This window comes from Enterobacter sp. SST3 (assembly GCF_000286655.1).
Taxonomy (GTDB): Bacteria; Pseudomonadota; Gammaproteobacteria; order Enterobacterales; family Enterobacteriaceae; genus Enterobacter; species Enterobacter roggenkampii.
This window is the reverse complement of the sequence record NZ_ALNS01000032.1, coordinates 1-57,671: the sequence shown is the minus strand read 5'-3', so window position 1 is coordinate 57,671 and position 57,671 is coordinate 1. Positions and strand designations below refer to the sequence as shown.

The 57,671-nt window shown below is 55.7% G+C and carries 50 protein-coding genes (1 of these 50 running past the window's edge); 25 read left to right on the top strand and 25 right to left on the bottom strand.

What is annotated here, in order from left to right:
* The 9 genes from prmA to B498_RS03635 form a co-directional block, all read right to left on the bottom strand.
* Positions 1-254, bottom strand: partial view of a 50S ribosomal protein L11 methyltransferase gene (gene prmA / locus B498_RS03595; protein WP_008502859.1) — the 5' portion only. 628 nt of this gene lie to the left of the window's left edge; the window shows 254 of its 882 coding nt (coding positions 1-254); its start codon is at positions 252-254; its stop codon lies beyond the left edge, outside the window.
* An 11-nt stretch (positions 255-265) separates the two neighbouring features.
* Entirely contained in the window at positions 266-1,717 is a 1,452-nt protein-coding gene (gene panF, locus B498_RS03600) for a sodium/pantothenate symporter (protein WP_008502858.1), read from the bottom strand.
* Positions 1,707-1,949, bottom strand: coding sequence for a YhdT family protein (locus B498_RS03605; protein WP_008502857.1), 243 nt, complete (start codon positions 1,947-1,949; stop codon positions 1,707-1,709). Before B498_RS03605 ends, panF begins: the two co-directional genes overlap by 11 nt.
* Positions 1,950-2,057: 108 nt before the next feature.
* Positions 2,058-3,407, bottom strand: a complete 1,350-nt coding sequence (gene accC / locus B498_RS03610; RefSeq protein ID WP_003860388.1) for an acetyl-CoA carboxylase biotin carboxylase subunit — start codon at positions 3,405-3,407, stop codon at positions 2,058-2,060.
* 10 nt (positions 3,408-3,417) lie between these two features.
* Positions 3,418-3,882 carry an acetyl-CoA carboxylase biotin carboxyl carrier protein gene (gene accB, locus B498_RS03615; RefSeq protein ID WP_008502856.1) on the bottom strand — a complete coding sequence of 155 codons (465 nt, stop codon included), beginning with the start codon at positions 3,880-3,882 and terminating at the stop codon, positions 3,418-3,420.
* A 21-nt stretch (positions 3,883-3,903) separates the two neighbouring features.
* Positions 3,904-4,356: a type II 3-dehydroquinate dehydratase gene (gene aroQ, locus B498_RS03620; protein WP_008502855.1), complete on the bottom strand. Its 453-nt coding sequence runs from the start codon at positions 4,354-4,356 to the stop codon at positions 3,904-3,906.
* A 234-nt stretch (positions 4,357-4,590) separates the two neighbouring features.
* A complete protein-coding gene (gene msrQ / locus B498_RS03625; protein ID WP_008502854.1) occupies positions 4,591-5,190 on the bottom strand; it encodes a protein-methionine-sulfoxide reductase heme-binding subunit MsrQ in 600 nt (199 codons plus the stop codon).
* Positions 5,191-6,192: a protein-methionine-sulfoxide reductase catalytic subunit MsrP gene (gene msrP / locus B498_RS03630; RefSeq protein WP_008502853.1), complete on the bottom strand. Its 1,002-nt coding sequence runs from the start codon at positions 6,190-6,192 to the stop codon at positions 5,191-5,193. It abuts the gene before it with no gap.
* A 77-nt stretch (positions 6,193-6,269) separates the two neighbouring features.
* Entirely contained in the window at positions 6,270-7,244 is a 975-nt protein-coding gene (locus tag B498_RS03635) for an MDR family oxidoreductase (RefSeq protein ID WP_008502852.1), read from the bottom strand.
* 182 nt (positions 7,245-7,426) lie between these two features.
* On the opposite strand from B498_RS03635, the gene csrD reads away from it, so the two are divergent.
* Positions 7,427-9,367 (top strand): RNase E specificity factor CsrD, encoded by a 1,941-nt coding sequence (gene csrD, locus B498_RS03640; RefSeq protein ID WP_008502851.1) that lies wholly within the window; start codon positions 7,427-7,429, stop codon positions 9,365-9,367.
* 80 nt (positions 9,368-9,447) lie between these two features.
* On the opposite strand, the gene B498_RS23280 is transcribed toward csrD, so the two are convergent.
* Positions 9,448-9,681 (bottom strand): hypothetical protein, encoded by a 234-nt coding sequence (locus B498_RS23280; protein ID WP_162230876.1) that lies wholly within the window; start codon positions 9,679-9,681, stop codon positions 9,448-9,450.
* Here B498_RS23280 and mreB point away from each other — a divergent pair.
* From mreB to tldD, 7 genes are all read left to right on the top strand, one after another.
* Positions 9,650-10,693 carry a rod shape-determining protein MreB gene (gene mreB, locus B498_RS03645; protein WP_000913396.1) on the top strand — a complete coding sequence of 348 codons (1,044 nt, stop codon included), beginning with the start codon at positions 9,650-9,652 and terminating at the stop codon, positions 10,691-10,693. The genes B498_RS23280 and mreB overlap by 32 nt on opposite strands.
* A gap of 62 nt (positions 10,694-10,755) precedes the next feature.
* Complete coding sequence (gene mreC, locus B498_RS03650; protein ID WP_008502850.1) at positions 10,756-11,772, top strand: rod shape-determining protein MreC; 1,017 nt, start codon at positions 10,756-10,758, stop codon at positions 11,770-11,772.
* Positions 11,772-12,260, top strand: a complete 489-nt coding sequence (mreD, locus tag B498_RS03655; protein WP_008502849.1) for a rod shape-determining protein MreD — start codon at positions 11,772-11,774, stop codon at positions 12,258-12,260. The genes mreC and mreD overlap by 1 nt, the downstream gene beginning before the upstream one ends.
* A 9-nt stretch (positions 12,261-12,269) precedes the next feature.
* The gene (locus tag B498_RS03660; protein ID WP_008502848.1) at positions 12,270-12,863 is read left to right on the top strand and encodes a Maf family protein; all 594 of its coding nucleotides are present in this window, start codon (positions 12,270-12,272) and stop codon (positions 12,861-12,863) included.
* Entirely contained in the window at positions 12,853-14,322 is a 1,470-nt protein-coding gene (gene rng, locus B498_RS03665; RefSeq protein WP_008502847.1) for a ribonuclease G, read from the top strand. The genes B498_RS03660 and rng overlap by 11 nt, the downstream gene beginning before the upstream one ends.
* 41 nt (positions 14,323-14,363) lie before the next feature.
* Positions 14,364-18,161, top strand: a complete 3,798-nt coding sequence (yhdP, locus tag B498_RS03670; protein ID WP_008502846.1) for an AsmA2 domain-containing protein YhdP — start codon at positions 14,364-14,366, stop codon at positions 18,159-18,161.
* An 84-nt stretch (positions 18,162-18,245) separates the two neighbouring features.
* Positions 18,246-19,691: a metalloprotease TldD gene (tldD, locus tag B498_RS03675; RefSeq protein ID WP_008502845.1), complete on the top strand. Its 1,446-nt coding sequence runs from the start codon at positions 18,246-18,248 to the stop codon at positions 19,689-19,691.
* Positions 19,692-19,738: 47 nt separating this feature from the next.
* On the opposite strand, the gene B498_RS03680 is transcribed toward tldD, so the two are convergent.
* Both B498_RS03680 and aaeR read right to left on the bottom strand, forming a co-directional pair.
* The gene (locus B498_RS03680) at positions 19,739-20,353 is read right to left on the bottom strand and encodes a YagU family protein (protein WP_008502844.1); all 615 of its coding nucleotides are present in this window, start codon (positions 20,351-20,353) and stop codon (positions 19,739-19,741) included.
* 219 nt (positions 20,354-20,572) lie between these two features.
* Positions 20,573-21,499 (bottom strand): HTH-type transcriptional activator AaeR, encoded by a 927-nt coding sequence (gene aaeR, locus B498_RS03685; protein ID WP_008502843.1) that lies wholly within the window; start codon positions 21,497-21,499, stop codon positions 20,573-20,575.
* Between the two features lie 179 nt (positions 21,500-21,678).
* Between aaeR and aaeX the strand changes: the two genes are divergently transcribed.
* The 5 genes from aaeX to B498_RS03710 all read left to right on the top strand — a co-directional run bounded on the left by aaeX (position 21,679) and on the right by B498_RS03710 (position 26,658).
* Positions 21,679-21,882 (top strand): p-hydroxybenzoic acid efflux pump operon protein AaeX, encoded by a 204-nt coding sequence (gene aaeX, locus B498_RS03690; protein ID WP_003860416.1) that lies wholly within the window; start codon positions 21,679-21,681, stop codon positions 21,880-21,882.
* Positions 21,883-21,889: 7 nt separating this feature from the next.
* The gene (gene aaeA / locus B498_RS03695; protein WP_008502842.1) at positions 21,890-22,822 is read left to right on the top strand and encodes a p-hydroxybenzoic acid efflux pump subunit AaeA; all 933 of its coding nucleotides are present in this window, start codon (positions 21,890-21,892) and stop codon (positions 22,820-22,822) included.
* 5 nt (positions 22,823-22,827) lie between these two features.
* A complete protein-coding gene (gene aaeB / locus B498_RS03700; protein ID WP_008502841.1) occupies positions 22,828-24,795 on the top strand; it encodes a p-hydroxybenzoic acid efflux pump subunit AaeB in 1,968 nt (655 codons plus the stop codon).
* Positions 24,796-24,885: 90 nt separating this feature from the next.
* The gene (locus B498_RS03705) at positions 24,886-26,340 is read left to right on the top strand and encodes an NAD-dependent succinate-semialdehyde dehydrogenase (RefSeq protein WP_008502840.1); all 1,455 of its coding nucleotides are present in this window, start codon (positions 24,886-24,888) and stop codon (positions 26,338-26,340) included.
* A 45-nt stretch (positions 26,341-26,385) separates the two neighbouring features.
* Complete coding sequence (locus B498_RS03710; protein ID WP_008502839.1) at positions 26,386-26,658, top strand: barstar family protein; 273 nt, start codon at positions 26,386-26,388, stop codon at positions 26,656-26,658.
* A gap of 61 nt (positions 26,659-26,719) precedes the next feature.
* Here the strand turns inward: B498_RS03710 and yhcN (B498_RS03715) are convergent, their stop codons facing one another.
* From yhcN (B498_RS03715) to argR, 3 genes are all read right to left on the bottom strand, one after another.
* Positions 26,720-26,986: a peroxide/acid stress response protein YhcN gene (yhcN, locus tag B498_RS03715; RefSeq protein WP_008502838.1), complete on the bottom strand. Its 267-nt coding sequence runs from the start codon at positions 26,984-26,986 to the stop codon at positions 26,720-26,722.
* Between the two features lie 110 nt (positions 26,987-27,096).
* On the bottom strand, positions 27,097-27,360 hold the full coding sequence (gene yhcN / locus B498_RS03720; RefSeq protein WP_008502837.1) for a peroxide/acid stress response protein YhcN: 264 nt from the start codon (positions 27,358-27,360) through the stop codon (positions 27,097-27,099).
* A gap of 374 nt (positions 27,361-27,734) precedes the next feature.
* Entirely contained in the window at positions 27,735-28,205 is a 471-nt protein-coding gene (gene argR, locus B498_RS03725) for a transcriptional regulator ArgR (protein WP_008502836.1), read from the bottom strand.
* A gap of 397 nt (positions 28,206-28,602) precedes the next feature.
* Between argR and mdh the strand changes: the two genes are divergently transcribed.
* Complete coding sequence (gene mdh, locus B498_RS03730) at positions 28,603-29,541, top strand: malate dehydrogenase (RefSeq protein WP_008502835.1); 939 nt, start codon at positions 28,603-28,605, stop codon at positions 29,539-29,541.
* Between the two features lie 56 nt (positions 29,542-29,597).
* Here mdh and degS read toward each other — a convergent pair whose 3' ends face one another.
* The 3 genes from degS to zapG form a co-directional block, all read right to left on the bottom strand.
* Positions 29,598-30,665 (bottom strand): outer membrane-stress sensor serine endopeptidase DegS, encoded by a 1,068-nt coding sequence (gene degS / locus B498_RS03735; RefSeq protein ID WP_008502834.1) that lies wholly within the window; start codon positions 30,663-30,665, stop codon positions 29,598-29,600.
* 91 nt (positions 30,666-30,756) lie between these two features.
* Positions 30,757-32,124: a serine endoprotease DegQ gene (gene degQ / locus B498_RS03740; RefSeq protein WP_008502833.1), complete on the bottom strand. Its 1,368-nt coding sequence runs from the start codon at positions 32,122-32,124 to the stop codon at positions 30,757-30,759.
* 171 nt (positions 32,125-32,295) lie between these two features.
* Positions 32,296-32,694 carry a Z-ring associated protein ZapG gene (gene zapG, locus B498_RS03745; protein ID WP_008502832.1) on the bottom strand — a complete coding sequence of 133 codons (399 nt, stop codon included), beginning with the start codon at positions 32,692-32,694 and terminating at the stop codon, positions 32,296-32,298.
* Between the two features lie 189 nt (positions 32,695-32,883).
* Between zapG and zapE the strand changes: the two genes are divergently transcribed.
* From zapE to B498_RS03790, 9 genes are all read left to right on the top strand, one after another.
* The gene (gene zapE, locus B498_RS03750) at positions 32,884-34,008 is read left to right on the top strand and encodes a cell division protein ZapE (RefSeq protein WP_008502831.1); all 1,125 of its coding nucleotides are present in this window, start codon (positions 32,884-32,886) and stop codon (positions 34,006-34,008) included.
* 299 nt (positions 34,009-34,307) lie between these two features.
* Positions 34,308-34,736 (top strand): 50S ribosomal protein L13, encoded by a 429-nt coding sequence (rplM, locus tag B498_RS03755; RefSeq protein WP_003860434.1) that lies wholly within the window; start codon positions 34,308-34,310, stop codon positions 34,734-34,736.
* 15 nt (positions 34,737-34,751) lie between these two features.
* Entirely contained in the window at positions 34,752-35,144 is a 393-nt protein-coding gene (gene rpsI / locus B498_RS03760; protein ID WP_003860436.1) for a 30S ribosomal protein S9, read from the top strand.
* Positions 35,145-35,452: 308 nt separating this feature from the next.
* Positions 35,453-36,091 (top strand): stringent starvation protein SspA, encoded by a 639-nt coding sequence (gene sspA / locus B498_RS03765; RefSeq protein ID WP_008502830.1) that lies wholly within the window; start codon positions 35,453-35,455, stop codon positions 36,089-36,091.
* A 5-nt stretch (positions 36,092-36,096) separates the two neighbouring features.
* A complete protein-coding gene (sspB, locus tag B498_RS03770) occupies positions 36,097-36,594 on the top strand; it encodes a ClpXP protease specificity-enhancing factor (RefSeq protein WP_032623061.1) in 498 nt (165 codons plus the stop codon).
* A gap of 449 nt (positions 36,595-37,043) precedes the next feature.
* Positions 37,044-37,721 (top strand): DUF1120 domain-containing protein, encoded by a 678-nt coding sequence (locus B498_RS03775; RefSeq protein ID WP_008502828.1) that lies wholly within the window; start codon positions 37,044-37,046, stop codon positions 37,719-37,721.
* 120 nt (positions 37,722-37,841) lie between these two features.
* Positions 37,842-38,546: a fimbria/pilus chaperone family protein gene (locus B498_RS03780; RefSeq protein WP_008502827.1), complete on the top strand. Its 705-nt coding sequence runs from the start codon at positions 37,842-37,844 to the stop codon at positions 38,544-38,546.
* Between the two features lie 78 nt (positions 38,547-38,624).
* A complete protein-coding gene (locus tag B498_RS03785; RefSeq protein WP_199557851.1) occupies positions 38,625-40,976 on the top strand; it encodes a fimbrial biogenesis usher protein in 2,352 nt (783 codons plus the stop codon).
* Positions 40,973-41,515 carry a membrane protein gene (locus B498_RS03790; RefSeq protein ID WP_008502825.1) on the top strand — a complete coding sequence of 181 codons (543 nt, stop codon included), beginning with the start codon at positions 40,973-40,975 and terminating at the stop codon, positions 41,513-41,515. Before B498_RS03785 ends, B498_RS03790 begins: the two co-directional genes overlap by 4 nt.
* Before the next feature lie 199 nt (positions 41,516-41,714).
* On the opposite strand, the gene gltD is transcribed toward B498_RS03790, so the two are convergent.
* Positions 41,715-43,133, bottom strand: a complete 1,419-nt coding sequence (gene gltD, locus B498_RS03795) for a glutamate synthase subunit GltD (RefSeq protein WP_008502824.1) — start codon at positions 43,131-43,133, stop codon at positions 41,715-41,717.
* A 9-nt stretch (positions 43,134-43,142) separates the two neighbouring features.
* Positions 43,143-47,603 (bottom strand): glutamate synthase large subunit, encoded by a 4,461-nt coding sequence (gltB, locus tag B498_RS03800; protein WP_008502823.1) that lies wholly within the window; start codon positions 47,601-47,603, stop codon positions 43,143-43,145.
* Positions 47,604-48,290: 687 nt separating this feature from the next.
* Between gltB and B498_RS03805 the strand changes: the two genes are divergently transcribed.
* Positions 48,291-49,232 carry a TIGR01212 family radical SAM protein gene (locus tag B498_RS03805; protein ID WP_102000900.1) on the top strand — a complete coding sequence of 314 codons (942 nt, stop codon included), beginning with the start codon at positions 48,291-48,293 and terminating at the stop codon, positions 49,230-49,232.
* On the opposite strand, the gene B498_RS03810 is transcribed toward B498_RS03805, so the two are convergent.
* The gene (locus B498_RS03810; protein ID WP_008502820.1) at positions 49,212-50,714 is read right to left on the bottom strand and encodes a helicase HerA-like C-terminal domain-containing protein; all 1,503 of its coding nucleotides are present in this window, start codon (positions 50,712-50,714) and stop codon (positions 49,212-49,214) included. The genes B498_RS03805 and B498_RS03810 overlap by 21 nt on opposite strands.
* A 137-nt stretch (positions 50,715-50,851) precedes the next feature.
* Between B498_RS03810 and B498_RS03815 the strand changes: the two genes are divergently transcribed.
* Positions 50,852-52,492 carry a dihydroxyacetone kinase subunit DhaK gene (locus tag B498_RS03815; protein WP_008502819.1) on the top strand — a complete coding sequence of 547 codons (1,641 nt, stop codon included), beginning with the start codon at positions 50,852-50,854 and terminating at the stop codon, positions 52,490-52,492.
* 43 nt (positions 52,493-52,535) lie between these two features.
* Here B498_RS03815 and ahr read toward each other — a convergent pair whose 3' ends face one another.
* The 4 genes from ahr to holC all read right to left on the bottom strand — a co-directional run bounded on the left by ahr (position 52,536) and on the right by holC (position 57,564).
* Positions 52,536-53,555 (bottom strand): NADPH-dependent aldehyde reductase Ahr, encoded by a 1,020-nt coding sequence (gene ahr, locus B498_RS03820; RefSeq protein ID WP_008502818.1) that lies wholly within the window; start codon positions 53,553-53,555, stop codon positions 52,536-52,538.
* 83 nt (positions 53,556-53,638) lie between these two features.
* The gene (locus B498_RS03825) at positions 53,639-54,142 is read right to left on the bottom strand and encodes a GNAT family N-acetyltransferase (protein ID WP_008502817.1); all 504 of its coding nucleotides are present in this window, start codon (positions 54,140-54,142) and stop codon (positions 53,639-53,641) included.
* A gap of 123 nt (positions 54,143-54,265) precedes the next feature.
* On the bottom strand, positions 54,266-57,121 hold the full coding sequence (locus B498_RS03830) for a valine--tRNA ligase (protein ID WP_008502816.1): 2,856 nt from the start codon (positions 57,119-57,121) through the stop codon (positions 54,266-54,268).
* Positions 57,121-57,564 (bottom strand): DNA polymerase III subunit chi, encoded by a 444-nt coding sequence (gene holC / locus B498_RS03835; RefSeq protein ID WP_008502815.1) that lies wholly within the window; start codon positions 57,562-57,564, stop codon positions 57,121-57,123. The genes B498_RS03830 and holC overlap by 1 nt, the downstream gene beginning before the upstream one ends.
* Positions 57,565-57,671 lie beyond the last annotated feature (107 nt).

Genomic DNA, 57,671 nt, shown 5'->3' with positions numbered 1-57,671 from the left:
TGCGCAAAGCCCGCGCCCAGCAGAGGGTGGTTTTCCAGAATCGCGACGACCTCTTTCATGTCGGTTTCAGCATCGAACAGGCCAATCACGTCGGTATCGCCCCACAGGCGGGTTTCGCCCGGCAGCGGTTCAAAGACCGGCGTGTCATGCGTGTCCTGGAAGGTGATAGAGACCGAGCCGGCCTCCATCAGCGCATCGCTCAGCTCTTCGGCGTTCGCGCCGGTTGTATTCAGTTTTAGTTGGATCCACGGCATGGCAAAACTCTTTATTTATCAGTAGAAATCATAGCGGGCTGTGGGACGGGCTGACCGAAACGGTTCCCCACCACAAACGCCAGTAAACTTAGCAGTAACGAAGGCACAATCGGATGGAAGCCCAGGTACTGAATCTTAAACGTTGCGAGGACGGCGTACAGCACGCCGCCAACAATCATCGCGCTCAGCGCACCGGCAGCATTTGCGCGTTCCCAGTAGAGCCCTAACACCAGCGGCCACAGGAATACCGCCTCAAGCCCACCAAATGCCAGCAGGTTCAGCCAGATGATCATCTCCGGCGGGCGCCATGCGGCTAACAGCAGCAACGCGCCTAGCACCAGCGTAATCACCGCTGACATATGCTTCAGGCGACGTTCATTTTCAACCTGTTCAGGGCGCAGGTTCAGATAGAGATCTTTAATGATCGTAGCGGAACTTTGCAGTAACTGAGCGTTGATGGTCGACATAATGGCGGCCATTGGCGCGGCGAGGAAAATCCCGGCGGCAAAGGGGGGCAGCACTTTGACCATCAGCGTCGGGATCACCAGATCCGGCACGGTAAGATCGGGGATTACCGCGCGCCCTAATGCCCCCGCCAGATGCATACCAAACATCAGGACAGCGACCACAATCGTCCCGATGATGATGCCCTTGTGAACGGCTTTGCTGTCTTTATAGGAGATACAGCGCACGGCGGTATGCGGCAGACCAATTACTCCGAAGCAGACTAACACCCAGAATGAGGTCATAAAGGTCGGAGAGAGGATATCATCTGCGCCCTGCGGCGAGACCAGTTTCGGGTCAATCGCTTCCAGGGTTTCCACCGCGTGAGTGAGTCCACCCGCCGCATGAACAATCCCCACCAGCAGAACGATCGTACCGATGAGCATCACCATTCCCTGCAGCGTATCGTTCAGCACGCTGGCGCGGAATCCGCCAAACGCAGTATAGAGCGCGATGCTTACCCCGAAGATGATGAGGCCTGTCTCGTAAGGGATGCCGGCCGCCGTTTCCAGCAGACGCGCACCGCCGATAAACTGTACGGTCATCGCACCGATAAACGCCACCAGCAGGCTCAAGCTCGCCAGCCACACCAGCAAGCGGCTCTGGTAACGGGCAAAGAGCATATCGTTGAGCGTCACGGCATTGTAACGGCGCGCCAGAATGGCAAATTTTTTACCCAGTATGCCCAGCGAGAGCCAGACGGCAGGCAGTTGGATCATCGCCAGCAAAACCCAGCCTAACCCGTATTTGTAGGCCGCACCGGGGCCGCCAATAAACGAGCTGGCGCTGATATAGGTCGCGGTCAGCGTCATTGCCAGCACAACGCCGCCCATCGAACGGCTGCCGAGGAAATACTCGTTCAGAAAGGCACCGGTCGTTCTTTTGCGCATGGCGTAAATGGACAATCCAAATACGACCAGCAGGTAAGCGACAAGCGGCAGAATGACTTCAAGCTGCATCATCGTCCTCCAGCGGAATATCCCGGTAGATAAATTTCACCATTGCCCAGCACAGCAGGATAAACACCAGCGGAACCAGCAGGCAGGCCAATTCGAACCAGTGCGGCAGGCCGGCGATGCCAATAGCAGAGTCTGGTAAGTAAGCGGTTACTAACCATGCAGCAAGATAGAGAAGGGTCAGCCACAGCGCCCAGCGCGCTTCTTTATGGGCCTGAACAAAACGTTTGTCCATTTTTTGTCCCTTGTGGATGAAGAAAGCGGGGATTGTACATGATGAGGCTTTCCAGGCCCCAGAAATAAAAAAGGCCGGATAATCCGGCCTTTTCACAACACAGGTCTCTTACTTCTCGTTCAGACCGAGTTTTTTCTCCAGATAGTGGATGTTGGTTCCACCATTCTGGAAGTGCTCGTCGCTCATGATGCGCATCTGCAGATCAACGTTGGTTTTGATTCCGTCGATGATCAGTTCCTGCAGGGCGTTCTTCATGCGGGCAATCGCCACGTCACGGTTTTCGCCGTAGCAGATGAGCTTGCCGATCATTGAGTCATAGTACGGCGGTACGGTGTAACCGGCGTAGATATGAGACTCCCAGCGCACGCCAAAGCCACCCGGCGCGTGGAAACGCGTGATTTTACCCGGGCTTGGCAGGAAGGTGTTCGGGTCTTCGGCGTTGATACGGCATTCTACCGCATGGCCTTTCACCACCACTTCTTCCTGCTTGATGGACAGCGGCTGACCGGCTGCGATACGCAGCTGCTCTTTAATCAGGTCAACCCCGGTGATCATTTCGGTAACCGGATGTTCAACCTGAATACGGGTGTTCATCTCAATGAAGTAGAACTCGCCGTTTTCGAACAGGAACTCAAAGGTACCCGCTCCACGATAGCCGATATCGACACACGCTTTAGCGCAACGCTCGCCGATGTAGCGACGCAGTTCCGGAGTAATGCCCGGCGCTGGTGCTTCTTCGACCACTTTCTGGTGACGACGCTGCATGGAGCAGTCACGTTCTGCCAGATAGATTGCGTTACCCTGACCGTCAGCCAGCACCTGAATTTCGATGTGGCGTGGGTTTTCCAGGTATTTTTCCATGTACACCATGTCATTGCTGAAAGCGGCTTTCGCTTCTGCTTTGGTCATGGAGATGGACTGTGCCAGTTCAGCATCGCTGCGCACAACGCGCATACCGCGACCGCCGCCGCCGCCGGACGCCTTGATGATAACCGGGTAGCCAATGCGTTTAGCATGAGCACGGTTAGCATCCATGTCGTCGGTCAGAGGGCCGTCAGAGCCTGGTACGGTTGGTACACCGGCTTTTTTCATCGCGGTGATCGCAGACACTTTGTCGCCCATCAGGCGGATGGTGTCGGCTTTCGGGCCGATGAAGATAAAGCCAGAGCGTTCAACCTGCTCAGCAAAGTTGGCGTTCTCAGAGAGGAAGCCGTAACCCGGATGAATTGCCACCGCGCCGGTGATTTCAGCGGCGCTGATGATAGCCGGGATGTTCAGATAGCTTTTTACGGACGGAGCCGGGCCAATACAGACCGTCTCATCCGCCAGCAATACGTGTTTTAAATCGCGATCCGCGCTTGAGTGCACAGCGACAGTCTTGATGCCCAGTTCTTTACAGGCACGAAGAATACGCAGTGCGATCTCGCCGCGGTTGGCGATAACAATTTTATCCAGCATGTACGCCTCGTTACTCGATGACGACCAGCGGCTCGTCAAATTCAACCGGCTGACCACTTTCGACCAGAATCGCTTTCACAGTACCTGATTTGTCTGCTTCGATCTGGTTCATCATTTTCATCGCTTCAACGATGCACAGGGTATCGCCTACGTTGACTTTCTGACCCACTTCGATGAACGCCTTCGCGTCCGGGCTCGGGGTGCGGTAGAAAGTACCAACCATTGGGGAACGTACGATGTGACCACTGATTTCTGCTGCAGCGGCAGGTGCGGCTTCAGCTGCTGCTGGTGCAACGGCTGCGGAGAGCGCAGGCTGCTGCACTGGCGCAGCGTAAGCTTGCTGCATTACCGGGAAGCTAGCGGCTGGGGCTGCACGGCTGATGCGTACAGACTCTTCGCCTTCAGAAATTTCCAGTTCGGAGATGCCTGATTCTTCAACCAGCTCGATCAGTTTTTTAATCTTACGAATATCCATGAGTGGGTTCCGTACTCTTGTTTAGTGTGATTGTGACAAGCGTTTTACCGCTGTCTGTAAAGCGTATGAATAGCCGTCTGCGCCCAGTCCACAGATAACGCCAGCAGCGATATCCGACAGATACGAGTGGTGACGGAACGGCTCTCGGGCGTGCACGTTACTCAGGTGGATCTCGATAAACGGGATACTCACCGCAAGCAGTGCGTCGCGGATAGCAACACTGGTGTGCGTAAACGCGGCCGGATTGATCAGGATATAGTCCACATTGTCTTTAGCCTGATGAATACGGTCGATGATTGCGTACTCCGCGTTTGACTGAAAATGATCCAAATCCACATTCAGCGACGCTGCTTCCGTGCTCAAACGGTTAACAATTTCGCTTAATGTCAGCGTGCCGTACTTCTCCGGCTCACGGGTGCCGAGCATGTTCAGGTTCGGTCCGTTCAAAACTAAGATCTGGAACTTATCAGTCATTATGCCGCTATCTCCTGCGATTTTCGGGTAAAAAACAAAATATACCGTCGAAGCGCAAATGTCACCTTTTCAGAGGCCAAAAACCACTGTCAGGCGAACCAAGGTCGCACATTATAACGATTTCGTAGCATTTGGCAGCTAAATACTGGTCTTATCAGGGAAGATTATCAACCGCAATCCAAAAAAGATTTGCGGTTGAGAGGCAATCTGCGGGAAAACGCACAGTTTCGCGAACTATCGCAACCACTGGCGGAACTTCTTGTAACGCCATGCTAAAAGCGCCACGGCCGCCAGCGCGTAAAGGACCGGCTGCGGAGAGAGGATCTTCACCGACCACAGATAATGAATGGGTGCGAGGATCGCGACAAGATAGACGAAGTTATGCAGCAACTGCCAGCGACGGCCCAACTTTCGCTGCGCATATTGCGTGGATGTCAGCGCTAACGCCAGTAAAATCACCCAGCTCACAATACCCAGCGTCAGATAAGGGCGCGTCACCAGTTCGCGGCCAAGCAGTGTCAGATTGTTAATTCCCAGTTCCAGCAGGGCATAGCTGGTCAGATGCAGCGTGGCCCAGGCAAAACACCATAGCCCCAAAAGCCGACGGGTGCGTATCAATAGTGGCTGTTTAGCGTAGCGCGCCAGCGGCGAGACGAGCAAGGTGGCCAGTAAAAATTTCAGAGCCATCCGACCGGTAAAATGCTGGATATCCTTGGCCGGATCGGCGCTAAAAAGCCCCTGGCTGGCGGCCCAGAACAGCCAGAGAAAGGGGAGTATTCCGGCTAAATGCAGCAGCACTTTCAGCCAGGTAATCTGTTTTGCCGTTAAACGCACTCAGAAGTTCTCCCGTAAATTGAGGCCACGGTACAGCGAGGCCACTTCATCCGCATAACCGTTAAACAGCAGCGTTGGCTGGCGCTTCACGTCCAGCGCGCCGCCGGAACCGATAAAACGCTCGGTCGCCTGCGACCAGCGCGGATGATCCACGTGCGGATTCACGTTGGCGAAGAAACCGTATTCGTCCGGAGCCGCCAGATTCCAGGTGGTTGGCGGACGCTCGCGGGTGAGCTTAATGCTGACGATAGACTTAATTCCTTTGAAACCGTATTTCCACGGCACGGTCAAACGGATGGGCGCGCCGTTCTGCGGCGGAAGCGCCTTGCCGTAAACGCCGACGGTCAGCAGCGTAAGAGGGTGCATGGCTTCGTCAAGGCGTAACCCTTCAACGTAGGGATACTCCAGCCCGCCGCCAATGAACCGGTCTTTCTGGCCCGGCATCTCGTCCGGCGCATACCGCGTCTGGAAAGCGACATATTTTGCGTTGCTGGTGGGCTCCACCATCGCCAGCAATTTATGCAGCGGGAAGCCGATCCAGGGCACCACCATCGACCAGGCTTCCACGCAGCGCATGCGGTAGATACGCTCTTCGAGCGGGAAACGGGTGGTCAGATCGTGGTGGTCCAGCGTCAGGGGTTTTGCCACTTCGCCGTCGATTTTCAGCGTCCACGGATCGGTTTTGAGACTACCGGCGTTGGCCGCAGGATCGGCCTTGTCGAGGCCAAATTCGTAGAAGTTGTTATAGCCCGTCACTTTATCTTCCGGCGTAAGCGTCAGTTTGTTCTGCCATTGGGCGGGTTTCGTAAAGGTGAGCGGGGCGCCGGAAGGGGCCTTCGGCCGATCGTTGCCTTTAAACCAGTCGAGCAGGTCAGCGTGAGCCGAAGGCGAGAGCGAGAGCGCGGTGGCGCTGATGCCAAGCATTTTCAGGATCTGGCGGCGCTGTAACATAAAGACAGACTCAGACGTTACGTCGGCTTCCGTCAGTTTTCGGTTTTTCATGGCATCCTCCGTCATGCGTTTTCCTAAGCATGACGGAGGAGAGTGATTCGCGCGAATATGTCACGAAAATTTGAAGATTAGGCGATTTTCACCAGCGCGCGACCGTGGAACTGGTTATCCATGATCTTACTGGCATAGTCCGGTGCCTGGCTGAGCGTAATCTCCGTGGCGCTCTCGGTGTAGAAAGATTCCGGCAAATCGCGCACCAGACGTTCCCATGCCTCAGTACGACGAGCCGCAGGTGTCATCACGGAATCCACGCCCTGCAGGCGGACGTTACGCAGAATGAATGGCATCACGGTGGTTGGCAGGGCAAATCCGCCCGCCAGCCCACAGGCGGCCACGCAGCCGCCGTAGTTCATCTGCGCCAGGACTTTTGCCAGCACTTTATCACCGACGGTATCCACCGCGCCCGCCCAGACCTGTTTTTCCAGTGGACGGGTTTCGGCGAATTCGTCACGGCTGAGAATGCGGTTTGCACCGAGCTGGCGCAGGTAATCGTGGGTACTTTCCCGACCGGAAACCGCCGCAACCTGATAGCCCAGCTTGTGCAGTAGCGTCACTGCCGTGCTGCCCACGCCCCCGCTGGCACCGGTGACGACAACTTCCCCCGATTCAGGGCGGATGCCTGCGTCTTCCAGCGCCATCACGCACAGCATCGCGGTAAAGCCTGCCGTGCCGACGATCATCGCCTTGCGGCCATCCATACCTTTCGGCATCGGCACCAGCCAGTCGCCCTTCACGCGCGCCTGCGTGGCCAGCCCGCCCCAGTGATTTTCACCTACGCCCCAGCCGGTGAGCAGGACCTGCTGGCCCGGATGGAAGCGCGGATCCTCGCTGGTATGAACCCGGCCAGCGAAATCAATTCCCGGCACCATAGGGAAATTTCGGATGATTTTACCCTTACCGGTAATCGCCAGCGCATCTTTATAATTTAAACTGGACCAGTCGATGTCGACGGTTACTTCGCCTTCCGGCAGACGACTCTCTTCTACCGCCTGCACTGAGGCAAGCGTTTTGCCGTCCTGCTGTTCTAAGATCAAAGCCTGCATACGGGGTCCTCTCGACTCATATGATTGGAAAATAATTTCTGAAGACTATACTCGCTCAGGGAAACGCAGTGCCGATTTAACGCAATAAATTGCCAGATACACCCGATTTGGTAGTATGCCGCATTTGACATGCAAGTTAGCGCTTACTCGCTACCCCATCAACCCACGGAGTAATCTCAAGGATGCGATTAACGACGAAGTTCTCAGCTTTTATCACCTTGCTGACGGGGCTTACCATTTTTGTCACCCTTCTGGGCTGCTCTCTGAGCTTTTACAACGCCATTCAGGACAAACTGGTTAACCGGGTACAGTCTGTTGCGTCGGTGATTGATACGCGTCTGCTGACGACGCCGCTGCCGGCACTCTCCAGGGAGCTCGATGAGTTGATGGTACCTGTTGATATTGTTCAGATCGACATTCAGCAGGGAAAGCATCGTGTGTTAAGCCACGAACGCCCGGGAAGCTATCGGCCTGCGGGCGTGGTGAGCCAGTATCGGGAAGTGACCGTACATTCCCTTAAAAATCCGGGGATGACCATACACATGGTCTATCTCGATCCGATGGCCAGCTATTTCCGTTCCATGATGACCACTGCGCCGCTCACCGTCGCGGTGGCGTTTATCGTCCTGCTGATCTTTCTCGCGGTCCGCTGGCTGCGCCGCCAGCTCTCCGGCCAGGAGCTGCTGGAGATGCGCTCCGTGCGGATCCTTAACGGTGAACGCGGCCCGCAGGTCCGTGGTTCAGTCCACGAATGGCCGTCACGCGCCAGCAGCGCGCTGGATACGCTGCTCTCGGAAATCCAGTTTGCCAGCGACCAGCGCAGCCGTATGGATACGCTGATCCGCTCCTATGCCGCGCAGGATAATAAAACCGGCCTCAACAACCGCCTTTTCTTTGATAATCAGCTCGCCACGCTGCTCGACGATTCGGAAAAAGTGGGGACGCACGGGGTGGTGATGATGGTTCGCCTGCCTGATTTCGATCTCCTGCGCGACACCTGGGGACAGCGGGCCGCGGAAGAAAATCTCTTTACGCTGATCAACCTGCTCTCCACCTTTATTATGCGCTACCCGGGCGCGCTGCTGGCCCGCTACCACCGCAGCGACTTTGCCGTGTTGCTGCCGCATCGGACGCTGAAGGAGTCGGAAAGCATCGCCAGCCAGCTGCTGAAGGCGGTTGATGCGCTGCCGCAGAGCAAAATGCTCGACAGGGACGATATGGTCCACATGGGGATCTGCGCCTGGCGTGGCGGACAATCGACAGAACAGGTGATGGAGCATGCGGAAGCGGCCACCCGCAACGCCGTGCTGCAGGGCGCGAACGGATGGGCGGTCTATGATGATTCGCTGCCGGAAAAAGGGCGCGGTAACGTGCGCTGGCGTACGTTGATTGAGCAAATGCTAAGTCGCGGCGGACCGCGTATTTATCAAAAACCCGCGGTCATGAAAAACGGCAACGTTCATCACCGTGAACTGATGTGTCGTATTTTTGACGGTACGGAAGAGGTTATTTCTGCGGAATATCTGCCAATGGTGCTGCAATTTGGGCTGTCCGAAGAGTATGACCGTCAGCAAATTAGCCGCTTGATTCCGTTTTTATCATTCTGGCCTGAAGAGAGCCTGGCGTTACAGGTCACCGTGGAGTCATTAATACGCCCGCGTTTTCAGCGCTGGCTGCGTGATACATTAATGCAATGCGAAAAATCGCAACGCAAACGCATTATTTTTGAACTTGCTGAGGCGGATGTAGGTCAACACATCAGCCGGTTACGTCCGGTGGTTCGTTTGATCAACGCGCTCGGCGCGCGCGTCGCGGTGACGCAGGCAGGTTTGACGCTGGTCAGCACCAACTGGATCAAGGAGCTGGATGTGGAGCTATTAAAGCTACATCCGGGGCTGGTAAGGAATATTGAAAAGCGCACGGAAAACCAGCTGCTGGTACAGAGCCTGGTTGAGGCGTGCAAAGGAACGCGAACACAGGTGTTTGCCGCGGGCGTACGCGCCAGAGGCGAATGGCAAATGTTAACAGAGCGCGGTGTAATGGGTGGTCAGGGGGATTTTTTTGCTGCCTCTCAGCCGCTTGACACCAATGTGAAAAAATATTTGCAAAGATACTCGGTTTGACCTGCCGTTTACGCTGTTTTCACGTAGAATATCGCGCCTGTAGCTTTGAGTATGTCGAGCAAAAAGCCAGTGAACGACCTTTAACGGGTTACAAAGGTCAGTAAGGAGTGCTGCTGTTTACTCAGCCCTGAGGGAGTCAGGGGATGATTTTGTAACATCAGGAAACGTACTGCACAAATTTTCACCGTTGCAGATGATTTTTGCGCCTTGTCGCTGCTGCGTGTGGTTGGTAAAGTAAGCGGATTTTGTTTTCCGCCCCAGCTTTCAGGATTATCCCTTAGTATGTTGAAAAAATTTCGTGGCATGTTTTCCAATGACCTGTCCATTGACCTGGGTACTGCGAATACCCTTATTTATGTAAAAGGACAAGGCATCGTATTGAATGAGCCTTCCGTTGTGGCCATTCGTCAGGATCGTGCAGGCTCGCCGAAAAGCGTAGCCGCAGTGGGTCATGACGCGAAGCAGATGCTGGGTCGTACCCCTGGCAACATCGCCGCTATTCGCCCAATGAAAGACGGCGTTATCGCTGACTTCTTCGTGACTGAAAAAATGCTTCAGCACTTCATCAAGCAGGTTCACAGCAACAGCTTCATGCGTCCAAGCCCGCGTGTTCTGGTGTGTGTGCCGGTTGGCGCAACCCAGGTAGAGCGTCGCGCAATCCGTGAATCTGCTCAGGGTGCAGGTGCGCGTGAAGTGTTCCTGATTGAAGAGCCAATGGCGGCGGCAATCGGTGCAGGTCTGCCTGTGTCTGAAGCGACCGGTTCCATGGTGGTGGATATCGGTGGTGGTACCACTGAAGTGGCCGTTATCTCTCTGAACGGCGTGGTGTACTCCTCTTCCGTACGTATCGGTGGTGACCGCTTCGACGAAGCCATCATTAATTATGTGCGCCGTAACTACGGCTCTCTGATCGGTGAAGCCACCGCAGAGCGCATCAAACACGAAATCGGCTCTGCATATCCGGGCGATGAAGTGCGCGAGATCGAAGTACGTGGCCGCAACCTGGCTGAAGGTGTTCCACGCGGTTTCACCCTGAACTCCAACGAAATTCTGGAAGCACTGCAGGAGCCACTGACGGGTATCGTGAGTGCGGTAATGGTCGCGCTGGAACAGTGCCCACCAGAGCTGGCGTCCGATATCTCCGAGCGCGGTATGGTTCTGACCGGTGGTGGTGCGCTGCTGCGTAACCTCGACCGCCTGTTAATGGAAGAGACAGGTATTCCTGTCGTAGTTGCAGAAGATCCACTGACTTGCGTCGCCCGTGGTGGTGGCAAGGCGCTGGAAATGATCGACATGCACGGCGGCGATTTGTTCAGCGAAGAGTAGTCGAGTTTGAGAGGGTAGCAATTTGCTACCCTTTCTCTCTGACGCGAGAATACGCATAGCCTATGAAGCCAATTTTTAGCCGTGGCCCATCGCTACAGTTTCGCCTCATTCTGGCGGTTCTGGTTGCGCTTGGGGTCATTATTGCCGATAGCCGCCTCGGTACGTTCAGCCAGATCCGAACGTACATGGATACCGCCGTCAGTCCTTTCTACTTTATATCAAATGGTCCCCGTGAACTGCTCGACTCCGTTTCTCAAACGCTGTCTTCACGAGACCAGCTCGAACTTGAAAACCGGGCATTACGCCAGGAACTGCTGCTGAAAAACAGCGAACTTCTGATGCTGGGGCAATACAAGCAGGAAAACGCGCGTCTGCGTGAGCTGCTCGGCTCGCCGCTGCGTCAGGATGAGCAGAAGATGGTTACCCAGGTGATCTCCACCGTGAACGACCCTTACAGCGATCAGGTTGTGATCGACAAAGGGAGCGTCAACGGGGTGTATGAAGGCCAGCCCGTCATCAGTGATAAAGGCGTAGTAGGCCAGGTTGTTGCCGTCGCCAAACTGACCAGCCGCGTGCTGCTGATTTGCGACGCCACGCATGCGCTGCCGATCCAGGTGCTGCGCAACGACATCCGCGTGATTGCGGCCGGGAACGGCTGTACGGACGATCTGCAGCTGGAACACCTGCCGGCCAACACGGATATCCGCGTGGGCGACGTGCTGGTGACCTCCGGTCTGGGTGGCCGCTTCCCTGAAGGCTATCCGGTTGCGGTGGTCTCTTCGGTGAAGCTGGATACGCAGCGTGCCTATACCGTGATTCAGGCGCGTCCAACCGCCGGTTTACAGCGTCTGCGCTACCTGCTGCTGCTGTGGGGCGCCGATCGTAACGGTACTAACCCGATGACGCCTGAAGAGGTCCATCGCGTGGCTAACGAACGTCTTATGCAGATGATGCCGCAGGTTCTGCCGCCAGCGGACTCTATGGGGCCGCCTGCGCCAGTCCCGGCACCGGCAACGGGGTTAACGCAGCCGCTGCCGGATGCGCCGCCACCGCCTAAACTCTCTTCGGGAGGGCAGTAGTGGCAAGCTATCGTAGCCAGGGACGCTGGGTCATCTGGCTCTCGTTCCTCATTGCACTGTTGCTGCAGATTATGCCCTGGCCGGATAACATTCTCGTTTTCCGGCCAAACTGGGTCTTGCTCATTTTGCTCTACTGGATCCTTGCCCTGCCGCATCGCGTAAATGTCGGCACGGGTTTTGTGATGGGTGCCATACTGGATCTCATTAGTGGCTCTACGCTGGGCGTACGCGCCTTGTCCATGAGCATTATTGCGTACCTCGTCGCACTGAAATTCCAGCTCTTCCGTAACCTCGCGCTCTGGCAACAGGCCCTGGTCGTGATGCTGTTGTCGCTTGCTGCGGATATCGTTGTTTTCTGGGCAGAGTTTTTAGTGATCAACGTCTCTTTCCGACCGGAAGTGTTCTGGAGTAGTGTAGTAAACGGTGTGCTCTGGCCGTGGCTATTCCTGCTGATGCGTAAGGTTCGCCAGCAGTTTGCTGTGCAATAAAAGGTTTCTATGACGTCTTTGTATCTCGCTTCCGGCTCCCCGCGCCGTCAGGAACTCCTGACGCAGCTTGGGGTCTCTTTTGAACGCATCGTGACCGGCATTGAAGAAATACGTGCTGAGGGCGAAAGTGCTCAACAGTACGTGTCACGTCTGGCGCGCGAGAAAGCGCAGGCGGGCGTGGCCTGCGTGCCGCGCGATCTGCCCGTGCTGGGAGCTGATACCATCGTTATCCTTAACGGTGAAGTGCTGGAGAAACCGCATGACGCCGAACACGCGGCGCGCATGCTGCGCAAAATGTCCGGGCAAACGCATCAGGTGATGACGGCCGTCGCGCTGGCGGACCGCCAGCACGTGCTGGATTGCCTGGTGGTGACGGATGTCACGTTCAGAGTACTTACCGACGACGAGATCGCCGCTTATATTGCCAGCGGTGAACCGATGGATAAAGCAGGTGCATACGGTATTCAGGGGCTGGGTGGCTGTTTTGTCAGGAAGATTCATGGCAGCTATCACGCCGTAGTCGGCTTACCGCTGGTGGAAACGTATGAGTTGCTGAGCAATTTTAACTCACTGCGTGAGGGAAGGGATAATTATGACGGCTGAATTGTTGGTAAACGTAACGCCATCGGAAACCCGTGTGGCCTATATTGACGGTGGCATTCTTCAGGAAATTCATATTGAGCGTGAAGCGCGGCGCGGAATAGTAGGCAATATCTACAAAGGTCGTGTCAGTCGTGTACTGCCGGGTATGCAGGCGGCTTTTGTAGATATTGGACTGGATAAGGCGGCATTTTTACATGCCTCCGACATCATGCCGCACACCGAGTGCGTCGCGGGCGAAGAGCAAAAACAGTTTGCCGTGCGTGACATTTCTGAGCTGGTGCGTCAGGGCCAGGACTTAATGGTGCAGGTGGTGAAAGATCCTCTTGGTACCAAAGGCGCCCGTCTGACCACCGATATCACCTTACCTTCCCGCTATCTGGTGTTTATGCCCGGCGCGTCGCACGTGGGCGTTTCGCAGCGTATTGAGAGCGAAAGCGAGCGCGAGCGCCTGAAGAAAGTCGTCAGCGCCTACTGCGATGAACAGGGAGGATTTATCATCCGCACCGCCGCGGAAGGGATCAGCGAGGAAGACCTGGCGTCAGATGCGGCTTACCTGAAGCGCGTCTGGACAAAAGTGATGGAGCGTAAAAAACGCAACCAGACCCGCTATCAGCTCTATGGTGAGCTGGCGCTGGCGCAGCGCGTGCTGCGTGACTTTGCCGACGCGCAGCTCGACCGCATTCGCGTGGATTCCCGCCTGACGTATGAAGCGCTGCTGGAGTTTACCGCTGAATATATCCCGGAAATGCCGGGCCTGCTGGAGCACTACACCGGGCGTCAGCCGATCTTCGATCTCTATGATGTCGAAAACGAGATCCAGCGTGCCCTGGAGCGTAAGGTTGAACTGAAGTCCGGCGGCTATCTGATCATCGACCAGACCGAAGCGATGACCACCGTCGATATCAACACCGGCGCGTTCGTCGGCCATCGCAATCTGGACGACACCATCTTCAACACCAACATCGAAGCCACGCAGGCGATTGCGCGCCAGCTTCGTCTGCGCAATCTGGGCGGCATTATCATCATCGACTTCATCGATATGAGTAATGAAGACCATCGCCGCCGCGTGCTGCACTCGCTTGAGCAGGCCCTGAGTAAAGATCGCGTGAAAACCAGCATCAACGGCTTCTCACAGCTGGGGCTGGTGGAAATGACGCGTAAGCGTACCCGCGAGAGCGTGGAGCATGTGCTGTGTAATGAATGCCCGACCTGCCATGGACGCGGAACGGTAAAGACGGTTGAGACCGTCTGCTACGAGATCATGCGTGAAATCGTCCGTGTTCATCATGCCTACGACTCCGATCGTTTTCTGGTCTATGCTTCCCCTGCGGTGGCTGAAGCGCTGAAAGGCGAAGAGTCACACGCGCTGGCGGAAGTGGAAATCTTTGTCGGCAAACAGGTAAAAGTACAAATTGAACCGCTCTATAACCAGGAGCAGTTTGACGTCGTGATGATGTAAGCGCAGTACGCTGCGTGACCAAAGCTGACAAGGAGAGATGCGTGAGGCGATTGCCGGGGATTTTATTGCTTACAGGGGCAACGCTGGTCGTGATTGTCGCGTTGCTCGTGAGCGGGCTACGCCTCGTTTTACCGCATCTGGACAGCTGGCGTCCGCAGCTGCTGGCAAAAATCGAATCCACCACCGGCGTGCCGGTGAACGTCAGCCAGGTAAGCGCCAGCTGGCAGAATTTTGGCCCGACGCTCGATGTGCGGGATATCAACGCCAGCCTGAAAGATGGCGGCCACCTCAAAATCAAACGCGTGACCCTGGCGCTGGACGTCTGGCAAAGCCTGCTGCATCTGCGCTGGCAGTTTCGCGATCTCACCTTTTATCAGCTCCAGTTTCTGACCAATACGCCCATCTCGGGCGGCGACAGCAGCCAGGGGCTTGAGGCCAATCGTTTTAGCGATCTTTTCCTGCGTCAGTTCGATCATTTCGATCTGCGCGACAGCGAAGTGAGCTTTATTACCCTTTCCGGCCAGCGCGCGGAACTGGCGATCCCCCAGCTGACCTGGCTCAACGGCAGGAACCGGCACCGCGCTGAGGGGCAGGTGAGTCTCTCCAGCCTGAACGGTCAGCACGGCGTGATGCAGGTGCGCATGGATCTGCGTGACGATGACGGCCTGCTAAATAACGGCAAAGTCTGGCTGCAGGCCGACGATGTGGACGTCAAACCGTGGCTGGGCGACTGGCTCCAGCAGAATATGCAGCTGGAAACGGCCCGATTCAGCCTTGAAGGCTGGCTGACCCTGACGAAAGGCGAATTTGCCAGCGGCGATATCTGGCTCAAGCAGGGGGGCGCGAGCTGGAAAGGCGAAAAACAACAGCATCAGCTTTCCGTCGATAACCTCACCGCCCACGTGACGCAGGAGAAAGAGGGCTGGCAGTTTGCCATTCCCGATACGCGGATCGCGATGGACGGCAAGCCGTGGCCGCGCGGTGCGCTGACGCTGGCCTGGATGCCGGAGCAGGACGTTGGCGGCACGGCCAGTAAACGCAGCGACGAGCTGCGCATCCGCGCCAGCAACCTGGATTTGGCCGCCATTGAAGGGCTGCGCTCAATGGCGGCAAAGCTCTCTCCAGACCTGGGCGAGATCTGGCTGGCTACGCAGCCGAGCGGAAAGATCGATTCTCTGGCGCTGGATATCCCGCTTCAGGCGACGGAAAAAACCCGTTTCCAGGCAACATGGAAAGATCTTGCCTGGAAGCAGTGGAAGCTGCTGCCGGGTGCAGAGCACTTTAGCGGCAAGCTGGAAGGCAGCGTGGAGAACGGCAGGCTGACGGTTGATATGCACGACGCCAGAATGCCGTACGAGACGGTCTTCCGCGCACCGCTGGAAATCGAACAGGGCAACGCAGTGCTTAACTGGCTCCGTAACGATAAGGGCTTCCAGCTCGATGGTCGCCATATCGACGTCAAAGCCAAAGCGGTACACGCGCGGGGTGACTTCCGCTATCTGCAACCGCAGGGGGACGAGCCGTGGCTGGGTATTCTGGCCGGAATCAGTACCGATGATGGCTCGCAGGCCTGGCGCTATTTCCCGGAAAACCTGATGGGTAAAGCGCTGGTCGACTATCTGAGCGGCGCAATTCAGGGCGGTCAGGCGGAAAACGCCACGCTGGTCTACGGCGGTAACCCCCATCTGTTCCCGTACAAACATAATGAAGGTCAGTTCCAGGTGCTGGTGCCGCTGCATGACGCCACCTTCGCGTTCCAGCCGGGCTGGCCCGCGCTGAAAAACCTGGATATCGAACTTAACTTCCTCAATGACGGCCTGTGGATGAAGTCCGACAGCGTGGCGCTGGGCGGCGTGACGGCCAGCAGCCTGACGGCCAACATTCCGGACTACTCAAAAGAGAAGCTGCTGATTGATGCCGACATCAACGGTCCCGGCAAGGCGGTGGGACCGTACTTTGAGGAGACGCCGCTGAAAGAGTCGCTGGCGGCGACGCTTCAGCAGCTGCAGCTTGATGGCGATGTGAATGCTCGCTTACATCTTGATATCCCGCTGGACGGTGAGATGACCACCGCGAAAGGCGACGTCCGTCTGAAGAACAACAGTCTGTACATTAAACCCCTTGAGAGCACCCTGAAAAATCTCAGCGGGCAGTTCAGCTTTGAGAACGGTAACCTGAAGAGCGAGCCGCTGACCGCCAGCTGGTTTAATCAGCCCGTGAATATCGACTTCACGACCACAGAGGGTGAAAAGGGGTATCAGGTGGCCATCAATCTGGACGGTAACTGGCAGCCAGCGCGAATGGATGTCCTGCCGAAGCCGATTGAGGCGTCGGTGGAGGGGGCGGTCGCCTGGCAGGGTAAAGTGGCAATCGACCTGCCTTATCACGCGGGTGCCCAGTACAAGGTCGACATCACGGGGGATCTGAAGAATCTTCGAAGCCAGCTGCCTGCGCCGCTGGATAAACAGGCCGGACAGCCGCTGCCGGTGAAGCTGAACGTCGAGGGCAACCTGAACAGCTTCGCGCTGACCGGAAACGCGGGCGGGACGAACCACTTCAACAGCCGCTGGCTGCTTAACCGCAAGCTCACTCTCGACAGGGCCATCTGGACGACGGATAGCCGCTCCACGCCGCCGCTGCCAGAGCAGACGGGCGTTGAGCTGAATCTGCCGCCGATGGACGGTGCAGAGTGGCTGGCGTTGTTCCAGAAAGGCGTTGGGCAAAACGTTGATGAAACCGCCCAGTTCCCGCAAACCATTACCGTACGCACGCCGTCGCTGATGCTGGGTGGGCAGCAGTGGAACAACCTGAGTATTGTCTCGCAGCCCGCTGCTAACGGTACGAAAGTGGAGGCCCAGGGCCGGGAGATCAACGGCACGCTGACCATGCGCAATCACGCGCCGTGGCAGGCGGCGATCCGCTATCTCTACTACAACCCGGCCGCCGCGAGTAAAGATAAACCGGCGGATACCTCGCCGCTGAGTCAAACCTCCCGCGTCGACTTTAGCGGCTGGCCCGATCTCCAGCTGCGCTGCGCGGAGTGCTGGCTGTGGGGACAGAAATATGGTCGTATCGACGGTGATTTTTCCATTCAGGGAAATACGCTTACGCTCACCGGTGGATTGATCGACACCGGCTTTGGCCGCATGACGGCAGGCGGGGAATGGGTGAATAATCCGGGCGAGCAGCGAACGTCCCTCAAGGGCGACATTAAAGGCAACAAACTGGATGCGGCAGCCAATTTCTTTGGCATCAGCACGCCGCTGCGGGGCTCGTCATTTGACGTCGATTACGATCTTCACTGGCGCGACGCCCCGTGGAAGCCGGATGAGGCCTCGCTGAACGGCATTCTGAAAACCCGCTTCGGCAAAGGTGAAGTCGCCGACGTGAGCACGGGGCGCGCCGGGCAGATCCTGCGCCTGCTGAGTTTTGATGCGCTGCTGCGCAAGCTGCGCTTCGATTTCAGCGATACCTTCAGCGAAGGGTTCTACTACGATTCCATCCGCAGTACGGCGTGGATCAAGGACGGCGTTCTGCATACGGACGATACGCTGGTGGATGGCCTGGAAGCGGATATCGCCATGAAAGGCTCGGTCAACCTCGTGCGTCGCGAACTGGATATGGAAGCCGTGGTGGCGCCGGAAATTTCCGCGAGCGTGGGCGTTGCGGCGGCCTTCGTGGTGAACCCGATTGTCGGTGCGGCGGTGTTTGCCGCCAGCAAAGTGCTGGGGCCGCTGTGGAGCAAGGTCTCCATTCTGCGCTACCGCATTACCGGTCCGGTCGATAAACCGCAGATTAACGAGGTGCTGCGCCAGCCGCGCAAAGATGCACAGCAATGATTTGACGTGGGCAGGTAATTGCCTCACTCTCAATAAATACGATCTTTATACCGCCACGGGCGGCAACGAACGAGTAGCAATACGATGAGTCTGAACCTGGTAAGTGAACATTTGCTCGCAGCGAACGGCCTGAACCATCAGGACCTGTTCTCCATTCTTGGTCAACTGACCGAACGCCGTCTCGACTACGGCGACCTTTATTTCCAGTCGAGCTATCACGAATCCTGGGTTTTAGAAGACAGCATCATTAAAGATGGCTCTTATAACATCGACCAGGGCGTTGGCGTCCGCGCCGTCAGCGGGGAGAAAACCGGTTTTGCGTATGCCGATCAGATTAGCCTCGCCGCACTTGAGCAGAGCGCGCAGGCCGCGCGCACCATTGTGCGTGATACCGGCGATGGTCGCGTGAAAACCCTGGGAGAAGTGCAGCACTCTGCGCTCTATACCAGCATCGATCCGCTGCAGAGCATGAGCCGTGAAGAGAAGCTGGATATCCTGCGCCGCGTGGACAAAGTGGCGCGCGCGGCAGATAAACGCGTGCAGGAAGTTTCAGCCAGCCTGAGCGGTGTGTATGAACTGATTCTGGTGGCGGCAACGGACGGTACCCTGGCGGCAGATGTCCGTCCGCTTGTGCGTCTCTCTATCAGCGTGCAGGTCGATGAGGACGGCAAACGCGAGCGCGGTTCAAGCGGCGGCGGCGGTCGTTTTGGCTATGACTGGTTCCTGGGCGACGTTGACGGTGAAGCGCGCGCTGACGCGTGGGCAAAAGAAGCCGTGCGCATGGCGCTGGTGAATCTGAATGCCGTCGCGGCGCCGGCGGGTTCATTCCCGGTGGTGCTGGGTGCCGGCTGGCCGGGCGTGCTGCTGCATGAGGCGGTGGGCCATGGTCTGGAAGGCGACTTTAACCGTCGCGGAACGTCGGTATTCAGCGGTCAGATTGGTCAACTTGTCTCCTCTGAACTGTGCACCGTGGTGGATGATGGCACCATGCGCGATCGTCGCGGCTCGGTCGCTATCGACGATGAAGGTACGCCCGGCCAGTACAACGTGCTGATCGAAAACGGCGTGCTGAAAGGCTACATGCAGGACAAACTCAACGCGCGCCTGATGGGCGTTGCGCCAACGGGTAACGGCCGTCGTGAGTCCTACGCGCACCTGCCGATGCCGCGCATGACCAATACCTACATGCTGCCGGGCAAATCCACGCCGCAGGAGATTATCGAATCCGTTGATTACGGTATCTTTGCGCCTAACTTTGGCGGCGGCCAGGTGGATATCACCTCCGGTAAGTTTGTCTTCTCTACCTCAGAAGCGTATCTGATCGAAAAGGGCAAAGTGACCAAAGCGGTGAAAGATGCAACGCTGATCGGCTCCGGTATTGAAGCCATGCAGCAGATCTCCATGGTCGGTAACGATCTCAAGCTGGATAACGGCGTGGGCGTCTGCGGTAAAGAGGGCCAGAGCCTGCCGGTGGGCGTGGGCCAGCCAACGCTGAAAGTAGACAACCTGACGGTGGGCGGCACAGCCTGACCTGAGCAAACATAAAAAAAGGCGCTACAGACGTAGCGCCTTTTTTTTTAACGTAAGTTACCCAGCGGTATCTCCGGATCCGGCTCGTGTGTGATGCGGTTACGCAAGTCACGACGAATAATTTCGATCGACCAGAACCAGACCAGATGGCCCACGATCTCTGACACGTGTTCATACCACGGCAGCTCAAACAGCGGTGGCGTCAACCCCATCAGCGGGAAGGAGATCATATGCACAAAGAGCTGAGCTAACGCACCTGCCAGCAAACCCTGCCAGAGTTTAATTTTCGGGAAGACTTCAGCAACGACACAATAGCCAACAGCGAAGACGATGGAGAAAATAATATGCGTTACGCCGACCCAGTTAAATATATGCCCGGCAAATGTATAAACTGCTGCGTTAGGATCGACAACGCCAAGCCAGTCACGTAAAAATACATAGGGAGGGTTTAAAAAATTGCGGGAGCAGTCAATCTGCCCTGCGGCTCTTATTAATTGCTCAGGTCCGCATGCGCCGGTGAATAAGTCGGCGGGGCTGCGTGGCGGAAGCGGCACTTCGGCTCCCCATTTGACAAAAGCGGAGACGATCCCTGCAATTAAACCGATGAACGCGGCGAGTCCATAGCGCCTGCGTGAAGGCGGTGTTTGTTCAAATAGATTCATTTCTTTTCCTTGTTTAACGTCATCCTGCGAAATACATTTTATTATTCATATCAGCAACAAATTAATAACAGCCTGACGAGCAGACTGCATATAAAGTAATGGGCTGATGGCGGTAGTGTCAATTAGCTATTCCTGATAGTGGCGAAGGAATATTCCTGAATGAATACGGGATTCATCCTGGGAATATTCATTGGTCCTATGCGTTCTGGAATAAATGGATTATTCCTTTCGTCTTCCCCGCATCCCCTGAAACAGCTCCGCCACGTCCACAAAATACTCGGTCAGATAGTTAATGCACACCTGGACTTTCAGCGGGAGCTTGTCTTTTTCGGTATACAGGGCGTACACCGGACGCGGATCGGATTGGTAGCGCGGGAAGAGGATCTCCAGCACGCCGCTGTTAATTTCGTTGATCACCCACATCAGCGGCACGTAGGCGATCCCGGCGCCAGCCACCAGCCAGCGCGAAATGGTCATGGGGTCGTTAGTGACAAACCGCCCCTCCGGCAGCAGTTTGGTGGAGATCCCTTCCGGGGCAATCAGCTCAAATTCATTGTCGGGCCGCACGCTGTACTCCAGCCACGAGTGGTTGGTGAGATCGGCGGGTTTCTCCGGCACACCGTACTGGGCCAGATAGCTCTTCGAAGCGCAGACGACCATCGGCATGCTGCCCAGCCGACGCGAGAACAGGCTGGAATCCTGCAGCGCGCCGACGCGGATCACCACGTCCAGGCCGTCGGCAATCAGATCCGGCGCCGGGATACCCGTCACCAGATTGACGGTAAGCCCGGGGTACTCTTTCAGCATATCCGCCGTCATGGCAGCGAGAACATTTTGTGCCATAGTTGAAGAACACCCGATGCGCAGCGTGCCGATGGGGGTGTTGTTGAAGGCGTAGAGCTGTTCGTGAACATCCCGCACTTCCAGAAGCATGCGACGACAGCCCTGATAGTAAATTTTACCCGCTTCCGTCAGGCCAATGCTGCGGGTACTGCGGTTGAGCAGCTTGACCTGAAGCTCATCTTCCAGTTTGGACACCGTCTGGCTGATAGAGGAGACGCTCATCTGAAGCTGGCGTGCAGCGGCGGTAAAGGAGCCCAGTTCAACCACTTTGGCGAAGACTGACATGCGTTTTAAACGTTCCATTGTTCACTCTGGCTTAAAAGTGATTTAGATCACATATTATAGATAACAGCATAACAGTTACGTTAATATATTATTAATTACATAACGGCTGCGCCATTCTCGCCCGGCGTTTCTTGCTCTCCTGCGGTGGCGTGCGCTAAAAAATTCTGAAGCCTGCACTCTCTCTTATCAAGGTCAACATGAGTCTGTTTCCCGTTATCGTGGTGTTCGGTCTGTCGTTCCCACCGATATTTTTCGAGCTTCTTTTATCACTGGCGATCTTCTGGCTGGTGCGCAAGGTGCTGGTCCCTACCGGGATCTACGATTTCGTCTGGCACCCTGCATTGTTCAATACCGCGCTGTATTGCTGCCTGTTTTACCTGATATCGCGCATGTTTGTCTGAGGTTGATGTGAAAACGCTAACAAGAAAAATCTCCCGCACTGCCATCACCATGGCGCTGGTTATCCTCGCCTTCATTGCCATTTTCCGCGCCTGGGTCTATTACACCGAATCACCGTGGACGCGTGATGCACGCTTCAGCGCCGATGTGGTGGCCATCGCCCCTGACGTGGCCGGTCTTATCACGGCGGTTAACGTTCACGATAACCAGCTGGTGAAAAAAGATCAGGTTCTGTTCACCATCGACCAGCCTCGTTACCAGAAAGCGCTGGAAGAGGCGGAAGCGGACGTGGCCTATTACCAGGCGCTGGCTGCGGAGAAACGCCGTGAGGCAGGCCGCCGTAATCAGCTTGGCGTTCAGGCAATGTCCCGTGAAGAGATTGACCAGTCCAACAACGTGCTGCAAACCGTGCTGCACCAGCTGGCGAAAGCAGAAGCAACGCGCGATCTGGCGAAGCTCGATCTGGAGCGTACCGTGATCCGCGCGCCGTCTGATGGCTGGGTGACCAACCTTAACGTCTATACCGGGGAATTCATTACCCGTGGCTCAACCGCCGTGGCGCTGGTGAAACAGAACTCTTTCTATGTACTCGCCTATATGGAAGAGACCAAGCTGGAGGGCGTACGTCCCGGCTATCGGGCAGAAATCACGCCGCTGGGCAGCAACCGCGTCTTTAAAGGTACCGTCGACAGCGTCGCCGCAGGGGTGACCAACTCCAGCAGTTCGCGTGATGCAAAAGGGATGGCAACGGTGGATTCCAACCTCGAGTGGGTGCGTCTGGCCCAGCGCGTGCCGGTCCGTATCCACCTGGATGAACAGCAGGGCAATCTGTGGCCTGCGGGTACCACGGCGACGGTGGTGATTACCGGTGAAAAAGATCGGGATGCCAGCCAGGACTCATTCTTCCGTAAAATCGCCCATCGTCTGCGCGAGTTTGGTTAATCGCTATGGGCATCTTTTCCATCGCCAGCCAGCACATTCGCTTCGCCGTGAAGCTGGCGTGTGCCATTGTGCTGGCGCTGTTTGTTGGCTTCCACTTCCAGCTTGAAACCCCGCGCTGGGCAGTGCTGACGGCCGCGATTGTCGCGGCGGGTCCCGCCTTTGCCGCGGGTGGGGAACCCTATTCAGGCGCGATCCGCTATCGCGGAATGCTGCGTATCATCGGGACGTTCATCGGCTGTATCGCGGCGCTCACCATTATTATCCTGATGATCCGCACGCCGCTGCTGATGCTGATGGTGTGCTGTATCTGGGCGGGCTTCTGCACCTGGATCTCGTCTCTGGTGAAAGTGGAGAACTCCTATGCCTGGGGTCTGGCGGGCTATACCGCGCTGATTATTATCATCACCATCCAGTCCGAGCCGCTGCTGGCTCCGCAGTTTGCGGTGGAGCGATGCAGTGAGATTGTCATTGGTATCGTGAGTGCAATTGTCGCGGACCTGCTGTTCTCCCCGCGCTCCATCAAGCAGGAAGTCGACCGTGAGCTTGATGCGCTGATTGTCGCCCAGTACCAGCTGATGCAGCTCTGCATTAAACACGGCGACAGCGAAGAGGTGGATAAAGCCTGGAGCGGGCTGGTTCGCCGCACGCAGGCGCTGGAAGGGATGCGCAGCAATCTCAATATGGAGTCGTCACGCTGGGCTCGCGCTAACCGTCGTCTGAAAGCCCTTAATACGGTCTCGTTAACGCTGATTACCCAGGCATGTGAAACCTACCTGATTCAGAACACGCGCCCGGAAGTGGTCACCGATACGTTCCGCGAACTGTTCGCTGAGCCAGTGGAAACGGTGCAGGACGTGCACAAGCAGCTTAAGCGTATGCGCAGGGTTATTGCCTGGACAGGGGAACGTGACACGCCGGTAACGATCTACACCTGGGTCGGCGCCGCGACGCGCTACCTGCTGCTGAAACGCGGCGTGATCGGGAATACCAAAATCAGCGCGGCGGAAGAAGAGGTACTGCAGGGCGAAGTGGTGATCAAGCCGGAATCCGCCGAGCGCCATCACGCGATGGTCAACTTCTGGCGTACGACGCTTGCCTGTATGCTCGGCACGCTGTTCTGGCTGTGGACGGGCTGGACGTCCGGCAGCGGCGCGATGGTGATGATTGCCGTCGTGACCGCACTGGCGATGCGTCTGCCTAACCCGCGTATGGTCGCCATCGATTTCCTGTACGGCACCCTTGCCGCCCTGCCGATCGGCGCGCTCTATTTTCTGGTCATCATCCCGTCGACGCAGCAGAGCATGCTGCTGCTCTGTATTAGCCTGGCAGTGATGGCGTTCTTTATCGGCATTGAGGTGCAAAAGCGCCGCCTCGGATCGCTGGGGGCGCTGGCGAGTACGATTAATATCATCGTGCTGGATAACCCGATGACCTTCCATTTCAGCCAGTTCCTCGACAGCGCGTTAGGTCAGCTGGTGGGCTGTTTCCTGGCGATGATGGTGATTCTGCTGGTCCGCGATAATTCGCAGGCAAGAACGGGCCGCGTGCTGTTGAACCAGTTTGTGTCGGCCGCCGTGTCGTCGATGACAACCAACACCGCGCGTCGAAAAGAGAACCACCTCCCCGCGCTCTACCAGCAGCTGTTTTTACTGCTGAACAAGTTCCCGGGCGACATTGCCAAGTTCCGCCTGGCGCTAACCATGATCATTGCACACCAGCGTCTGCGCAATGCGCCGGTGCCGATCAACGACGATCTGTCGGCCTGGCACCGCCAGCTGCGTCGTACCGCGGACCACGTGCTTTCCGCCAGCAGTGATGACAAACGACGTCGCTACTTTACGCAGCTGCTTGCAGAGCTTGATATCTACCAGGAGAAGCTTAAAACCTGGGAAGCGCCGCCTCAGGTGACCGAGCCGGTAGGACGGCTGGTGTTGATGCTGCATCGCTACCAGAATGCCCTCACGGATAGCTGACTGAAGTAAAAAAACCGACGCCAAAAGCGTCGGTTTTTTTGTGGCTATACTTATTCCAGCACGTTCTTACATTTCAGGAAGGGAGGACACATGACGACCCAGGCGCTTCAGGATCACATCCTTTTTCAGACTGGTTATCTGGTCAACGGGATCTGGAAAACGCTGGACACGACCTTCGATGTGCTTAACCCCGCTACCGGGGAAGTCATCGCGAAAGTCGCGAAAGCGGGTAAAGCACAAACCGAAGAGGCTATCGCAGCGGCCACCAAAGCCTTCCCGGCCTGGCGTGCCAAAACCGCGAAAGAGCGCTCGGCGATTCTTTATCGCTGGTACGAACTGATTATTGAGAATAAAAGCTGGCTCGGGCAGTTAATGACCACCGAGCAGGGCAAGCCGCTGAAAGAAGCGGAAGGTGAGGTGGAGTACGCTGCCAGCTTTATCCAGTGGTTTGCCGAAGAGGCCAAGCGCGCCAACGGGGAAATTATTCCGCCGATCAAACCCGGCTCGCGCATTCTGGCGACCCGCGAACCCATAGGCGTGGTGGCGGCGATAACGCCGTGGAACTTCCCAATGGCCATGCTCACCCGCAAATTAGGCCCAGCGCTGGCTGCGGGGTGCACCGGAGTGATCAAACCGGCCAATAACACGCCGCTCAGTGCCTTTGCGCTGCTCACCCTGGCAAAACAGGCCGGCGTACCCGACGGCGTGCTCAACGCCGTGGCCGGGAATACCCATGAAATCAGCGATGCGATTATGGCAAGCCGAGACGTGCGTAAAATCTCCTTTACCGGCTCGACCTCCGTCGGCAAAACGCTGGTGCGTAATGCTGCCGAAACCATGAAAAAAGTCTCGATGGAGCTGGGGGGAAATGCCCCGTATATCGTTTTTGAGGATGCAGACATCGACGCGGCGGTGAAGGGGGCGATTGCCAACAAGTTCCGCAATGCCGGGCAGGTCTGCGTCAGCGTGAACCGTTTTTATATTCAGGAAACCGTCTACGACAAGTTTGTGAATAAACTTGCCGATGCCGTGAAGGCGCTCAAGGTGGGGAATGGCCTTGACGAGGGCGTCGTTGTCGGACCGCTGATTGAATCTGCTGCGGTCGACAAGGTGCGTGAGCATGTCGACGATGCCGTCTCACGGGGGGCAACCGTACTGGCAGGGGGTAAGCCCCATCCGCTTGGCGGGAATTTCTGGATGCCAACCGTGCTGGGCGACTGCCATGAAGGCATGAAGCTGGCAGAAGAAGAGACGTTTGGCCCGGTTGCGGCGTGTTTCCGTTTCACCTCGGAAGATGAAGTTATCCAGCGCGCCAACAATACGCCCTACGGGCTGGCGGCTTACTTCTACACCCAGAATCTCTCACGTGTTTTCCGCGTTTCGCAGGCGATCGAGAGTGGGATGATCGGCATTAACGAGTGTGCCGTCTCCACGGAACTGGGGCCCTTTGGTGGCGTGAAGGAGTCAGGCCTGGGTCGTGAGGGCTCCGTGCTGGGTCTGGAAGAGTATCTGGAAGTGAAAACCCTTCACATTGGGGGATTATAATAGACAGGGCGGCATCTGCCGCTCGCCTGGACTGGGTGGCTGGCAATGAAAACCTATACCTTTGATTTTGACGAGATCGACAGTCAGGAAGACTTCTACCGTGAATTTATCCGGGTGTTTGATCTTGAACGGGAAAGCGTGACGAATCTGGATACGCTGTGGGACGTGGTGACCGGTAGCCTGCTGCCGCTACCGCTGGAAATTGAGTTCATCCATTTGCCCGATAAGCTGCGCAGACGCTTTGGCGCACTGATATTACTGTTCGATGAAGCGGAAGAAGAGCTGGAAGGGCAGCTGCGTTTTAACGCGCGGCACTGAATGAAAAAAGCCCCTGACCATCAGGCCAGGGGCAAGTCGTATGATGAGATACGACGAGGGTTTATTTATACAGTTCTGCAGTTGCATGCCAGTGGTCACCCTGATTCAGTTCGGTGACGCGATAGCTGCTGGCACCTGCTTTTTCAGCTTTGGCAGCCAGTTCGTGACGGATATCCATCGGAGAGCCGGTAACAGACGTCACGGAGATGCTGCCCATAGGCTGCAGATTTTGTGCCTGGTCGGCATTCACCTGCTGTACGGCTGCGCTTGCGCCGAAAGAGAGAACAGATGCCAGACCGAGGGTTGCGATGATCAATTTGGTTTTCATAGTCTTTACTCCTGAATAGGGTTTTTGCTCAACGGCGAGAAGGGTTGAACCGCTATTTTTATGCCTGGTGCCGTTGAGTGGAGATTTACGTGTTCAGTTATTACTAAAACTTATTTGTACAGCTCAGCGGTGGCGTGCCAGTGTGCACCAGAGCGCGCTTCGATGATGCGATAGGATGACGCACCCTTTTCTTCCGCTTTTTTGTTCAGCATCTCATGCATGTCCATTGGCGATGTGCCGACCGCGCCGACAGAAACCGTACCGATGGCCTGGCGGGATTGCGCCTGGTCAGCATTGATAGCGTCAGCCGCGAAGGCACCGAATGACAGGACAGACAGGACGCTCAGCGCCGCTACAGTTGATTTGATTTTCATGATTTTTACCTCGTCGAATTTTTTAGTGGGGTCTTGTTTCGTGACCCTCATCACAAAATCAAGTATACACTAATAACGGAAAAAATTAATACCAGACTAATGGTTTCTATTGTTATTACGTGTTAAACAGTCTTTTTTTATAACCAAATTGCATAATATTGGGTATTTTTTGCACATTTTAGTTGGTTATGTCTAATGAAATCATATGGATATCAGCTTTTGATTTTTTGTGCGATTTTTTGATTTATCATTCACCAGGTGAATGTTAATGGGTGGTAAAAAGCACTATTTGTCAAAGGCAGAGGCAGTGAAAAAGAGGGGGAAACGGTGTGGAGGCAGAACGATCCCCGCAGCGGCGCTACGGGGAAAGGGGATTAGAGTTCCTGTTCGAACAGAACCAGAATCGCTTCGTGGAGATCTTTAACGGAGAAACCGCTGGCTGGCGTGGTAAAGATGGTGTCATCACCGGCGATAGTCCCGAGGATACCTTCCGTTTTACCCAATGAGTCCAGCATGCGGGCAATCAGCTGTGCGGCACCTGGGCTTGTGTGGATCACCACAACGGCATCGTTGTAGTCGATATCCAGAACCAGATTCTTGAGCGGGCTGGAGGTGGTCGGCACGCCAAGTTCAGCCGGCAGGCAATAGACCATCTCCATCTTGGCGTTACGGGTACGTACCGCGCCAAATTTCGTTAACATGCGGGAGACCTTCGACTGATTGATGTTGTCGAAGCCCTGTTCCTGCAGCGCCTGAACAATTTCTCCCTGAGAACTGAATTTCTCTTCTTTAAGTAGCGCTTTAAACGCCTTGACTAATTCTTCTTGCTTAGACGAGCTTCGCATAAGTCACCCGGAATATGACGATAGAAACAACATTATTATGCATGTGGATGAATTTTTATGCAAATTATCTACTCAGCGCCAGGCTGAAATAATGTTATGAAAGGGAGTGATTTTATCAGAATTCGTTATCAGAAAACATGCCTGGGTCACGCCGCGCAAATAAGCTTAAAAGTAAATTAAATGTTATCAAAATGATGTTGTTTTGGTGGCGGGCCAGGGTGTATTGTAACCACCTCTTAATTCGTTGCCGTCTGTCGTCAGATAGCCTTCTGAAGAGAGATAAAGTCGCGCGACCTCAAATTCTTTAGCTACGAAAATTGTAATTAAACACTTGCTGAATTATGGTCGCCGCAACGGATTTACAGATACTTAAGTTAACCATAATAAGGAGTTTAGGATGAAAGTCGCAGTCCTCGGCGCTGCTGGTGGTATCGGCCAGGCGCTTGCCCTACTACTGAAAACCCAACTGCCTTCAGGCTCAGAACTCTCCCTGTACGATATTGCTCCGGTAACCCCAGGTGTGGCGGTTGACCTGAGCCACATCCCTACCGCTGTAAAAATCAAAGGCTTCTCCGGTGAAGATGCGCGTCCTGCTCTGCAGGGTGCCGACGTGGTGCTGATTTCTGCAGGCGTGGCGCGTAAGCCAGGCATGGATCGTTCAGACCTGTTCAACGTCAACGCGGGCATCGTGAAAAACCTGGTGCAGCAGATTGCTGAAGTGTGCCCGAAAGCGTGCATCGGTATCATCACTAACCCGGTGAACACCACCGTTGCTATCGCGGCAGAAGTGCTGAAGAAAGCAGGTGTTTACGACAAAAACAAACTGTTCGGCGTAACCACGCTGGATATTATTCGCTCCAACACCTTTGTTGCTGAGCTGAAGGGCAAACAGCCAACAGAAGTTGAAGTGCCGGTCATCGGCGGTCACTCTGGCGTTACCATCCTGCCTCTGCTGTCGCAGATCCCAGGCGTGAGCTTCACCGAGCAGGAAGTGGCTGACCTGACTAAACGCATCCAGAACGCGGGCACCGAAGTGGTGGAAGCGAAGGCGGGTGGTGGTTCTGCAACCCTGTCTATGGGCCAGGCGGCTGCACGTTTCGGTCTGTCGCTGGTTCGCGCCCTGCAGGGCGAGAAAGGCGTTGTTGAATGCGCTTACGTTGAAGGCGATGGCGAACACGCTCGCTTCTTCTCTCAGCCGCTGCTGCTGGGCAAAAATGGTATCGAAGAGCGTAAATCCATTGGTACGCTGAGCGCGTTTGAACAACACGCGATGGAAGGCATGCTGGATACGCTGAAGAAAGATATCACCCTGGGTGAAGAGTTCGTTAACAAGTAATACGAACCGTCTCCCGGCAAAAAAACGGAGCTTATCGCTCCGTTTTTTTATGCCTGTCAGTTCGTTGCCGGGTATTCCTGAATGGTGACCTGCAGCGTCAGTTTCTTATCGTTGCGCATGACTTCAACAGGGATGATAGAGCCCGGGCGAATTTCTGCCACCTGGTCCATCGTCTCCAGCGCAGAAACCGCCGGCGTGCCGTTAACCGACACAATGACGTCATTGACCTGAATCCCCGCGTTGGCCGCCGGCCCCCCTGGCGCCACCTCGTTCACCACGATGCCCTGGATCTGATCGATCCCGCCCCCCTGGGTATGCATCGGCGCAATTTCACGGCCACCGATACCGATATAGCCGCGGATCACGCGTCCGTCGCGGATCAGCTTATCCATAATTTTGGTCGCCAGCTGGAACGGAATGGCAAAGCCGATCCCTTCCGGCGTCTCGCCGTCGTTACTCTTATCGAACGAGAGGGTGTTGATGCCCATCAGTTCGCCCAGCGAGTTGACCAGCGCACCGCCGGAGTTACCGTGGTTGATGGAGGCATCGGTTTGCAGGAAGTTCTGCCGCCCGGATGGGTTGAGGCCAATACGCCCGGTCGCGCTGATAATCCCCTGGGTGATGGTCTGGCCCAGGTTGTAAGGGTTACCAATCGCCAGGACGACGTCACCAATATGCGGGGTACGTTTACGGTTGATCGGGATGACCGGCAAACCGCCCGTGGCGTTAATCTTCAGGACGGCGAGGTCAGTCAGGCTGTCAGAGCCAACGAGTAATGCCTCAAACACGCGGCCATCCTGTAGGGCGACGATGATCTGGTCGGCATCGTTTATCACATGCTTGTTGGTAATAATGTAGCCGCGCTCGTCCATGATTACCCCGGAGCCGAGAGTGCGGATCTCCAGCTGGTTATGGGCTGAGGTATTCAGGCCACGGTTATAGACGTTAACTACGGCAGGTGCGGCACGGCGAACGGCCTGGTTATAGGTGGCCGGCGTTTCATCCGTGCTATCGAACTGAGGGGCCGACAGTTTATTGAACTGACGTAAAGACGGCAGCGCCAGCAGCAGCAGGCCAGCGACAATCAAACCGATGACAATAGAACGTAAGAGCTTTAAAAGCATGATGCGCGTGTCGTTAAAAAAGGAACGATTTGCAGCATAACATGAGTTATCCGGACATCACACGCAGCGGTGATGTCCGGGTCGCAAATGCTTAGCGCAACAGAATATAGATAGACTCATTGCCGCGCATGACCTGCAGGGCAATAACCGCCGGTTTACTCTCCATCACCTTGCGCAGTTCGGCAATGGACTGCACGCGATTGCGGTTTACCCCAATGATCACATCTTCCGGATGCAATCCGGCCTGTGCGGCAGGGCTGCTCTTCTCAACGGTGTCGATGCGAATGCCTTTCGTACCGTCTTTCAGCTGTCCATCGCTCAGCGTCGCACCCTGCAGCGCCGGGGCGATCAGCTCCGCACTGGCAGAGGAGGAGGTGCTCTTATCCAGCGTCACTTCAACGTCCAGCGGCTTACCGTCACGGATCAGACCCAGCTTCACTTTGGCGCCGGGTTCGGTGGTCGCTATCCGCGAGCGCAGCTCGGCAAAGCTGCTCAGCGGCTTGTCGTTGAGGCTGACGATCACATCGCCCGATTTGATACCTGCTTTTGCCGAGCCGGAGTTAGGCAGCACTTCACTGACAAACGCCCCGCGCTGTACGTTGATGTTGAACGCTTTGGCGATATCGGCGCTCATCTCCATACCTTTAATACCCAGCAGCCCGCGTTTGATTTCGCCGAACTGAATGAGCTGCTGCGCCAGGGTTTTGGCCATATTGCTGGGAATCGCAAAACCGATCCCGATGCTGCCGCCACCCGGGGCCAGAATGGCTGTGTTGATCCCAATCAGCTCACCGTTAAGGTTAAGTAACGCCCCGCCGGAGTTCCCGCGGTTGATTGAGGCATCGGTCTGGATAAAGTTTTCCAGCCCTTCCAGATTGAGGCCGCTGCGTCCCAGCGCGGAGACGATCCCGGAAGTGGCGGTTTGCCCTAAGCCAAAGGGGTTACCCACGGCGACGGCAAAATCACCGACGCGCAGTTTGTCGGAGTCCGCGATGGCAATCTGGGTCAGGTTACTCGGGTTTTGTACCTGCAATAGCGCGATGTCGCTCTGGTCATCGCCGCCAATCAGTTTGGCATCAAATTCGCGGCCATCGTTTAGCTGGACGCTGATTTTATCGGCCTGGCTGATGACGTGATTGTTAGTCAGAATGTAGCCTTTTGCCGCATCAATAATGACGCCGGAACCCAGGCCTTCAAAAGGCTGGGCCTGCTGGTCGGGAGACTCATCGCCAAAATATTTTTTCAGTTCTTCAGGGACGCGTTGGCTTTGTACCGCCGTGCCCTCAACCTGAACGCTGACCACCGCAGGCAACACTTTTTCCAGCATGGGGGCAAGGCTTGGAATGGCCGCCTGGCCAGGCACCTGGGAGGGAAGGGCGGCAAATACAGGGACGGACGCCGAGAGAGATAACCCGACACTTAACGCGATAGCGCTCAACAGCTGGTTTTTTTTCTTCATCGATGTTGACTCTCGTAACCTGGAATAAAGGAAAAACGGCCCCAAAAACACGTTGATGTTATTGAATTTTAAACCGCTGAACAATGAGGTGTTTAACTAAATGATAGCTGGGGTCAGGAAGAAAGGACGGGCGCAATCGCTGCGCCCGTAAAATAAATTCAGGTTGTGCGATTAATCGCGTTTTACACCGCCGCGCAGCAGGCCGGACGCGCCGTCTGAATAGTCGCGAGGCATCTGAACAGGCGCCTGGTCGTTACCGGCTTCAGAGTCTGCCAGACGGTTGCGGAACGGATTGGTTTCCGCCGTCATTTCCGGCAGCAGGCTGCTGGAGCTTTTTGCCATATGCTGATACAGCTGACGATAGTCGGTCGCCATGTTGTCCAGCAGCTCGGCGCTACGGGCAAAATGGCTGACCAGCTCTTCACGATACTCTTCCAGCTCGGCTTTGTTCTTTTCCAGTTCGTACTGCAGTGACTGCTGCTGACGCAATTTGCGATTACCGAAACGCATGGCCACAGCACCGATGACGATGCCGACGACTAAACCGATTAGCGCATATTCCCAGGTCATGAACTTCTCCCGTTGTCTTGTTGTTCCGTAGGGTGTTGGCTCGGCTCCTGCCTGTGCCTGATAATGCCACTATAACCGCTATTTCCGTAGAAGTGGAATCCTGACGTATCATCGCGTAGTGTAGAACGGCCTTTTTTTCATCAGTCACGTCTGCTGGTGAGCGTTAATTGAAGGAATAACAATAAGATTATGCAAAACCTGTCCCCTGCATCGCGATATCAACTGGCCCTAAACGAGGGCACTCATCAGCCGGATGACGTACAGCGTGAGGCGGTAAGTCGTCTGGAGATGATTTATCAGGAACTCACGGCCAAACCCGCTGAAACCGAACAGAATGGCGGGCTAAAGGCGGCATTTGGACGGTTGCTCGGAAAAAAAACGCCACAGGCCCACGCGCCGGTGCGCGGTCTTTATATGTGGGGAGGGGTCGGTCGCGGAAAAACCTGGCTGATGGACATGTTCTACCAGAGCCTGCCGGGGGCGCGTAAACAGCGTCTGCACTTCCACCGCTTTATGCTGCGTGTGCATGAAGAGCTGACTGCGCTGCAGGGTAAAAGCGATCCGCTGGAGATTGTGGCCGACAGGTTCAAGGCGGAAACGGACGTGCTCTGTTTCGATGAATTTTTTGTGTCTGACATCACCGATGCCATGCTGTTAGGCGGCCTGATGAAAGCGCTTTTTGCCCGCGGGATCACGCTGGTGGCCACGTCGAATATTCCGCCGGATGAGCTTTACCGCAACGGCCTGCAGCGGGCACGCTTCCTGCCTGCCATCGACGCCATTAAGCAGCATTGTGACATTATGAACGTTGATGCCGGTGTCGATTATCGCCTGCGCACCTTAACCCAGGCGCACCTGTGGCTCTCGCCGTTAAATGCAGAGACCACCCGCGAGATGGATAAACTCTGGCTGGCGCTGGCGGGGGCAAAACGCGAGCACGCCCCGGAACTCGAGATTAACCATCGCCCGCTGCCAACGCTCGGCGTTGAAAACCAAACGCTGGCGGTCTCCTTTACGACGCTGTGCGTTGATGCCCGCAGCCAGCACGACTACATTGCGCTTTCACGTCTGTTCCACACCGTGATGGTGCTGGATGTGCCGGTGATGACGCGGCTGATGGAGAGCGAGGCGCGGCGCTTCATCGCGATGGTGGACGAGTTTTACGAGCGCCACGTTAAGCTGGTGATTAGCGCCGAGGTTCCTTTATATGAGATCTACCAGGGGGAGCGGCTAAAGTTTGAGTTCCAGCGCTGCCTGTCTCGCCTGCAGGAGATGCAGAGCGAGGAATACCTGAAGCTGGAGCATATGCCATAAACGCCACCCTCTCCCTGTGAAGGGGGACTTGTAGGCCGGGTAAGGCGCAGCCGCCACCCGGCATTTTCCACCGCCTCGAAAAACCCAATGTGAATCACATTTAAGGGTCGATCTTTGACCTCAACTTCTCTATAATCTTGCGACCCCACGTTACGAGAAGGTTTTTTTCCCGAAACTTTCTATGTGTCGGCATGTGCTATTCGAAGGGGTAGGTTTGCCGGACTTTGTCGTGTGAACCTCAACTGACTAAACGTTTGGGTGTTCACCAACGTGTAACTTATTATTTGGGTAAGCTTTTAATGAAAACTTTTACAGCTAAACCAGAAACCGTACAGCGCGACTGGTATGTTGTTGACGCGACCGGTAAAACTCTGGGCCGTCTGGCTACTGAACTGGCTCGTCGCCTGCGCGGTAAGCACAAAGCGGAATACACTCCGCACGTTGATACCGGTGATTACATCATCGTTCTGAACGCTGACAAAGTTGCTGTTACCGGCAACAAGCGTACTGACAAAATGTACTACCACCACACCGGCCACATCGGTGGTATCAAAGAAGCGACCTTTGAAGAGATGATTGCTCGCCGTCCTGAGCGTGTGATTGAAATCGCGGTTAAAGGCATGCTGCCAAAAGGCCCGCTGGGTCGTGCTATGTTCCGTAAACTGAAAGTTTACGCAGGCAACGAGCACAACCACGCGGCACAGCAACCGCAAGTTCTTGACATCTAATCGGGATTATAGGCAATGGCTGAAAATCAATACTACGGCACTGGTCGCCGCAAAAGTTCCGCAGCTCGCGTTTTCATCAAACCGGGCAGTGGTAAAATCGTAATCAACCAGCGTTCTCTGGAACAGTACTTCGGTCGCGAAACTGCCCGCATGGTAGTTCGCCAGCCGCTGGAACTGGTTGATATGGTAGAAAAACTGGATCTGTACATCACCGTTAAAGGTGGTGGTATCTCCGGTCAGGCAGGTGCGATCCGTCACGGTATCACCCGCGCTCTGATGGAGTACGACGAATCCCTGCGTTCTGAACTGCGTAAAGCTGGCTTCGTTACTCGTGACGCGCGTCAGGTTGAACGTAAGAAAGTGGGTCTGCGTAAAGCACGTCGTCGTCCACAGTTCTCCAAACGTTAATCCATTCTGCTTACGCAGAACGATTGGCGAAAAACCCGCTTCGGCGGGTTTTTTTATGGATAATGCGCAGGTTATCCACAATATCCATGCATATATCTTCTCTTTTTCCACATTTCCAGAATCCCCTCACCACAAAGCCATCAAAATCTGGTAAACTATCATCCAATTTTCTGCCCAAATATCGGTGAATACTCGATTTTTGTTCGATTCTTGAACAATGTGTCTTCTCTGGGATGGGCGATACAACATCTGGCTGGCCCCTGTTGGGCTGGTAGCAGTAAAAATTCTGAATATACCTGGAGGTTTTCATGGCTGTCGCTGCCAACAAACGTTCGGTAATGACGCTGTTTTCTGGTCCTACTGACATTTATAGCCATCAGGTTCGTATCGTGCTGGCCGAGAAGGGTGTCAGTTTTGAGATCGAGCATGTGGAAAAGGATAACCCGCCTCAGGATCTGATCGATCTCAACCCGAGCCAAAGCGTACCGACGCTGGTGGATCGCGAGCTGACCCTGTGGGAATCCCGTATCATTATGGAATACCTGGATGAGCGTTTCCCGCATCCGCCGCTGATGCCTGTTTACCCTGTTGCGCGTGGTGAAAGCCGCCTGTACATGCAGCGTATCGAAAAAGACTGGTATTCGCTGATGAACGTGATTACCAGCGGATCCGCTGCCGAAGCTGACGCTGCGCGTAAGCAACTGCGTGAAGAGCTGCTGGCAATCGCCCCGGTGTTTGGTCAGAAACCGTTCTTCCTGAGCGATGAATTCAGCCTGGTGGATTGCTACCTGGCACCGCTGCTGTGGCGTCTGCCAATCCTGGGCGTAGAGTTCAGCGGTCCTGGCGCGAAAGAGCTGAAGGGCTACATGACTCGCGTCTTTGAGCGCGACTCTTTCCTGGCATCTTTAACTGAACCGGAACGTGAAATGCGTCTCGGCCGAGGCTAATGACTGTGGAAATGTCACAACTTACCCCACGCCGTCCGTATCTGCTGCGCGCCTTCTATGAATGGCTGCTGGATAACCAGCTCACGCCGCACTTGGTTGTGGATGTGACGTTGCCGGGCGTGCTGGTTCCAATGGAATACGCACGTGACGGACAGATTGTACTGAACATCGCCCCGCGCGCGGTGGGTAACCTGGAGCTGGCAAACGATAAAGTGCGCTTCAACGCGCGTTTCGGCGGCGTACCGCGCCAGGTTTCCGTACCGCTGGCTGCTGTGCTGGCTATCTACGCGCGTGAAAACGGTGCGGGTACCATGTTCGAGCCGGAAGCGGCATATGATGAAGACGTTGCCAGCCTGAATGATGACAACGCATCTGATGAGCGTGAAAGCGACACGGTGATGTCAATTATCGATGGCGACAAACCCGATCATCAAGATGACAATGACCCTGATGACGATCCGCCTCCGCGCGGTGGTCGCCCAGCGCTACGCGTTGTGAAATAAATCCGCTTGCGCCGTTTGTAAAAAGCCAGTGATATCACTGGCTTTTTTATTTCTGTATCAATCTACCGTTGTAATATTTTTAAATAAGCATTGTTTATATCTCTTGTTTCTTCATTGCTTGATTAATAATTAAATAGATTTATAAACCCCATGAATAAATGAGGTGTGAACTAATATCAAAACGATGAGAAAAGTAAAGAGGAATTCTGAGTAATATTATTTTTTTGATGTTGATCTCTTTTTTGATTGGGTAATTTCTTAATAAAATAAGGAAAAAATCATTTTGTGGTTATCCTTAATAGAATAGTTAATTTTGCTAAATTGCATGTATTTATAAAAACAATACTATGTGCACATGCTGACAAGCATGACGACAATCAGTAACTGGTAAAGGTATTTATCATTACTGGGTTAAATATTGCAATTACTCATATGTTAAGGATTAACAAGTGAAAAAAGTTTTACTCGCTACTGCGCTTTCTCTGTGTGTGACTTCAGCATTTGCTGCAGACCCTTCAGCTGTACTGAAGGTTAAAGGTACGCTGACGAATGCAGCATGTACGCCAGTATTAAGCAACGGCGGTACTGTTGACTACGGTACAATTAATTTGGGCAGTCTGAACGCTTCTGCTGTCAACCAGTTGGGACAGAAGAATATCGATCTGACCATTAACTGCACCGCAGCAACAAAAGTGTCCTGGAATATGGTTGACGATCGCGCTGATACTAACGCGGGTCTGACCGTAGAAAACGGTATGTTTGGTGGTGGTATTATTAAAGGCGCTAGCCAAACTTACGGTGTGGGCAAAACCGCGGGTGGCGTTAACATTGGCTCTTACGCTCTGCTAGTTAAAGTAGACAGCGTAACGGCTGATGGTGCTGCGGTAGATCCAATCTATCAGCAGAACGCGACGGGTACCTGGACCAAATCCACCAACGGTTCTTCTCAGGGCAGCCATATTCGTGACTTCACCGTTGCGTCTGCAGGTTCTCTGGATCCGCTGGCCTTCCAGACCGCGACCTTCCCGCTGGCAACTTCACTGGCTCTTCAGGACACCACAACTCTGGCGATTACGGACGATACTCAGCTTGACGGTCAGTTGACCATCAGCCTGCGTTATCTGTAAGACTTTATTGAGTAAAAGTAATTTTAAAATAATCCAGAGAGTGAATGTTCTGCATTTACTCTCTTTTTAACAGCACGATAAACATGGAATGTTCCGTTGGGCTATCAAGGAGATAATATTATGCAATGCATAAGGTCGAATATATTTAAAACACTTTTTACTGTCGCTTTATTTTCCGCCAATTTTGCGGTGCATGCAGAAGGTATGGTGCCAGAAACCAGCCTGCTAATTATTGATGAAGCCACACACAGCGGTACCATTAACGTAAAAAATACGGATTCACACCCATCCTTATTATATACGAACGTTGTAGACCTGCCGGACGACCAGGGGCTTAAGTTGATCGTCACGCAGCCTGTAGTTCGCCTTGAGCCGGGCCAAACGCAGCAGCTTCGTTTTATTTTGCAAAGCAAGCAGCCGCTGGATGTTGAGCATTTAAAACGCGTCACATTTGACGGTATTCCACCAAAAAATGACGATAAAAAAATTAAAATTGGCATTAATATTCGCCAGGATATTCCAGTGCTAATACGCCCGGCTACGCTGGGGGTCGTGACGGATGCGTGGAAATACCTCAAATGGTCTACGGTCGGATCTTCTGTAAAAGTAACCAACCCAAGTAAGTACGTTGTTCGTCTGGCACAAAAAGTCGTATTACAACCTTCAGGCGCAAACGCCACGCTTTCCAAAACTTACCTTCTGCCAGGTGAGACGATGACGGCTGCGTTGAACAAAACGAGCAGCGGTGACAGCCACGTTAAATTTTTCCCGGCCAGCCGTTATGGCATTGAAGTGCCGAGTTTTACCTCAGAATTAAATAAATAATATAGGGATCAAACGGTGAATAAAAAAAGCCGTATTGCACTTTGTGTCCGCGCAGTTCTCTGCGGCACCTTGCCTCTGATGATGTTTGACTCCGCCTCCGTACTCGCAAGGGAAGTGACGTTTGATACGGGGGTAATGAAAACGCTGGGGTTATCGAGCGACTTGAACCATTATTTCGCTGAAGCACCGCGTTTTCTGCCCGGAACCCATTCCGTGAACGTTAAAGTGAATGGTGAAGATCGCGGAATGGCCGCCGTCCGTTTCAATAAGGACGGCGTGCTGTGTTTTGATAACGATCTGCTTGATTTCGCAGGCCTCATGCCAGTCCCCCTGAAGGCAGGCGAGGCGTGCCACAACATCCGCGACGACTACCCGAAAGCGGTAATCAACGCGTTGCCAAACCAGGAAGCCGTTGAGTTGTATCTGCCGCCTGAAGCGGTAAACAGCCTGTCGTCGGATATCCGAAACTTCCAGCACGGCGGTGCCGCCGGGATGCTCAACTATTCGCTTTTCAGCACCCGTAACGAATATGGCGGTAGCGACAAAACCCGCTATTCGCAGGCCAATCTGGAAGCGGGTTTTAACGCATTTGACTGGTCGCTTCGCAGTAATTACATCCTGACGGATGACAATGGCAAGAAAAATGCTGACAGCATTTACACCTATGCAGAGCATGTTTTTGTCCCGCAGAAGTTAACCATGCAGGTCGGTGAAATTAATGCCATGTCTAATGTGCTGAGCGGCATACCCATTACCGGTATCCAGCTTTTGCCGACTAGCGGGCTGACAAAAGACGGCAGCGGCGTCAGCGTGTCAGGCATTGCCCGTTCCTCCCAGGCTCGCGTGGAGATTCGCCAGAACAATCAGCTGATCTTCAGTACGCTCGTGCCCGCGGGACCATTTACGCTGGATGACGTGCCGGTTGCGCGTAACAACGTCGATTTAGACGTTTCCGTCGTAGAGTCGGACGGCTCCACGAATCACTTTATTGTTCCTGCTGCCGCTGTGAAGCAGCGAAATCTTTCTCGCCCGCAGGGGCTTACCGTGTCTGCCGGTCAGGTGCGCAGTATCGATAGCGACTACAGCGATCCGCTGGTGATGAACGTTTCCGACGGCTGGCGCATTTTCCCGTGGATGAACCTTCTGGCCTCCGGTACTGCCGCTCAAGATTACCAGGCAGCTGGCGGTCGTACCGATTTTCTTATCAGCGATCTTTGGTCTGTTTCCACGACGGTTGCGGCAAGCAAAGAGTCGTTTGGTGACAGCAACAGTGGACTTAAAACCGAGCTAGGAAGCGATCTTACGCTTTCCTCCCATGTATCGCTTTCCACCAGCGCGACGCACTACAGCGGCGGCTACCGTGAGATGGCAGAAGCGATGGACGATGACTATCAGGGGTACGATAACGCCTACTCCGGCAGCATACGTTTCTCATCCGGTCTGGCAGGCGTTTTCTCAGCAGGCTTCAACTATAACCAGAGCAGCGGGAACTCTGAGGATTCCCGCTATCTGCTTCTGTCGTGGGGTAAGACATTTAAATATGCCAGCGTTACCGCCAACTGGCAAAGCGCTGTGGGCAACGTCGATGACGACCAGGATGATGAAATGCTGTACATCAACGTCAGCATTCCGCTGAGTCCGGGGCAGTCTGTCAGCACTTACATGCGCAAGCAGGGCGACAATACCACTTACGGTGTGGCCAACAGCGGTTCGCTGGGCGAAAACACACACTACTATATCGCCGCCGATCGTGACCAGTCGTCCAGCGATAATAGCTTCAACGGTAACCTTAACACCAACCTGCATTACACCCAGCTGAGCGTGGGTGGTGGCAGCAATGGTGATCACCAGCGTAACTATAACGCCACCCTGGCGGGCGGCATCGCTATGCACAAAAATGGCGTGACGTTCTCGCCGTATGCGATTCGCGATACCTTTGCGATTGCCAGACTGAGCGAGAAGAAAAGCGGGGTAGAAATCGCTACGCCACAGGGTACGGTCTGGACCGATGCCTGGGGACAGGCGGTTGTACCTTCGCTAAACGAGTGGCGCAATTCGCGTATAGAAGTGGATGCCAACAAGCTGCCGCAGAATATGACGCTGGCAAACGGCACCCGATATATCGCCGCAGGTCACGCTTCAGTCAGCGAGCTTGATTTCAAGGTGCTGAACAGCCGACGTGTGATGCTGCGTATGAAGCAAACCGATGGTCAGCCGCTGAGAAAAGGGCTGGCAATCGTGGATGAGAAGGACAACTACATTGTGACGGTCGTTGATGATGGTCATGTCTTTATCAACGATGCGGATCAGTTACCGGCGCTGTACGCCATGGACGCCAACAACAATCGTTTGTGCAAACTCGATTTCGCTCTTCCTGAGAAACGCAATGAAGACGCCTTCTATGAAGAAGTAAACGGAGTATGCCGATGAATTATCAACAAACAGTAGGATTAACAGCGCTGGGGATACTTTTCTTCGTGGCGACTGCAAATGCGGAAGATTGCCAAATATCGCTTTCGCAGCCGGTGGTGGATTACCATGAAATGCGTCGAGATAATATCGATAAAACCCAGCAGAACTGGCACAAAATGGCGGACCGTACCCTCAACGTTAATGTTTACTGCCCGCAGCCGCAGCAAATGGCGGTGTTGTTACAGGGGACGGCAGGCGATAAAGGGCGCTTCACATTCGGCCAGTCTGGCGGGATGGCGGTTAAAATCGATGATATGACCATCGACGGTAAAAATTACACCGTCGGCAAAACGGTCGATCAGCTCGGTTTTACTCCGCAAAGCGGCACGCCTTCGCCGTTTTATGTGCGTAATAATGAAGCGGTTATTGCGGTTGATAATAATCAGGTGCCTTCAGGCCAGCAGATGAATTTCCGGGTCACGCTATCACCTGTGCTGGATGACAATGCGTTTAGCCGCATCACCGATCAAACCGTACTGGAAAGTGACTTAACCTAGACTCTGCTGACGAGGTAGCATTTCGGTGAGTAAAAAATAGCTCTTCATTATTTCTATCGCCAATGAAATGCCTGTTTTTTTCTTGCAGCTGACTCAAGCATTGATAGGCTGGCAACCTTCATGCTGAAATATCTGAAATTTTTTTGATTACACTGTAGGTAACAAAGGGAATAAACCGGAAGGTTTATTCCCTTTTTTTTTACACTTCCAGGTAGTTCAGTATCCCGTCAGCCGCTTTGCGCCCTTCGGCAATCGCCGTCACCACCAGGTCGGAACCGCGAACGATATCGCCACCGGCGAAGATTTTCGGGTTGCTGGTCTGGAAGGCATTATCGCTGCCTTCTGGCGCAATAATACGGCCCTGCGAGTCCAGCTCAACGCTGTGCTTCGCCAGCCATTCCATGCTGTGAGGGCGGAAACCGAACGCCATCACCACGGCGTCAGCGGGGATCACGTGCTCGGAGCCTGCCACGATTTCCGCGCGACGACGGCCTTTCGCATCCGGAGCGCCCATCTCAGTGCGCGCCATCTTCACGCCGCTCACTTTACCGTTGGCATTCACTTCAATACCCAGAGGCTGGATGTTGAACTGGAATTCTACGCCCTCTTCACGCGCGTTTTTCACTTCGCGCTTAGAGCCCGGCATGTTCTCTTCGTCACGACGGTAGGCGCAGATCACGTGCGCCGCATTCTGACGAATGGAGGTACGCACGCAGTCCATCGCGGTATCACCGCCGCCCAGCACCACCACGCGTTTGCCTTCCATGCTGACGAACGGCTCATCGGCGGTTTCACCATAACCCATAATCTGCTTGGTGTTGGCAATCAGGAACGGCAGCGCGTCATAAACGCCCGGCGCGTCTTCGTTTTCCAGACCACCGCGCATGGACTGATAAGTACCCACGCCCAGGAACACGGCGTCGTAATCCTTCAGCAGATCGTCGAGCTGTACGTCGCGGCCCACTTCTGTGTTCAGTTTGAACTCAATGCCCATGCCGGTGAAGATTTCACGGCGACGGGTCATGACCTCTTTCTCCAGCTTAAAGGCCGGGATACCAAAGGTCAGCAGGCCACCAATCTCCGGATGGCGGTCAAAGACCACCGCCTTCACGCCGTTGCGGGTCAGCACGTCCGCACAGGCCAGGCCCGCCGGGCCCGCGCCGATGATCGCCACGCGCTTGTTGGTTTGCTTCACGCCGGTCATATCCGGACGCCAGCCCATCTCAAACGCTTTATCGTTGATATAGCGCTCGATGTTGCCGATGGTCACCGCGCCAAACTCGTCGTTCAGCGTACAGGAACCTTCGCACAGACGATCCTGAGGGCACACTCGGCCGCACACTTCCGGCAGGGTGTTGGTCTGGTGAGACAGCTCGGCGGCTTCAAAAATACGTCCTTCGTTGGCCAGCTTCAGCCAGTTAGGGATGTAGTTGTGTACCGGACATTTCCATTCGCAGTAAGGGTTACCGCAGGACAGGCAGCGGTCTGCCTGTGCTTTGGCCTGGCCTTCTGAAAACGGCTCGTAGATTTCAACAAATTCAATTTTGCGGATCTTCAGCGGTTTCTTTGGCGGATCAACACGCTGCAGGTCGATAAACTGGTATACGTTCTGGCTCATCTGAATTCCTTACTGCGCCTGCACGCGCAGCTCTGCTGCGCTACGACTACGGTGACCCAACAGGGCTTTAACATCGCTGGACTTCGGCTTAACCAGCGCGAATTTCGCAGAGAACGCCGGCCAGTTCGCCAGGATCTCTTCGCCGCGCGAAGAACCGGTATGCTGCACGTGTTCGGTAATCAAACCGCGCAGGTGTTCTTCGTGAATGGCCAGCGTGTCAACGTCCAGCACTTCTACCAGTTCAGGGTTCACGCGTTTACGGAACTCACCGTCTTCATCCAGGACGTAGGCAAAACCGCCCGTCATGCCTGCGCCGAAGTTCACGCCGGTTTTACCCAGAACGCAAACAATCCCGCCCGTCATGTATTCACAACCGTTATCGCCAATGCCTTCCACCACGGTGATAGCACCGGAGTTACGCACCGCAAAACGCTCGCCCGCACGGCCCGCGGCAAAAAGACGACCGCCGGTTGCGCCGTACAGGCAGGTGTTACCGATAATGCTGGCTTCATGGCTGCGGAAGGCTGAGCCGACCGGAGGACGTACCGCCAGAAGACCGCCCGCCATGCCTTTGCCGACGTAGTCGTTGGCATCGCCGGTCAGGTACAGCTCAACGCCGCCTGCGTTCCACACGCCGAAGCTCTGACCCGCAGTACCGCTGAAGTGCGCGGTAATCGGATCGGCTGCCAGCCCCTGGTCACCGTGCGTCTGCGCGATGTAGCCGGAGAGGGAGGCACCCACGGAACGGTCGGTGTTGCGGATATCAAACCAGAACGTTTTGCTCTGCTTGTCGTCCACATACGGTTTCGCCTGCTGCAGCAGCTGCGCGTTCAGCACGCCGTTGTCGAACGGCGGGTTGTTCTCGGTGCAGTAGACCGCTTTGCCAGGATGCGGCTGCGCGGTTTCCAGCAGCTTAGACAGCTCCAGCTTCTGCTGCTTGGCGGTGAAGCCTTCCAGCTCTTTCAGCAGGTCGGTACGGCCAATCAGGTCCACCAGACGCTTCACGCCCAGCTGCGCCATCAGCTCGCGGGTTTCACGGGCGATGAACTCAAAGTAGTTGGTCACTTTGAACGGCAGGCCGTGGTAGTGGTTCTTACGCAGCTTCTCGTCCTGGGTTGCAACGCCGGTTGCGCAGTTGTTCAGGTGGCAAATACGCAGGTATTTACAGCCGAGCGCAACCATTGGGCCGGTACCGAAGCCAAAGCTTTCCGCACCCAGAATCGCCGCCTTGATGATGTCGAGGCCGGTTTTCAGGCCACCGTCCACCTGCAGACGGATCTTGTGACGCAGACCGTTAGCCACCAGCGCCTGCTGGGTTTCCACCAGGCCAAGTTCCCACGGGCAGCCCGCATATTTCACGGAGGAGAGCGGGCTTGCGCCGGTACCACCGTCATAACCGGCGATGGTGATAAGGTCCGCATAGGCCTTCGCCACGCCGGTGGCAATGGTGCCGACGCCCGGTTCGGAAACCAGCTTCACGGAGATCATCGCTTTCGGGTTGACCTGCTTCAGGTCGAAAATCAGCTGCGCCAGATCCTCGATAGAGTAGATATCGTGGTGCGGCGGCGGGGAGATCAGCGTCACGCCCGGTACCGAGTAGCGCAGTTTGGCGATGTACGGGGTAACTTTATCACCCGGCAGCTGACCGCCTTCGCCCGGTTTCGCACCCTGAGCGACTTTAATCTGAATCACGTCGGCGTTGACCAGGTACGCTGGCGTCACGCCAAAGCGGCCGGATGCCACCTGCTTGATACGGGACACTTTGTTGGTGCCGTAACGGGCAGGATCTTCACCGCCTTCGCCGGAGTTAGAGTTGCCACCGATGCTGTTCATGGCTTCCGCCAGCGCCTCGTGGGCTTCCGGGCTCAGCGCGCCGATGGACATCGCCGCGGTATCGAAGCGTTTGAACAGTTCGGATGCCGGTTCGACTTCGTCAATGCTGACCGCTTCATCACCCGGATTCAGGGCAATGAGGTCGCGCAGCGTCGCCGCCGGACGGTTGTTCACCAGCTCAGCGTACTGCTGATAATCACGGTATTCGCTGCTCTGAACCGCCTGCTGCAGCGTGCGCACCACGTCAGGGTTGTAGGCATGATACTCGCCGCCGTGAACGTATTTCAGCAGACCGCCCTGATCCAGCGGCTTACGTGCCAGCCAGGCGCGCTTGGACAGGTTCACCAGATCCTGCTGGAAGTCAGCAAAACCGGCGCCGCCGATGCGGCTGACCACGCCCTGGAAGCAAAGGTTGGCGACCTCATCATGCAGGCCGACCGCTTCAAACAGCTTCGAGCAGCGGTAGGAGGCAATGGTCGAGATGCCCATTTTGGACATGATCTTGTACAGACCTTTGTTGATGCCGTTACGGTAGTTCAGCATCACCGCGCGGTAATCTTTGTCGATCGCGCGGGTATCCACCAGACGGGCCAGCGTTTCATAGGCCAGGTACGGATAGATCGCCGTCGCGCCAAAGCCTAACAGCACGGCAAAGTGGTGCGGGTCGCGCGCGCTGGCGGTTTCAACAATGATGTTGGCGTCGCAGCGCAGGCTCTTATCCACCAGACGCGTCTGGATAGCGCCCACCGCCATTGGTGCAGGCACCGGCAGACGGTTTTTCGCGATGTTGCGGTCGGACAATACCAGCAGCACGGTACCGTTACGCACCATCTGTTCGGCTTTGTCGCACAGCGCATTCACCGTCTCTTCGAGGCTCGCGTCGTTCACGTCGAAGGTAATATCGAGCGTGTCGGCGCGATAGTGCTCCTCTTTCATGGTGGTAAGCTGTTTGAAATCGGAGTACAGCAGGATCGGCGATTTAAAGGTCAGACGGTGCGCCTGGCCTTCGGCCTCGCAGAAGACGTTCATCTCGCGACCGATGCTGGTGGCCAGCGACATCACGTGGGCTTCACGCAGCGGATCGATTGGCGGGTTGGTGACCTGCGCAAACTGCTGGCGGAAGTAGTCGTAAATGATGCGCGGCTGGCTGGAGAGCACGGCAAACGGGGTATCGTCACCCATCGAGCCGACCGCTTCCTGGCCGTTCTCACCGAGCACGCGGATGACGGAGTCCAGCTCTTCCGCGCTGTAGTTAAACTGCTTCTGGTAGCTGGCGAGGGTGTCATCGTCCAGCTCGCGGCTGCCCACTTCTTCATCCGACAGATCTTCAAACGGCACCAGACGACGCACGTTTTTCTCCATCCACTCTTTGTACGGATGGCGGCTCTTCAGATCGTTATCGGTTTCGGCGGAGTGCAGGATGCGTCCACTGCGGGTGTCGATCACCATCAGCTCGCCCGGACCGACGCGGCCTTTCTCGACCACTTCGTCAGGCTGGTAATCCCAGATGCCGACTTCAGAGGCGCAGGTGATGAGCTTATCTTTGGTGATGACGTAGCGCGCCGGACGCAGGCCGTTACGGTCCAGGTTACAGGCAGCGAAACGACCGTCGGACATGACGATGCCCGCCGGGCCGTCCCACGGCTCCATGTGCATGGAGTTAAAGTCGAAGAACGCGCGAAGCTCAGGGTCCATATCCGGGTTGTTCTGCCAGGCCGGCGGCACGAGCAGACGCATGGCGCGCACGATATCCATCCCGCCCGCCAGCAGCAGTTCCAGCATGTTATCCATCGAGCTGGAGTCCGAGCCGGTTTCGTTCACGAACGGCGCGGCATCATGCAGGTCAGGGATCAATGGCGTCTGGAACTTGTAGGTACGGGCGCGGGCCCACTGGCGGTTACCGGTAATAGTGTTGATCTCACCGTTGTGTGCCAGGTAGCGGAACGGCTGAGCCAGCGGCCAGCGTGGAACGGTGTTGGTGGAGAAGCGCTGGTGGAACAGGCAAATGGCCGATTCCAGACGCAGGTCCGCCAGGTCCAGGTAGAAGCGCGGCAGGTCAGCCGGCATACACAGACCTTTATAGATGTTCACCAGGTTAGAGAGGCTACAGACGTAGAACTCTTTATCGTCCTGGAGACGTTTTTCAATGCGGCGGCGGGCGATAAACAGACGGCGTTCCATATCACGCGGACGCCAGCCCGCAGGCGCGTTGACGAAAATCTGTTCAATACGAGGCAGCGAGGAGAGGGCGATTTCACCGAGCACCCCTTCGTTGGTTGGCACATCGCGCCAGCCGACAATCGACAGGGTTTCACGCTGAAGTTCTTCTTCAACGATGCGGCGTGAGGCGGCAGCTTTTTCAGGATCCTGGTTCAGGAACAGCATGCCGACAGCGTAGTTTTTGGCTAAACGCCAGCCGCGCTCTTCCGCCACGATGCGGAAGAAACGATCCGGTTTTTGCAGCAGCAGGCCGCAACCGTCGCCAGTTTTACCATCGGCAAGAATGGCGCCACGGTGCTGCATACGGGCCAGTGCGTGAATAGCGGTACGCACCACCTTGTGGCTAGGTTCGCCTTCTATGTGGGCGATCAGGCCGAAACCACAGTTATCCTTCTCAAGGGATTTATCGTACAACATATCAGTGAACCTCCCCAGGCTCGTCGGGCTTCCCACTGAACTTTACCGTGGCGCACAGGCACAGAAAGAGCATGGCGACGGGGTTTGCGTTTCATACGCGGACCTCGCATTCGCCCTCTTTTTCATCCTTTCGCGCAGGTAAACAAGTTTGAGGACTTGCTTCAGAGGGAATCTCAATTACTGCATAAATATGATGAGCAGGCCGCTCATCCAGAAAGCTTCCAGCGGATTTCCAACTTATCGGGAATTGGTACACAGGTCAAATGGCAATCTTATTTATACAAAAATGTGCTAAAGAGAGTTTATCTGTTTGTATTTTAAGGTTATTTAACTAATTTTACATTGAATGAATGCCCTGAAAGAGCACAGCGGAGTGTGATCTGACTCACTATATGAAAGCGGTATTATCCATGTAGCGTGCTGAATAGCGGTTTTATAGCAGAACAATAATCTGGCATTGGCCGCAAACCCGCATAAACACACTGTTTTTCAGTGATGGCGCTATAAATGAAAAAAACAATCAGAACATAAGGAAAAGTAATCACATGCGGCGTGAATGAAATTGCAGTAATCCTGAGTATTTATTCATATAGATAAAGGCCGTCCAGGGCGATTGATCCAGGTCATCGCCGACAGAGGCTAAAAATGGCAGGCTTGTCCCCTTTCTCCGGGACGGTCTATCAGATTATGCAGTTACAGAAATTAGTCAATATGTTTGGTGGGGATCTTTTGCAGCGCTACGGGCAAAAGGTTCATAAGCTGACGCTGCACGGCGGGTTTAGCTGCCCGAATCGCGACGGCACCATCGGGCGCGGAGGCTGCACCTTCTGTAACGTCGCGTCGTTTGCCGATGAGGCGCAGCAGCACCATTCTATCGCTGAGCAGCTTGCCCACCAGGCCAGCCTGGTGAACCGTGCGAAGCAGTATCTGGCCTATTTTCAGGCTTACACCAGCACGTGGGCGGAGGTGCAGGTATTGCGATCGATGTATCAGCAGGCCGTCAGCCAGGCCAGTATCGTTGGGCTGTGCGTGGGAACCCGCCCGGACTGCGTACCGGACGCGGTGCTGGACCTGCTCAGCGAGTACAAAGAACAAGGCTACGAGATCTGGCTGGAGCTGGGCTTGCAAACGGCACATGATAAAACGCTGCACCGTATCAACCGTGGCCATGATTTCGCCTGCTACCAGCGCACCACGCGGCTGGCACGCGAGCGCGGGCTGAAGGTCTGTTCACATCTGATTGTCGGTCTGCCCGGTGAAGGTCAACAGCATGGCCTTGAAACCCTGGAAAAAGTCGTTGAAACCGGCGTGGACGGCATCAAGCTTCATCCGCTGCATATCGTGAAGGGCAGCATTATGGCGAAAGCCTGGGAGGCCGGGCGGTTAAGCGGTATCGAGCTTGAGGACTATACGGTGACGGCGGGGGAGATTATTCGCCACACGCCAGCGGAGATTGTCTACCACCGCATCTCGGCCAGCGCCCGCCGTCCAACGCTTCTGGCACCGCTGTGGTGTGAGAACCGCTGGACGGGGATGGTGGAAATTGACCGCTACCTGCAGGAGAACGGCGTACAGGGTTCGGCGCTGGGCCGCCCGTGGGTTCCGCGTCTACCGGCGACGGCCGCCTAACAAACTCCCCAGCATGCCGCGCACGATCTGATTGGTGACCTGTCGCGCGGCGCTTTTCGCCATCGTCTGCACTACGCCGTCGCGTTTGCCGCCGCGCGGCCCGGTGCTGCCGAACAGGATGTCTTTGAGTCCGCCAAGAATGCCGTCATCCACGGCGACAGACTGCCCTTTAGCGGCAGGCGCATCCTGCGATTCCGTTGTCGCCTGGACTCCTTTTTGCAGCATCTCGAACGCGGACTCGCGATCCACCTCGTCTTCATATTTCCCGTAAACCGGAGAGTGGTTAATCAGGCCGTTGCGCTCATCGTCGGTCACCGGCCCCATGCGCGAGCAAGGTGCAATGACCATGGCGCGTTCCACTACGGACGGGCTACCCTTCGCATCGAGGAACGAGATCAGCGCTTCACCGGTGCCCAGCGCCTGAATGGCGGCTTCGGTATCAAAGGCCGGATTGGCGCGCATGGTTTGCGCAGCGGCTTTTACCGCTTTTTGATCTTTCGGCGTGAAGGCGCGCAGGGCGTGCTGTACGCGGTTACCGAGTTGTCCCAGCACGTTATCGGGGATATCCGACGGGTTTTGCGAGACAAACCAGACGCCGACGCCTTTGGAGCGGATCAGGCGGATAACCTGCTCGATCTTGTCCAGCAGCACCTGCGGTGCATCGTTAAACAGCAGGTGCGCTTCATCAAAGAAGAACACCAGCTTCGGCTTCTCAAGGTCGCCCGCCTCTGGCAGCTGTTCGTAAAGTTCAGAGAGCATCCACAGCAGGCTGGCGGCGTAGAGTTTCGGCATCTGGTAGAGCTTTTCGGAGCTCAGGATGTTAATAATCCCTTTTCCGCTGCTGTCGGTGCGCATCCAGTCTTTGATATCCAGCATTGGCTCGCCGAAGAAGTGCTCGGCACCCTGTTGCTCCAGCGTCAGTAGGCCACGCTGAATTGCGCCCACCGAGGCGCTGCTGATGTTGCCGTACTGGTTCTGGAAGGATTTGGCGTTATCGCCGATGTACTGCGTAATGGCGCGCAGATCTTTGAAATCAAGCAGCAGCAACCCCTGGTCATCGGCAATACGGAAGATGATATTCAATACGCCGGACTGCACGTCGTTGAGGTTAAGCAAACGGGCCAGCAGCAAGGGACCGAGATCGGAGACGGTGGCGCGCACCGGGTGGCCTTTTTCACCGAAGATGTCCCATACCACCACCGGGTTACCGTGCGGCGTCCAGTCCGTGATGCCGATATTCTTCAACCGTTCGAGCAGTTTTTCAGAGGCGGTCCCTTCCTGAGCCACACCGGTTAAATCGCCTTTTACGTCAGCCATAAAGACCGGTACGCCAATCTCTGAAAGCGACTCCGCCAGCTTTTGCAGGGTGACGGTTTTCCCCGTCCCGGTCGCGCCGGTGATCAGACCGTGGCGGTTCGCCATCGCGGGCAGTAAATAGAGCTCTTTTTCCAGCGTCCGGGCAATTAACAATGGTGTACTCATGATGCGCTTCCTCTCGTAGTCCTGGGTGGAGTATAGGCAACCTGACGGTAAAACGGCTGAGTAAATTGCTGACTTTGCGGCGCATTATCCAGCGCGGACTATGCTTTTGCATACGGTTCACAAAATAGTGGGAAACTATGTCCAGATTCTTCTTTAACGATCGCAAACAGCTGGTCAACGATGCCATTGAAGGCATACTGCTTTCTGCGCCACATGCCAATCTCGTCAAGCTTGATATCGATCCGGCCATCCGGATCGTCGCGCGCGGCGACTGGGATAAAAGCCGCGTGGCGGTAATTTCCGGCGGCGGCTCAGGCCATGAACCCGCACACGCCGGGTTTGTTGGCAAAGGGATGCTGACGGCGGCAGTGTGCGGCGATCTGTTTGCCTCGCCGAGCGTGGATGCGGTACTGAATGCCATCGTCGCGGTCACGGGCGATCGCGGCTGTCTGCTGATCGTCAAAAACTACACCGGCGACCGCCTGAACTTCGGCCTGGCCGCTGAAAAGGCCAAACGCTTCGGCCTGAAGGTGGAGATGGTGATTGTGGCGGACGATATCGCGCTGCCGGATAACAAGCAGCCGCGCGGTATTGCCGGCACGGCACTGGTGCACAAGATTGCGGGCTATGCGGCGGAACAGGGGAAATCGCTGAGCGAGGTGCGGGATATTGCGCAACAGGCCTGCGATAACCTCTGGAGCCTGGGCGTAGCGATGCAAACGTGCAACCTGCCGGGCAGCGACGATGAAGAGGGGCGCATTAAGCAAGGCCATGTCGAGCTGGGCCTGGGCATTCACGGCGAGCCCGGGGCTTCCGTGGTGGATACGCAAAACAGCAAAGCCGTTATCGACACCCTGGTGACGCCGTTACGCGCGCAGGCGGGGGAGGGGCGTTTTGCGGTGCTGATTAACAATCTTGGCGGCGTATCGGCGCTGGAGATGGCGCTGCTGACCAAAGAGCTGGCGCACTCGGCGCTGAAAGAGAATATCGCGTACCTGATTGGCCCTGCGCCACTGGTCAGCGCGCTGGATATGAAAGGCTTTTCTCTGACGCTGCTGAAGCTCAACGATTTCTTTGAAAAGGCGATTCACGCCGACGTCGAGACGCTGGGCTGGCAGAAGCCCGTCGCATTTGCGCCACTGCGCACCGTGGCGCATAGCGCCATTCATGACCGTGTGGAGCACACTCCGTCTGACAATCCACAGGTGCGTGCGTTTGTCTCCTCCGTGTCGACAACGCTGCTCCAGCTCGAAAACCGCCTGAACGCGCTGGATGCTAAAGTGGGGGATGGCGATACCGGCTCTACCTTTGCGCAAGGGGCGCGGGATATTGCGCAGCGCCTGGAGGAGAACGCGCTCCCGCTTAACGATGTGTCTAAGCTGCTGCTGCTGGTTGGCGAGCGGCTGGCCACGGTGATGGGCGGATCGAGCGGTGTATTAATGTCGATCTTCTTTACCGCGGCCGGGCAAAAGCTTCACGATGGCCAGTCGCTACCGGAAGCGTTGCTGAGCGGGCTGGCGCAGATGAAGCAGTACGGCGGGGCGGATCTCGGCGATCGCACGCTGATCGATGCGCTGCAACCGGCGCTGGAGGCGTTACAGAAAGGCAATATTCAGGCGGCAGCGCAGGCCGCGCAGCAGGGCGCAGAAGCAACGTCGAAAATGGCGAAAGCCGGCGCGGGACGCTCGTCGTATGTCAATAAAGAGAACCTGGATGGGGTGATGGATCCGGGAGCGGTCGCGGTAGCGGAAGTATTTAACGTATTGGCGCAGCAGTGAAAGTAGGCCGGGTAAGGCGAAGCCGCCACCCGGCAAACTCACATCAGAAATCTGCTTTCAGCACCACGCGGTAGCGGGCTTTGCCGTCGCGCACGTGCTGGATCGCTTCGTTGATTTTTGACATCGGATACAGTTCGGTGGTCGGCGCCACTTTGGTGCGTCCGGCGAATTTCATCAGTTTGCGCAGCTCGTACGGCGTACCGGTTGCAGAACCGGAGATGCTGCGATCCCCGCCGATCAGGGTAAACGCCGGAACCGGCAGCGGCTTCATTACCGCACCCACGGTGTGGAAGTTACCGCCGTAGGCCAGCGCTTCAAAGTACGGCTGCCAGTCGAGATCGACGTTCACGGTGTTGATGATCAGGTCAAACTGGCCCGCCAGCGCGTTCAGCGCGTCCGGATCGCGGCTGTTCACCACTTTATCCGCCCCCATCGCCAGCACTTCTTTCTCTTTCGCCGGGTTCGAGCTGAACGCCGTGACTTCACAGCCCATCGCGTGCAGCAGCTTAATGGCAATATGCCCCAGTCCGCCGATACCGATGACGCCGACGCGGCTGGTGGCGGTGATATGGTGCATCAGCAGCGGCTTGAAGACGGTGATGCCGCCACACAGCAGCGGACCGGCGGATTCGATATCAATGCTGTCCGGCAGCGGGATGACCCATTGCCAGTCGGCGCGCAGTTTATCGGCAAAACCACCTTTGTTGAGAATGGTGGGAACGGCGCCTTCGAGGCAGTTGATTTGATTGCCGCTGATACAGGCATCGCAGTGACCGCAACTGCGTGCCGTCCAGCCAATGCCCACGCGCTGGCCCACTTTGAGCCCTTTGTCCTGCGCGGCGCTACCGAGCGCCACGACGCGGCCAATAACTTCGTGCCCGGCAACCAGCGGATAGCTGGAGAAGCCCCATTCGTTGTCGATCATCGAGAGATCCGAGTGGCAGATCCCGCAGTAATCAACCTGTACTTCGACGTCTTCTGCTTTTAGTTCGCCCGCATCGTACTCGTACAGCTCAAGTTCTGCACCCGCCTGCGGTGCGGCGTAGCTTTTTATCTTCGACATCGTGTTTCCCCCGTTGTGGTGTGAACTGAGAGTGTAGAGCATTCAGTTTACAGCCGCTTAACAGAAGAGGGCAGGAACGAAAGTTACAGACTTTTCAGCATTCTGACTTCGCAATCAACGTGACCGGTACAGCCCAGCGGCGCATCGATATGCTCAAAGCCCAGATGTTCATACAGGCCGATGGCCTCTTTGAGGAAGGCGGTCGTTTCAAGGTAGCAGCGGGTAAAACCCTGCTTGCGCGCGTGGTCCAGCGCCATCAGCGCCAGCTTTTTTGCCAGTCCTTGTCCGCGTGCCGTTGGCAGGAAATACATTTTCTGCAGTTCGCAGATATCCGGCTCGCTGCAGCTGAGGGGCGCCACGCCGCCGCCGCCCACGACCTGACCGTTCTGCTCGATGACCCAGTAGGCATGACCAGGCTGGCTGTAGAGCTGGAAAAGCGCGTCCAGATTCGGGTCGGCAACCGTGTAGCCCTTGTCAGCCGTCAGTCCATATTCGGCAGAAACGGTGCGAATAACGGCGGCGATAGCCGGGTTATCCTGCTCAGCGATCCGGCGCATCGTCGTCGCGACGGGGGTAATCACGCTCATAGCATTACTCATTACAAAAATTGACACATAACTGCTGTTAATAGCACCGCAGAAAGGGGAGTGCAAGCGAGGAGTTTTCAGGAAGGTTACCCCTTACGCCCTGAAGCGTAAGGGGTAAAAGCATTACAGGGCAGCGATAACCGCCTGCTGCTCAATCAGCTTGGTCTTCGCATCGGCGAAGGCAACCAGACGCTCACGCTCTTTCGCGATGACCGCTTCCGGCGCGCGGGCAACAAAGCCTTCGTTCGCCAGCTTGCTTTCGATTTTGCCAATTTCCACGTCGACTTTCGCCACTTCTTTCGCCAGACGAGCCAGCTCAGCGTCTTTGTCGATCAGACCCGCCATCGGGATCAGCAGCTCGGCGCCGTCGATGATTTTGGTCACGGAAACCGGACCTTTGTCATCAGCAGGCAGCACGGTGATGCTTTCCAGACGCGCCATGGTTTTCAGGAAGGTGTTGTTCTCGGTGACGCGACGAACGGCCGCTTCGCTACAGCCGCGCAGCAGCAGCTCCAGCGGTTTGCCCGGCGCGATGTTCATTTCAGCACGAATGTTACGTACCGCCACGATCGCCTGCTTCAGCCACTCGGTATCCGCAGACGCCGCTTCATCAACCTTAGCCGCATCGAACGCCGGGAACGGCTGCAGCATGATGGTGTCGGCGTTGATGCCTGCAATCACCTTCACGCGCTGCCAGATGGTCTCGGTGATGAATGGAATAACCGGATGCGCCAGGCGCAGCAGGCCTTCCAGAACGGTAATCAGCGTGTTGCGCGTGCCGCGCAGTTCCGCCTCAGTGCCGCCGTTCATGACCGGCTTCGCCAGCTCCAGATACCAGTCACAGAACTGGTTCCAGGTGAATTCATACAGAATGCCCGCCGCGATATCGAAGCGGTAGCTGTCCAGCGCGTCGCGGAACGCTTTCACGGTCTGGTTGAATTCCGCCAGGATCCAGCGGTCGGCCAGGGAGAGGGTCATCTCGCCGCCGTTGAAGCCGCAATCCTGATCTTCGGTGTTCATCAGCACAAAGCGGCTGGCGTTCCACAGCTTGTTACAGAAGTTACGGTAACCTTCCAGACGCTTCATGTCCCAGTTGATGTCACGACCGGTCGAGGCCAGTGCCGCCAGGGTGAAACGCAGGGCGTCGGTACCGTGAGCCTCAATCCCGTTCGGGAACTGCTTCTCGGTGCGCTTGCGGATTTTCTCCGCCAGCTGCGGCTGCATCATGTTGCCGGTGCGTTTTTCCAGCAGCTCTTCCAGAGAGATACCATCAACCATATCCAGCGGGTCGATGACGTTACCCTTGGATTTGGACATCTTCTGGCCTTCGTCGTCGCGGATCAGACCGGTCATGTAGACGGTATGGAACGGAACCTGCGGCTTGCCGTCTTCGTCTTTGATGAAGTGCATGGTCATCATGATCATGCGGGCAATCCAGAAGAAGATAATATCGAAGCCGGACACCATCACGCTGGTTGGGTGGAACTGACGCAGCGCGTCGGTGTTTTCTGGCCAGCCGAGGGTGGAGAAGGTCCACAGCGCGGAGGAGAACCAGGTATCCAGCACGTCTTCGTCCTGACGCAGGGCAACGTCTGCGCTCAGGTTGTTTTCCTGACGCACTTCATCTTCGCTGCGGCCAACGTAAACGTTGCCGTCGTTGTCGTACCATGCCGGGATACGGTGACCCCACCACAGCTGACGGGAGATACACCAGTCCTGAATATCGCGCATCCAGGAGAAGTACATGTTTTCGTACTGCTTCGGTACGAACTGAATGCTGCCGTTTTCAACCGCTTCCACAGCCGGTTTCGCCAGCACGTCGGCACGTACGTACCACTGGTCGGTCAGCATGGGCTCGATAACCACGCCACCACGGTCGCCGTACGGCACGGTCAGGTCGTGAGGCTTGATCTCTTCCAGCAGGCCCAGTGCGTCAACGGCAGCCACAATCGCTTTACGCGCGGCAAAGCGTTCCAGCTTCTGGAACTCGGCCGGGATGTCGCTGGAATAAACGTCGGATTCGTTGCCTTTGGTGTCGTACACTTCTGCGCTTTCGCGGATATCTCCGTCGAAGGTCAGAATGTTGATCATCGGCAGGGCGTGACGACGACCCACTTCATAGTCGTTGAAGTCGTGCGCCGGGGTGATTTTCACGCAGCCGGTGCCTTTTTCCATGTCGGCATGTTCGTCGCCCACAATCGGAATACGGCGGTTTACCAGAGGCAGCACCACGAATTTGCCAATCAGATCTTTATAACGCGGATCTTCCGGGTTAACGGCCACGCCGGTATCGCCCAGCAGGGTTTCCGGACGGGTGGTCGCGACCACCAGGTAATCTTTACCGTCAGCGGTTTTTGCGCCGTCGGCCAGCGGATAGCGGATGTGCCACATGGAGCCCTTGGACTCGCGGTTTTCCACTTCCAGATCGGAAATCGCGGTGCGCAGTTTTGGATCCCAGTTAACCAGGCGCTTGCCGCGGTAAATCAGGTCTTCTTTGTACAGGCGGACGAAGACTTCTTTCACGGCGTTGGAAAGGCCTTCATCCATGGTGAAGCGCTCGCGCTCCCAGTCCACGGAGTTGCCGAGACGGCGCATCTGACGGGTAATGGTGCCGCCAGATTCCGCTTTCCACTGCCAGATTTTGTCGATGAACGCGTCGCGACCGTAGTCGTGGCGGGTTTTCCCTTCTTCAGCGGCAATTTTACGCTCAACCACCATCTGGGTCGCGATACCCGCGTGGTCAGTCCCCGCCTGCCACAGGGTGTTTTTGCCCTGCATGCGCTGGTAGCGGATCATGGTGTCCATGATGGTCTGCTGGAAAGCATGACCCATATGCAAACTGCCGGTGACGTTCGGCGGCGGGATCATGATGCAGAAGGACTCTTTGCTTTCGTCGCCGTTAGGCTTGAAATAGCCCTGCTGTTCCCAGTGCTCGTAAAGCGGCTGTTCGATATCGCGTGGGTTATATGTCTTTTCCATTATTTCCAGGTTGCCGTATTCAGGTTAAAACCAGCCAGGCGGTACGCTTTATAGCGTTCGCGCGCCAGTTGTTTCAAGGATTCTTCGTAAGGTACAAAGTCTACCACTTCTGTGAAAGCGGTGGCAAAATCTGCAAAATCTATCCGCAGGCTAATCAGAATGTCGCGCGCGCTGCTGTTGCGCTTTTGCGGCCAGGCAATTTCCACCGGCGCCCCGCCGCGTGGCCCTTCGCCTGACAGGTTATGCGGAACAAAGCTCTCAGGCGGGCGGGCCCACAGCGCTTCATCGAGACGAATCGCCTGCTGCTCATCTTCACAGGCTATCAACACGCGTTTGCCTGCGCGCCAACGTTCTGCGGCAATTTCACACACCAGCTGTTCGACGGCGCTGAGTCCATCCTGATGGGTGTCGTTGTCCAGAAGGTAGAACGTTGCATTCTTCATATATGGGGCTTCTTGTCGTGGATTTAAATGCAAAGCCGGGTGGCGCTTCGCTTACCCGGCCTACGGTTGAGTGGCGTGTAGGCCGGGTAAGGCGAAGCCGCCACCCG

Excerpts from the sequence above, each read along its gene's own strand:
- aroQ (WP_008502855.1), bottom strand. The coding sequence starts at position 4,356 with ATGACTGATAAGTTCCAGATCTTAGTTTTGAACGGACCGAACCTGAAC.
- mdh (WP_008502835.1), top strand. The coding sequence starts at position 28,603 with ATGAAAGTCGCAGTCCTCGGCGCTGCTGGTGGTATCGGCCAGGCGCTT.
- gltB (WP_008502823.1), bottom strand. The coding sequence starts at position 47,603 with ATGTTGTACGATAAATCCCTTGAGAAGGATAACTGTGGTTTCGGCCTG.
- B498_RS03780 (WP_008502827.1), top strand. The coding sequence starts at position 37,842 with ATGCAATGCATAAGGTCGAATATATTTAAAACACTTTTTACTGTCGCT.
- aaeR (WP_008502843.1), bottom strand. The coding sequence starts at position 21,499 with ATGGAACGTTTAAAACGCATGTCAGTCTTCGCCAAAGTGGTTGAACTG.
- rpsI (WP_003860436.1), top strand. The coding sequence starts at position 34,752 with ATGGCTGAAAATCAATACTACGGCACTGGTCGCCGCAAAAGTTCCGCA.
- mreC (WP_008502850.1), top strand. The coding sequence starts at position 10,756 with ATGAAGCCAATTTTTAGCCGTGGCCCATCGCTACAGTTTCGCCTCATT.
- B498_RS03815 (WP_008502819.1), top strand. The coding sequence starts at position 50,852 with ATGTCCAGATTCTTCTTTAACGATCGCAAACAGCTGGTCAACGATGCC.
- B498_RS03825 (WP_008502817.1), bottom strand. The coding sequence starts at position 54,142 with ATGAGCGTGATTACCCCCGTCGCGACGACGATGCGCCGGATCGCTGAG.
- B498_RS03785 (WP_199557851.1), top strand. The coding sequence starts at position 38,625 with ATGATGTTTGACTCCGCCTCCGTACTCGCAAGGGAAGTGACGTTTGAT.
- B498_RS03790 (WP_008502825.1), top strand. The coding sequence starts at position 40,973 with ATGAATTATCAACAAACAGTAGGATTAACAGCGCTGGGGATACTTTTC.
- ahr (WP_008502818.1), bottom strand. The coding sequence starts at position 53,555 with ATGTCGAAGATAAAAAGCTACGCCGCACCGCAGGCGGGTGCAGAACTT.
- yhcN (WP_008502837.1), bottom strand. The coding sequence starts at position 27,360 with ATGAAAATCAAATCAACTGTAGCGGCGCTGAGCGTCCTGTCTGTCCTG.
- B498_RS03705 (WP_008502840.1), top strand. The coding sequence starts at position 24,886 with ATGACGACCCAGGCGCTTCAGGATCACATCCTTTTTCAGACTGGTTAT.
- yhcN (WP_008502838.1), bottom strand. The coding sequence starts at position 26,986 with ATGAAAACCAAATTGATCATCGCAACCCTCGGTCTGGCATCTGTTCTC.
- B498_RS03830 (WP_008502816.1), bottom strand. The coding sequence starts at position 57,121 with ATGGAAAAGACATATAACCCACGCGATATCGAACAGCCGCTTTACGAG.
- B498_RS03635 (WP_008502852.1), bottom strand. The coding sequence starts at position 7,244 with ATGCAGGCTTTGATCTTAGAACAGCAGGACGGCAAAACGCTTGCCTCA.
- accC (WP_003860388.1), bottom strand. The coding sequence starts at position 3,407 with ATGCTGGATAAAATTGTTATCGCCAACCGCGGCGAGATCGCACTGCGT.
- zapE (WP_008502831.1), top strand. The coding sequence starts at position 32,884 with ATGCAAAACCTGTCCCCTGCATCGCGATATCAACTGGCCCTAAACGAG.
- rplM (WP_003860434.1), top strand. The coding sequence starts at position 34,308 with ATGAAAACTTTTACAGCTAAACCAGAAACCGTACAGCGCGACTGGTAT.
- tldD (WP_008502845.1), top strand. The coding sequence starts at position 18,246 with ATGAGTCTGAACCTGGTAAGTGAACATTTGCTCGCAGCGAACGGCCTG.
- zapG (WP_008502832.1), bottom strand. The coding sequence starts at position 32,694 with ATGACCTGGGAATATGCGCTAATCGGTTTAGTCGTCGGCATCGTCATC.
- aaeB (WP_008502841.1), top strand. The coding sequence starts at position 22,828 with ATGGGCATCTTTTCCATCGCCAGCCAGCACATTCGCTTCGCCGTGAAG.
- B498_RS03680 (WP_008502844.1), bottom strand. The coding sequence starts at position 20,353 with ATGAATCTATTTGAACAAACACCGCCTTCACGCAGGCGCTATGGACTC.
- B498_RS03710 (WP_008502839.1), top strand. The coding sequence starts at position 26,386 with ATGAAAACCTATACCTTTGATTTTGACGAGATCGACAGTCAGGAAGAC.
- B498_RS03660 (WP_008502848.1), top strand. The coding sequence starts at position 12,270 with ATGACGTCTTTGTATCTCGCTTCCGGCTCCCCGCGCCGTCAGGAACTC.
- B498_RS03810 (WP_008502820.1), bottom strand. The coding sequence starts at position 50,714 with ATGAGTACACCATTGTTAATTGCCCGGACGCTGGAAAAAGAGCTCTAT.
- rng (WP_008502847.1), top strand. The coding sequence starts at position 12,853 with ATGACGGCTGAATTGTTGGTAAACGTAACGCCATCGGAAACCCGTGTG.
- degS (WP_008502834.1), bottom strand. The coding sequence starts at position 30,665 with ATGCTTTTAAAGCTCTTACGTTCTATTGTCATCGGTTTGATTGTCGCT.
- panF (WP_008502858.1), bottom strand. The coding sequence starts at position 1,717 with ATGCAGCTTGAAGTCATTCTGCCGCTTGTCGCTTACCTGCTGGTCGTA.
- degQ (WP_008502833.1), bottom strand. The coding sequence starts at position 32,124 with ATGAAGAAAAAAAACCAGCTGTTGAGCGCTATCGCGTTAAGTGTCGGG.
- aaeX (WP_003860416.1), top strand. The coding sequence starts at position 21,679 with ATGAGTCTGTTTCCCGTTATCGTGGTGTTCGGTCTGTCGTTCCCACCG.
- csrD (WP_008502851.1), top strand. The coding sequence starts at position 7,427 with ATGCGATTAACGACGAAGTTCTCAGCTTTTATCACCTTGCTGACGGGG.
- argR (WP_008502836.1), bottom strand. The coding sequence starts at position 28,205 with ATGCGAAGCTCGTCTAAGCAAGAAGAATTAGTCAAGGCGTTTAAAGCG.
- accB (WP_008502856.1), bottom strand. The coding sequence starts at position 3,882 with ATGGATATTCGTAAGATTAAAAAACTGATCGAGCTGGTTGAAGAATCA.
- sspA (WP_008502830.1), top strand. The coding sequence starts at position 35,453 with ATGGCTGTCGCTGCCAACAAACGTTCGGTAATGACGCTGTTTTCTGGT.
- msrP (WP_008502853.1), bottom strand. The coding sequence starts at position 6,192 with ATGAAAAACCGAAAACTGACGGAAGCCGACGTAACGTCTGAGTCTGTC.
- mreB (WP_000913396.1), top strand. The coding sequence starts at position 9,650 with ATGTTGAAAAAATTTCGTGGCATGTTTTCCAATGACCTGTCCATTGAC.
- B498_RS03605 (WP_008502857.1), bottom strand. The coding sequence starts at position 1,949 with ATGGACAAACGTTTTGTTCAGGCCCATAAAGAAGCGCGCTGGGCGCTG.
- B498_RS03805 (WP_102000900.1), top strand. The coding sequence starts at position 48,291 with ATGCAGTTACAGAAATTAGTCAATATGTTTGGTGGGGATCTTTTGCAG.
- holC (WP_008502815.1), bottom strand. The coding sequence starts at position 57,564 with ATGAAGAATGCAACGTTCTACCTTCTGGACAACGACACCCATCAGGAT.
- gltD (WP_008502824.1), bottom strand. The coding sequence starts at position 43,133 with ATGAGCCAGAACGTATACCAGTTTATCGACCTGCAGCGTGTTGATCCG.